Below are 57,671 nucleotides of genomic sequence, written 5' to 3' on the forward strand. Positions count from 1 at the left end.
GCACTCTTTTTTGATTTAATTTTCTCTGTTTCCATTTGTTGACTGAATTTTAGTCAACTTTTCTTAGGACGAGACATTAATAGCAAAAGGGCTTTAATAAACATTTATTAGGGCCCTTTTGCTTATTAACCGTACAACATCAGCCTATACAATCGGGCTCATTGCATATTCATCAAACTTGATTCAATGTACTATTGCATCATAATTCTCACTGTCAGCCTTGACAAATCCGGGATAACAGCACAAATATTGATAATCAATGAAGGAGTGCTGACAAAAAAAGCCGCCTCAATTTCTTGAAGCGGCTTGTATTACCATTTTAATATTTACTTATTGTAAGACTATCAATTCTTTTTCAAAGTAATATTCATTATACGTGGCGCACCGGTGTTATATGCAACATGTAGTGTAAATGTCTCAGTAGCCGGATCATATGTATTTGTCATTCCAGCTGGAACAAATAATGTTTGATAAGTACTGGTACAAGTAACAGTGTTATCCGCGTTAACAGTTAAGTTCAGGTCAGCTTGCAAATCAGCCAAAGCAGGACCATCAATTGAAGTAGCTCCTGAGGTAGTCATGGTTACATTATAGTCAAACGGCAGCGTTCCCAAAACCGGGTGTATTCTTTCTCCAGTTGCATGGTACGAACCATCATACTTATTTTTAACTCCGAATACCGATACTATAGTATCAGGTCCGGCTTTTTTCGTGAGTCCTGCCCCGACACCTGTTAAAGCATAAATTACGGCGTATTTCTTGGATGCATCAAATTGAGTCCCGTCAACGTTCAGAACTAATTGTTTTGCAAAATCTCCGGGTTGGAAATTTATGGTTAAACCGGTTGCTGTTGCCACTACAGATTTATCCGAAGATTGCGTTGCCAAGGTACTCGGAATAGACGAATAGGTGGTTCCGTTCGCAGCATTATAGTCGTCAACAGAAATTGCTGTTAGCGTAGCGGTTCCGCTCTTTTGTAAATCACCACTGCTTGCTGCATCTCTCCTAACCGTAAACATCGCAACAGGTTTTATATCACTAAATGGCAAAAAATACTGATTGTATGAAGGTGCCTCACCAATCCATACAAATGTCTTCCCTACGCCCGTTGCTGGAGTGCCCTTGAAAGCGTCCTTGCGGCAAGCGCTGAAAAGCACCATAAGGCAACTGCTAAGCAACAGATATTTTAAAACTTTATTTTTCATTTGAGTAATTTTTTAATGTTAATGAAAGTATCATCAATGAATTTTATCTTTTCATCCTTTGTTTTCCAACTACGGATATGATAGTTTCAAATATGTTAATTTAATCAGTATCTACTTATGGTGTTACATCCCACCAAACACGGTTATCCTGAGAGTCTGTACCAGCCGCTGGCCCGGTTTCTCTTGCAATAGCAGCTTTCACATTAGCTCCATTAGTTTGATTTTCAGATGTTGCGTAGGTAAACCTGCGCACAATTTGACCTGATGGGTTTGTAGCGCCTGGAGCCGGAGAAAGCGTAGGATATCCCGTTTTACGCCATATATCCCATGCCATATGCCCGTCAGGATAACTAGCCAGGTATCTTTGGATGCTTATAGGCTGTTCGTTTCCGCCGGTACCTGGAGCTGCTGTAAGCAACACACCGTTCTGAGTGTAATAGCTCGCTGCCGGTGCTGCCAATCCCCATTGATCAAAAGACAATGCAATACCTACATTGTAAGTTGATGCAAAAGTTTCGCTCGTCCAGCCTATATCAGCAGCTTCAGCCCTTGCTAAAAATACTTCGGCAGCGCTGATTATTACGACAGTACTTGTTTCGGTACGCTTATCTGCACGCATAACAAGCGCCCATTTCGGGTTGGCTGTAGTAAATGCGGTAACGTCCGAACGGCTTAGGCCCGGAGGGATACCTATAGCTGAAGTAACCGTACCACCGGTAACTTGTCCCGGGTCAGTATAATCACCACCAAACGGAACGGTCCTTCCATCACTGAAGCCTGCGGTCAGATCGGTAACCACTTTACTTTCTGCATAATCCGTTCTTCCGTTATATAAGTTCCACCACGGATCTTTAAAAGCCGAGCCAGGATAACTAATCGCCATATTTTCAGCGTTAGTTGTGATACCACCTGCAGCTAAGGCTGCATTAAAAGCGGCCGCGGCATAGTCGCTCGCACCAGGTACTTTTTTAGATAACTGTATGGCTACCAACATTGATAATGAATTAGCTGCTTTCTTCCATGAGGCTACATCACCATTATAAATTATATCTCCGGGTATCGGACCGTTATCCATTGAGGCCGATGCTGATGCCAAAGTAGCAAGGATGCCTTTGTAAATATCTTCCTGTTTGTCATAAACCGGCGTGATTGATTTCAATCCCTGTAGGGCCTGGCTATAAGGTACATCACCCCAGGCGTCTGTTATCTCCCAGAATATAAATTGCTGCAATATTTTGGCAACCGCAACCGAGTTTTTGTCCTGATTAAGATTGATGACGTTTTGCAAATCGAATAAATCGCCGCTATAGTAGCCGGTGAAGGACAGCTGAGGCAAGCTATAGGTTGAAATTCCCGGATATTGGGTTTCTGTAAAATACTGCGCATATTCCCCACCGTACTGCGATAAATTGTTAGTTGATACGTAGGTGCCCAGGTTTGCTTCAACCTGAGTTATCAGTGCGGGAACAATCGGTTTGGTAGTATTTCCCGGGTCCAGGTTAGTATTCCCAAAATCGTTCGGCTTTCTACAACTCATTTGCCCTAACACAAGCAGAGTTGTAATTGCACATATATATATCTTTTTCATTTTTTTATCTTTTTTAATTTAAATTACATTTAAAGTCGACGCTATCAGAAACCTATTTTAAGGTTAAATCCTATACCTCTTGTTCCAGGTAATTGTCCTTGTTCACCCTGAACACCACTGATCTGTGAAGGATCAAAATCCTTGGTTTTTGCATAGATCAACCAGAGGTCGCGTGCCTGTATTTGGAACGATGCGCTCTTTATATAATTTGAAATTCCTAATTTATTAACTGGTATACGGTAAGCTAAACCTACTTCACGTAATTTGATGAAGGTTAAGTCTTCGATGTATGGGTCAAATGTTTGATTATTAACGAAATTATGGAAATAATCATAAGCACCTACATAAGTGCTAACTGCTTTTCCGGTCGCATCAACACCTGTCACATGCACACCACCACCAGCAGAAACATCATCACGTACCGGGTTTCCTTTATCATTCAGCACAGCTGTACGGGCAGTTAAACCGCTGTATGTGCCCCACATGTCTGACAGGGAGAAGGTCTTACCACCAAATTGGTAGTCAATATTTACGTTAATGGAAAAGTCCTTAAATACAGTAAACGTATTTTGAATACCCCCTGTATGTTTCGGAAGCACGCTACCATAGTAAACATCAGGATTGTTTTGATAAAATCCGTTATTGTCTAATATCGGAATACCGGCAGCATTACGTAAAATACCGTTGCCATATAATTGGCCCCATTCCTTGCCAGTTTGCTGAACTAAGATGGGAGTAACTACACCTGAAAACTGCGTATTATTTGCCGAAGTAACCCTATATACACCATATTTGTTGCTGAGCTCGACGATCTTATCTTGCAGCAAGTTCGAATAAGTGGCATTAAACGTCCAAGTGAAGTTTGTAGATCTGAAAGGCTGAGCCATCAAATTAAATTCGAGGCCGTTCTTCTTAATCAGACCAAAATTGGTCAATATTGATGAAAATCCGCTGGCACCGTTAACGCCTAGAGTAGCCGGGAACTTGTTTTCAGTATCAGCAAAATAAGTTGCAGAAATTCCGAGCCTGTCGTTCAGGAACCTAAGGTCAATGCCCAATTCCCTTGAGGTTACAGTTGAACCTGTAAGTGATTGATCCACATACTGATCCGGCGAGGTCATCAACAGGTTGCCTTTAAATTTGTTGGCGTTTACGGTGTAAGCTGATCCCGGGAACCTATAGGCGCCAAATGGATCATTGCCATTAGGATCGCCATACCCGGCGTTGGTAAAACCAAGCGCTCTAGGAACTTGGCCCCAGCTCGCCCTCAATTTGCCATAGCTCAACCAGCTGCTCTGGCTCTTCAGGAATTCGCTAAAGATGAATGAACCACCAATTGATTTTGATGTAACTGAGTTCTGATAACTAGGCAACGTTGAATACCAGTCGTTACGTATTGTTCCATTAAGGAATAATACATCCTTCCAGCCAAATGATGCGGTTCCATAAACTGTGTTACTCTCTTCATGTACCCTGTTATTAACTAAGGTTACAGGGTCAACCGAGTTATTAACTGTATAAAGGTTCGGTATGGTCAAACCGTTATTGGTTTGTACCGAATTGTCTTTCCAGGTCCAGGTAAACACGTCTGTACCAACATTCGCATCGATAGTAAAGTCTTTTATCTTTTTGTTGTAACTGGCTAATAACTCAACGTCTTCACGGTTTGAATAGGTGTTCTGCGTATAGTAACTGGATTTAACACCGGTTTGAACAGCGCTCTGCTCCAGAGGATATGCTGTGATATTCTCTGTAAAGCTGGTATATTGCTGTTTACGGTAAGTAGCCTTTATATTAAAATCCTTATTTAATTTATAGGTCAAAGATATGTTACCGTACAAACGGTCACGATTGTTATAATCTATAATATTATCCTGGTAAGAAAAGAAGTTATACCAATAGTTAGCACCATAAAAATGCTGCGGATTGTTGGGATCATATACCCCTGGGTCAAGGTGGTTCCAGGTTGCTAAAGTTCCGTCAGGAGAGTGCAAATTTTTAAGCTCCCTCATGATGTTCATATCCAGATCACGGTGGAACCATGAGCTAAATGAACCCGTAGTTTGGTTGGCGTAACCATCCTGAACTGTTCCGTGTTGTTTCTGATTAATATAGTTAATATCTGCAGAAAGTGTTAAATGTTTGTTCAGATCATAGCTATAATTCAGGTTTAAAGTGTTTTTCCTAAGATCCTGATCAGGGATTAAGCCTTTTATATATTCGTTGCCATAACCCATTCTGAAGTTATAATCATCACCGGCTTTATTGAAAGCAATGGTATTATTTAAAGTAACACCGGTGTTAAAATAATCCCTTGCATTATTAGGTTGCGGTACAAACTTGGCAGTTTTGTAAGAGTATTTACTTCCCGGATACCATGCATACCATGGAATATACTCCTGGCCAACCATTTTTGGTCCCCAGCTGCTATCGTCCGAATAATCCGGATAATATTTTCCGCTCAAAGCTTTCCATGCATCAGGGTCACCTGCTTTCCAGTTGTACTGCTCCAGGTTAGGGTCATTACCACCGCCATAGGTGTTTTGATAATTTGGCAATAAATATACATTGTCAAATGTTGCACCTAAATTCAGGTCGATACCGAGACCAGCGTTCTTTTTAGCCTTTTTGGTTGTAATAACGATAGCACCATAAGCACCCTGTGATCCAAATAAAGCTGCAGCCGCAGCACCTTTTAACACTGTAATGGTTTCAATGTCGTCAAGGTTGAGGTCGCTGGAATTTGGAAGGATAGTACCATCAACAACATAAATTGCACCGTTACCTGTTCCCAGGCCCGAAGCGCCACGAAGCCTTACTTCAGTATTCCGGCCCAGTGCCGCAGCAGATTGACTGCGCACTTGCATACCTGCAACTTTACCTGCCAACGCATTGTTAATGTCTGGTTCGCGAACGGTGTTCAGCTCATTTGATGTAACTATCTGTGCCGCACTGGAGTTTGAACGGGCACTTTGCTTAATGCCGTAAGCACTAACAACCACCTCGCTCAATTGCGCACGGCTTTGAGCCAGTGCTACGTTGATTGTGGTCTTGTCGCCAACAACAACTGTTTGCGGTGCTGTACCAACAAAGGATATCACAAGGGACGCTCCGTTTGGCACGCTTAAGGTAAATTTACCAGCGGCGTTGGTTTGGGTACCTTCATTTGAGCCTTTGATTTTTACTGTAGCTCCCGGAATGGGTAGGCCATCCTCTTTGGCCGTAACCGTACCAGTAATCGTACGGTTTTGTGCAAAAACCTGCGTTACGCATAACATCAGAAAGCACAAACTTACTAGTAGAAGTTTTTTCATTTCGTTAATAATAAGATCAGTTAATAGTTAATTAAAGCTAAAAGTAGTATTAGATTATTAAAAAGTCAAATAATTTATTTCAAAAAGCTGAAAATTTTTTAAAAAAGCGACTTTTTGTCACAATTTTTAATAATTTTAGTACTATGTATTGCATAATACAATTTAAAACATATATCTTTGTTGTATGATTGTTGAAAATACACAGACCCAGATGAGGAAGGGTGTTTTGGAATATTGCATTCTTTCCACGATAGCAAAGGGCGAAATATATGCCTCGGATATAATTGCCGAACTAAAAAAGGCCCAGTTGCTCGTAGTTGAGGGGACATTATATCCTCTCCTGACTCGTTTAAAAAATAATGGACTCCTCAGTTACAACTGGGTTGAGTCAACCTCCGGACCGCCACGAAAATACTATGTCTTATCAGACGAGGGCAGGAAAGTATTAGAGCAACTCGACAAAACCTGGCAGGAACTGGCTTACGCGGTACAAATATCTATCGGAGATAGGAAAGTAAAATAACTAGCAAAAAACCAAGATCATGAACAAAACAATTATCATCAATATAAATGGCATCGTTTTTCATATAGAAGAAGATGCATACGAAGTATTAAAGAATTATATGACGGATGTAAAACGTCATTTTATGAATTCGGACGATAGTCTGGAAATCACCACCGATATAGAAAACCGCATAGCCGAGATGTTTAATGAATTACTCGCTAACGAACATAAACAGGTTATAATAGAGCAGGATGTAAAATCGGTAATAGAGCAAATGGGCACCGTTGAAGATTTTGAACATGCCGAAGAGGATACTAAAGCCTCATTTACCAATGCTTATTATCATACTGGAGCTACGCGCCGCCTATTCCGCGACCAGGATGATCATCTCATAGCAGGCGTCTGTTCAGGCATAGCTAATTACTTTGATATGGATGTAGTTTGGATCCGTTTGGCTTTTGCACTGATCGTACTGGCTGGTGGCACAGGCATTATACTATATATCATATTATGGATAGTAATCCCTAAAGCAGTTACCCGTGCAGACAGGATGGTAATGAAGGGTGAAAAGCTCAACCTGCAGGGTTTCAAGAAAAACTTTGAAGAGGAAATGGGTTCGATGCGCGATAATTTTTCAAACTTGAAGCACGAAGCCAAGCCATTTGTTTACAAAACACGTGATTTTATAGGCGACTTCTTTTATCACCTGGGTACCTTCTTTAATGGCGCAGGCAAAATCTTGTTGAAACTGATCGGATTATTTATCCTGCTATCCTGCTTCGCTGGATTGATATTTTTTATAGTAGCTTTTGTAGCGTTACTTGGCTTTGGTCAGTTTGCCCCATTTCATGATATGCCTTATGGCTTATTAAGACACCACCACCCCGAATACATTTATACAGCAGGATTTATAGTTATTACAGTGCCGCTGGTAAGTATTATACTACTGACATTAAAAGGTATATTCAATACAGGTTCAATAAGCAGATCGGCAGGTACAACTATATTGGTTATCTGGTTGTTTGCAATAGCCGTTTTTGTGTATGATGTAACCCGGATAGCTGCCGACTTTAGTTCGTCCGCCAGCTACAGCGAAACTATTAATCTGAAAGCCGCAAAAAACAACACCTATTATCTGAAGCTAAACGATCTTAAATATTTTACCGCCGAGGATAGTGCCCGGTTAAACATCAAAAATCTGGCGCCCAATATGAAGATAACTGATGACGAAGACAACGACTTTGATCATTATCGTCAGCGGGTTAGACTATCGATTGAAAAAAGCGATGTCGATCAGCCGGTATTAATCGAATCCTATCATGCCAGGGGTAAAAGCTATGACGATGCTTTAACTAACTCACGCAATATCAAATATATCTACACTCAGCAGGATAGTTTATTAAAGTTTGATGAGCGGTTTTATCCAAAAAATGATGAGCTGTGGCATGACGAGGAGGTCTATCTTACCTTAAAGCTTCCAATGAACGCCAAGATCATTATTGAGCGCGAGCTGGACAGAATTTCTGACATCAGAGTTTATGACTGCAATGAACTAAACAAGCGTGATGGCAATAAACTGAGCGACGCTATCTTTATTATGACTGACAATGGATTACAGTGCAAAGTCGATACCATGGTAACAGATACAGTTTTAAATAAACATCTTTTGAGCGATAGTGCTAAAAAGCTAAAAAAATGAAACCGGTAAACAGATACATAAGCCTGCTGTTGATATGCGGGCTTATGTTGCCATTATACGACAAGCATACCTATAATAATATAGGTATCAAGAACAATGGGCGAACCTGTCGGGAAAAAATACAGTCAATAAAAGGTCCTGACTGTAAAACTGACGAAGGTGGCTTCTCCTTTTTTAAAGACGTAATATCTAATATAGCGCCCGCCCTAAAAAATTTAAAATAACATTCACCGACAAAAACGTGCTATTCACCTATGCGAATATCACTTTTCGCCGAAAACCTCAAAATCGCCTGTAACCTTCACAGGGGTTATTGCATCTTAATATAAAAATAACAAACACAGGCTACTACCAGCTAAACCCCATTTTTGATGATTTTCAAAAAAAGAAGAGTACTCTTAAACGGTGTAGGTATTGCCTGATATTTAGAACTACAAAACAATATACCATCTATGCAAATGAACTATTAATACCCAGTTACCTACCCAAAATTTCGGTTAGATAACCGGCAAGTTAAAACAAAACTTATTAACCTTTTAAAAAGAGGGGCAGCCCTCTACTGGAAACTTTTTGCCCGAATTTTTACAAAACACAACATTATGAAAACGTTTACCCATAAAATATATCTTACGCTACTGCTTCTTATGGTAGCAACAGGAGCTGCATTGGCGCAATCTTCCGGGCCATCGGCAAATGTTAGCGGCTCCTTGCTCGACGAGCAAGGAAAACCAATGATGTTTGCTACTGCCAGCTTATTAAATGCAAAGGACTCCACCATAGTAAAGGGCGCTATCAGCAATGAACAGGGCGTATATTCTTTCGACCATATCAAACAAGGCCGCTACGTTATTAAAGCCACTACGGTTGGATATCAGAAAGCAGTTAGCCCGCCTGTCACGGTAGCCGATAACGGATCGGTTACTGTACCTGAATTGAAAATGCAGCCTAATGCACATAATTTGAATACGGTGAATGTAACCGCTGCAAAACCGCTAGTGGAACGAAAAATAGATCGTACCGTAGTAAATGTTGCAAACAGCCCGCTTGCGGCAGGCAACTCGGCAATGGACATTCTTGAAAGAGCTCCTGGAGTTAGCGTTGATAAGGACGATAACATCAGTTTAAAAGGCAAACAGGGTGTAACCGTAATGCTCAACGATAAGCTGACCTATTTGACAGCAGCGCAATTAGCTACTCTTTTACGTTCTACCGATGGTAATACTATTGAGTCAATAGAAATTATTACCAACCCTTCCGCTAAATATGACGCGGCAGGCAACTCGGGTATCATCAATATCAAGCTAAAAAAGAATAAGCAGACAGGGACAAACGGAAGTCTTACCCTTGGAGCCGGTTATGGCGCTTCATGGAAGGATAATGAAACTTTGCAATTGAATCATAAAGAAGGCAACCTGAACGTATTTGGCACGTTTAGTCACAACGATAACAAGCGTATACAAAATATCGATATCAAACGTATTATTACTGGTACCGACGGAAGTCGAACCTATTTTAACCAGTTCAGCCCGCTCGCTACCAACAACCACAACAACAGCTACCGTTTTGGAGCTGATTATGATCTGTCTTCTAAAAATACAATTGGGTTTGTACTCAGCGGTTATTTTAATAACGAGGACGACAGTAACGACAACCGTACTTACATTGGAAAGAACTATAATACAGCCCAGGCCGATTCATCATTGCGTACCGTTTCGGGCATTCATCAAACCTATAATAACTTCGCCGTTAACCTGAACGATACCTATAAAATAGATACAGCGGGGCAGCAAATAAGCGTCGACCTGGATTATTCAAAGTTTAGAAATAATTCGGATGCACAATATAGAACTGTTTTTTATTTTGCAGATGGCACCCTAAAGCCTGACAAGGCCTTTTTAGGTAACCTGACACCATCAAATATCGACATCCATACTGCCAAAGTGGATTATGCAAAGCCTTTGACTAAATCAGTAAAGCTGGAAACAGGTTTTAAATACAGTGATGTAAAAACCGATAATAATTTGAAGCAAACTACTGTTGACGGTGCTCCTGATACCAGTGTTAACCACTTTGTATATGATGAGAAAATAACTGCAGGATACCTCAATTTAAATAAGCAATTTAAAAACACCTCTATACAAGCTGGTTTACGTGCTGAATACACACAATCGAACGCGGTAGGCGATTCAATGAACAATGTGCAACGTATACCAAGAAGTTATTTGAATTTCTTCCCAAGTGTATTTATCAATCACACCATTAATGATAAAAACGAATTCAGCTTATCCTACAGCCGGCGTATCGACCGTCCGCAATACGATAACCTGAATCCATTTGTGTATCACCTCGATCCGTATACTTATCAGAAAGGTAATCCATATCTGAGGCCACAGTATACAAACAACTTCGAGTTCAACTATACCTATAATAAGAGTATCACTTTAACATTAGGCTACAGCCGTACTACGGATGTGATAACCGAGGTACCAGGGACTGATCCCGCAACAAAGGTTGCCTACGTAACCCAGCAAAACCTGCAAGTGCAAAACAGTTATAATGCCAATCTGTATGCGCCTTATACAATCACCAAATGGTGGGACGGCAACCTGAATGCAACAGCTTTTTACCTCGGCTTTAAATCAAACAACCTCCAAGGAAGCAATCTTGACAGGGGCCAAACCGCTTACCAGATAAGGGCAACAGAAACATTTAAACCATTAGCCGGATACAAATTGGAAGTTACGGGCAATTATCAGTCGGCCTTGACTTATGGCCTATTCTATGTAAAGCCCCAATATTCTGTTGATGCCGGGCTGAGCCACTCTTTTGCCAACAAGAAAGCCAATATTAAGCTTTCGATGAGCGATATCTTTAATACTCGCCGTAATGATGTAACCAGTAATTATGGATCGGTTGATTTTGATATCCGCCAGAAACGCGAATCAAGAATAACACGGTTGACATTTACTTACAACTTTGGAAGTACCAAAATAAGAGCCCGCGAACACCAGAGCGGTGCAGATGATCTTAACGGAAGAGTGAAGGGGAACAATTAAGTTGGCAGTTTTCAGTTTGCAGTCGGCACCTTTTCTAAATACAACCGACTGCAAACTGCCAACTAATAGCAGTACACTGCAAACCGCCCATTTCAAGCCGCCTACTGCCCTACCATAAATACGGCATTGCCGAATAATAGTTTGCCATTTTGCCAGAAGCTGCGGAAAATGGGGTCATCTACCAGGTAAACTACTGAACCGCGGCCAATCGATTGGACACCGAATAACAATCCACCCTTTAATTTCTCTTTGGCCTTCTGGCCGACAAAGCCTTCCACATAACCGTTCTTTTTGATGGTGCCCACATTCCAGCCATCGTCACCCAGGTAGTTATATATTACATCATTCAGTTTCAGGGTGAAGTAATATTTCTGCAAGCCAAAACCAAGCGGATGGGTATTATCCATATCAACTTTATAAATAGCTCCCGGCACACTTGAACGTATCGCGTCATGATCTCTGTCGGCATAAACTTTTATAAGGTTTTCCTTGCTTTTCGAACTGGTATCATGTTTGTCGGTCATGCTCTTTATCGAAAAACCCTTTTTGTCAGCAAGCATTGAAACGGTATTTTCCATGGCAATGAGTTTGCCGCCATCATGAACCCAGCTTTGTAGTCTTTCAACGGGCAGATCATCATAAGATCCGTCAGGAAATATAATCACATCAAAATCATTAATGCGTTCGCGGCTCAGGTCGTGGTATTTGACAATGGTAAGCGGGTAGTTGATCTCCTGATCAAAAAAATGCCAGATCTCACCCATTGCTTCTGACGAGCTTCCTTCCCCCGATATCAGTAACACCTTTGGTTGGTGCAATGATTTGATCGCGCTCGAACCCAAATCAGCACCCTTATCTACAAAACCTGATTTTAATACGGACAATGTTACATGGCAATCTTTTGCGGATGCAATGACCTTTTCGTCAAAATCGCCGGCGTTATTACCTGCGCGGGTAATGATTAATGAGCCGGCTGCAAATTTTTGTCCTGCTGATTCAAATGGCGCTTGTGAGCAACGTACCTTTATATTTTTTTTATAAAGCTCAGCCAAAAACTTCACCTCAAAAACAGACCGCCATGGAACAACATAAGCATAAGCCTCTCCTTTAGTTACACCCGGGCTAGTAGTCTCTATTGATTTCGTTTCTTCCGGCTTAATTGACTCTCTCAAGCCATAAGCCCTAAGGCCATAAGCATATGGCAGCGACCAGGCGGTAATATCATAAGTATTAGAGTCTGCCAGGAAAGTCCTGGGTTCAAGCAATACATTTAATAATACGGATTTAGGCTGATAAGCATTGACCACCAGATCGTGCGGCTCGATTGACAACTGTTCCATCTTGCCGGTAACATAGTCAAATCCTACCGCTGAGTGCTTATTCGTATGACCGACTTTAATACCATTATTATGCAGCAGTTCGGCTAACATAGCCAGGTTATCTGGATTGTCGTTTTTGATAATATAAGTTTTATACTCACCCGGCGGATTCGCACGGTTACTGTCATAGTATTTTTTGAACTCAGTTAATGCACGTGATGCATTTGCAGAAACAGTCTCGACAGTGCTCAGGCTGTTCGAAAGATGATGTGTGATACGATCTGCTAAAGTCAGTGTATCGCCGCTTCTTGTTGCTATAGCCAATCCTGCTCCGATCCCCCCTTGCTCATAGGTCATGCCGATTGAACCATTATAGATCGGATAGGTATCGCCATACGAAGGGTAAAGCAAGTCGAATTCCTCTTTAGTAAAATACATCCAGCCATTCTGATCAAAATACTTGGCATTGTTCTTCCCGATGATAGTCTGAAACTCCTTTTGCCAGGAAGTAATGTCTTTATGAAAAGGCTCTGCAGCAGGTGCGAAATAGTAAGGGGCATTATAACCCTGTTCGTGAAAATCCACATGCACCTGTGGCAGCCATTCGTTAAAAAGCGCCAACCGGGCTTTGGTTTCCTTCTGAGTTTGCCAAGCCCAGTCGCGATTCAGGTCGAAATAATAATGGTTTACCCGTCCGCCTGGCCAAGGCTCTGAATGTTCACGCGAAGTAGGGTCGGCATTCGGTGTAACACCTTTTACCGAATTATAGTAATTAATGTACCGCTCCCGCCCATCTGGATTTAAGCAGGGGTCGATCACCACCACCGTATTTTTAAACCAGGGTTGCGTACGTTTATTGGTAGGATTAGCCAATTCATAAAGCGCCTGCATAGCGGCTTCGCTCGAGCTTGGCTCATTACCATGTACGTTATAACTCAGCCACACAATAACCGGTGCGTTGCTTAAAGAAGTATTATTGCTGCTTAACCCGGCAAGTGATAAATTATACTGACGGATCTCTTCAAGCCGGGCAATATTTTCATCTGATGCTATGAACATCGCCATCAAAGGGCGGCCTTCGTTGGTGCTGCCATATTGTTGTAGTTTCACATTTTTGGAAACCGAGGCCACATATTTAAAATATTCTGCGATACGGAAATGAGGCGTGAACTGAGACCCCAATTTATACCCCAAAAATTCGGATGGAGATTGTAGCTCCTGTGCAAAAGCCATACAGGCAAAGCCCAGACAAAACAGTGATAAAGAGATTTTTTTTAGCATATTGAGAAAGACTAAGCTAAAAATAAAAAATCGAATAATTATTTGCTATTTCAATTTTGCTAATTATATTAGCATCCATTAACCTAACCTTTTCACATTAAATCTGCACCTTTGCATGCATACCACAGTTATGACCCCTATACAGGCCCTGCAAAAATATTTTGGATATAGTGAGTTCCGGCATCAGCAGGAAGCAATCATTCAACACATCTTAAACGGGCAAGATGTTTTAACCCTGATGCCCACCGGCGGAGGGAAATCCCTATGCTACCAATTACCGGCCATGCTGATGGATGGTTTGACAATTGTCATATCGCCGCTAATTGCTTTAATGAAGGACCAGGTAGACAGCCTGAATGTAAACGGAATACCTGCCGCATTTTTAAATTCTACCCAATCGCCCGATGAGCAGCAACACATAACAGATCAGCTTAAAAAGAACAAGATAAAGCTGCTTTACCTGGCCCCTGAGCGCCTGTTTGGGCAGGGCAGTAACCTGATCGCTTTTTTAAAGTCGTTGCCTGTTTGTTTGATCGCTATTGATGAAGCACATTGTATTTCACAATGGGGGCACGATTTCAGGCCTGAATATTTGATGCTGGCCGGATTAAAAAGGGAATTCCCAAAAATTCCGGTCATTGCACTCACCGCAACGGCTGATAATTTGACGCGCAAAGATATTCTTGAAAAATTAGATCTGCGAAATCCCGCTGAGTTTGTCTCGTCATTTAACCGGGCAAATATTACTTACCGGGTTTTACCAAAAAAGAACAGCTTTAACCAGTTGCTGGCCTTCCTGGATGCAAGAAAAGAAGATTCGGGTATTATCTATTGTTTGTCACGCAAATCGACAGAAGAATTAGCCGGCGACCTGAAAAGCGAAGGTTTTTTGGCTGAAGCCTATCATGCCGGTATGGACAATGCGACTAAAGCACGCAACCAGGAAGCTTTTTTGCGTGATGATGTGAAGATCATTGTTGCCACCATAGCATTCGGGATGGGTATCAATAAATCAAACGTCCGTTATGTTGTACATGTAGATCTGCCAAAAAATATTGAAGGCTACTACCAGGAAACCGGCAGGGCAGGGCGTGATGGGCTGCCATCGGATGCCTTGTTATTGTATTCTTATGCCGATGCCAATAAGTTACAGCGTTTTGCCCGGATAGAAGGGAATGAGGACCAAAGCGCGATTATGCTAAAAAAGCTGGACGACATGGTAAAATATTGCCAGTTGCAAACATGCCGCAGGCTATACCTGATGCGCTATTTTGATGAAGACTTCTCCGATAATTGCGGCTCCTGCGATATTTGCCTGAGTGAGTTTGATAAATTTGATGCGACCCTTATTGCTCAAAAGGCATTATCAGCCGTTTTCCGTTTAAATGAACGCTTTGGCAGCAACTATGTGATCGATTTCCTGCGCGGCTCCAGGAGCGAAAAAATAAGGGATGAGCACAAGCAGTTAAAAACCTATGGCATTGGCGCCGATATCAGCAAACCTGAATGGCACCGGTATCTGCGTGAACTGGTAACACTTGGTTATCTATCTACTACTGATGACGCTTACCCAGTATTAAAGCTTACCGGCAAGAGCAACTCTGTACTAAAAGGACAAGAGAAAGTAGAATTAATAGCTTCCCAAACCACGGAAGAAAGGCAGCAGGAAGCTATTCCTTACGAGGCTGGTTTGTTAAGTGAATTAAGATTGACCCGCAGAGATATCGCTATCAATCAAAATGTTCCGGCATATATTATTCTTTCGGATGCTGCTTTGATGGAGATGGCCACTTATCTGCCGCAAACGCTTGACGAATTACGACTGGTATCCGGATTTGGCGAAATAAAACTGGCACGATATGGACGTGAATTTCTGACTCCGATTAAAAATTACTGTATTAAACACGGTTTATCATCTCGGATTAAACAAAAATCCATCAGACGCGAGCGAAAAGTTCAACGGGAAAGCCCAAATGGTAAACTTCGTTCTTCCGATACCAAAATAGAAACGTTTAATTTGTACCGCTCGGGTAAAACCGTTTCTGAGATAGCAGCAGAGCGCGGGCTTGCGGCAACAACAATTGAGGGGCATTTGAGTTATTTTGTTCAGATGGGTGAGATCGATGTGCTGGAATTCGTGAAAGAGGAAAAAATACCGGTCATAAAAGATGCCATTGAAAGTTATGGCTATGAGAGATTGTCCCCTTTAAAAGAAGTATTAGGTGATAATTACAGTTATGGCGAAATTAGGGCTGTTATTGGTTGGATGAACAGGAATATTAATTAAAAAGAGGTGTCACACTGAGGTACTCGAAGTGTCTGCGTAATGGCCTTACCCGCATGCTTCGAGTGCCTCAGCATGACACCGCGCACAAATAATATGTAATACTAAATTATGACTGCTGCAGATCTATACAATATCTATAAAGAGCATCCGCTAATTAGCACAGATACCCGTAAAATAATCCCCGGAAGCCTATTTTTTGCTTTAAAGGGGGATAAGTTCGATGCTAATACATTTGCAGAGCAGGCCATCGCCGCAGGTGCAGCATATGCTATTATAGATAATCCTCAATATCAAAAAGGCGATCAATATGTATTGGTTGATGATGTGTTATCTGCTTTGCAGGATTTAGCGAGGTATCACCGCCGTCAACTGACCATCCCGGTGATAGGACTAACTGGCACCAACGGCAAAACCACCACCAAAGAACTGATCAACGCGGTTTTATCACAACATTTTAATACCTATGCCACACAAGGCAATCTGAATAATCATATTGGCGTACCCCTTACCATTCTTTCCATCAACGCTTCGCATGAAGCCGCGGTGATCGAAATGGGAGCCAATCACCAGAAAGAGATCGAATTGTTATGTACCATTTCTCAGCCGTCTCACGGACTGATTACCAATGTAGGTAAAGCACATTTGGAAGGCTTCGGCGGAGTGGAGGGTGTAAAAAAAGGCAAAGGCGAGCTATACGATTACCTAAAGGCATCGGGTGGTATAACTTTTGTCAATAGTGATAGTGCTGATTTAATGGCTATGCAGCATGCCCGGTCATTAAAAAATGTAACATTTTATGGAAGTATTGACCTTGACAATTTGGTTTCAGGTCAGCTAATTGAAAATTCACCATACCTTACTCTGCAGTGGACCAACAATGCAACAGGAGAAAGCTATGAGGTAAAATCACAGCTAACCGGAGCCTATAACCTGGATAATATACTGGCAGCGATCTGCATCGGGGCGTACTTTAAATTAAGTACCGATGAAATTAATGCCGGTATTAGCGAATATCAGCCAAATAACAACCGCTCGCAGATCGCCCGAACAGCTACAAATACGCTGATATGCGACTATTACAATGCCAACCCGAGCAGCATGGCCGTAGCGATCGAGAATCTGGGAAAAATTGAGGCCAAACACAAGGTACTGGTTTTAGGTGATATGTTCGAGATGGGACAGGAATCAGCAGCTGAGCATGCGGCCATCATTAAAAAAGCGATGGAAACGCCGGTAGACGAACGCATATTTATTGGTGCGGAGTTCGCAGCACAGAAGCCGGAAGTCGGAAGTCGGAAGCCGGCAGCAATATTTTACACTACTGCTGAAGAGGCCATTGCAGGGTTAAAAGCCAATCCTATTAGAAATGCTACAGTACTTATAAAAGGCTCGCGCGGGATGGCCCTGGAGCGATTAGTGGAATTATTTTAAGATCATGTCCGATCCTTTTATATACCTGCAATTTATCCGTCAGTTTATGGCAACATTGCCCGGAACATCGGAAGGTATTTGCTATGGAACACCCGGCTTTTATGTACAAAAAAAGCTATTGGCCCGCTTATGGGAGAATGGCGAGGTATTAGTGGTTCACACTGAAGACCGGGATAAATGGATGCAAGCCAACTCTGAAGTATTTTTCATTACCGATCATTATAAGAATTATCCGTATGTACTTGTTCAACTGGATACAGTTGACCCAGAGGAATTGAAAAAATTGCTTATTGAATGCTGGCTGCAGCGGGCATCGAAAACCTTGGTGAAGGAATATGGTAAATCCTAAAATCTTATATTAGTATATGAAAACATTTGCCCTGACTGTTTTACTCATTATAGCCATTTTTACTACTGCTTTTATTCGTAAAAACGAGTCACCTGACAAAGAAAGTTATATTATAACAGGATCGGTAAAAGGATATCCTGACAGTACTAAATTATACCTGGATGATATAAGTACCGACAACTCAAATACCATCGATTCCACTATAATCATTAGAGGCCAGTTTAGATTTTCGGGTACTATGAGCGGGAATATTTTGCATGCAATAATACATACCAAAAGGTTTAGCGACTATAAATTTTTCTGGATCGAGAGTAACCCTATGACCTTCACTGCGGAAAAGGACAGATTTCATTTTGCAATTATTGCTGGATCGAAAACACAGGAGAAGGACGATGAATTGAATGCAGCAATCAATTTGATAAACCAAAAGTCTGATAGCTTAAATCATCTTATTAATAAAAACACAAGTGAGGGTACAAAAAAAGAAATAGCTAAACAAATTGCTCTAATGAGAGATGAAGAATTAGCAGCAAACGCAGCTTTTATTAAAGCCAACCCCACTTCCATTGTAAGCGCCTATATATTGAGTGTTTATTCATCAACTTTCGGTAAGGATAAGACGACAACATTATATAATAATTTTTCTCCCGAAAATAAAAAATCTATATATGGTAAAAATATATTGCATTTTATCACCCTTAATAGAAATCTGAAAGTTGGTGATCATTATGTTGACTTTTCACAAAAAACGTCACAAGGAAAGGAAATAAAAATATCAGACTATGCAGGCAAAATTATATTGATTGATTTTTGGGCCTCGTGGTGTGGTCCTTGTCGCAATGAGAATCCAGAACTTGTAAAAACATATAATGAGTATAAAAACAAAGGTTTGGTAATCATTGGCGTTTCATTAGATCGTGATGTAGAGAAAAAAGAATGGATAGATGCCATTGAAAAAGATGGGCTAACCTGGCCAAATATCAGTGAGCTAAAGGGCGATAAAAATACAGCTGCCTTAATTTATGGCATCAGTGGAATACCAGACAATTTTTTAATTGATAGAAGTGGAATTATTATTGCCAGAAATTTAAGAGGGCAAGACTTACGAGATAAGTTGAAAGAAATATTTAAATAGTTGTGACCTATTAGTCGTTTTACTACCTCATAGTCCATAAAGCAGCATGGCTAATTTAATTATGAAATCTCCCAATTAACGGATAACCAAATTCGCCACTTCCTCACCTACCAAACTACCCATCGCCACACCCATACCATTGCATCTTACCGCGCAGAAAATATTAGGCTGCACCTCTTGTATAATTGGGTTAATATCTTCACCAAAACCCATAATGCCGCTCCACCAATAGTCTACTTGGGCATTTTGTCCCGGTAAAATCACTTCGTTCAAGTAGGTTGTCAATTGGTCTTTCACTGCCTCAGTATGTCCAAAATCCCAGGTTTTTTCTTTTTTGAAATCGATGTTACGGCCACCACCGAATAAAACCCGGCCATCGATATTCCGGAAATAATAATAGCCTTCATCAAAATGGAAAGCGCCTTTTATCTTCAATCCGGCGATAGGTTTGGTTACCAGCACTTGGCCCCTCCCGGGTACCACATCAAGGTTGGGGAACAATTGGGCTGCAAAGGCATTGGTAGCCAGTATTACTTTATTGGTCTTCAGCTCACCATTTGAGGTTTTTATTCTTACATATCCTTCTTCAGGTTCTATCGCCTCCACATTACATTGGTTCAATACTAAAACACCCCGATCATAAACCTTACCGAGTAGAGCTCTCATCATTTTACCAGTATGGATCTGCCCCTCGTAGGGATTATAGATCATCCCGTGCACTTTATTGAGCCCAAATTCAGCTATTTTGGCATCAGCCACTGCATAAATGTCAGCATGGCCAATCACCTGTTTCAGTAAATTGTTAAAGTATGTTAAATGATCCAGGCTCTCCTGCGCGAGACTTTCTTCATGATCCATAAACAATTCATACCCGCCGTACTGTTGGTAATCAATGTTGTCGTCGCCCAGATTTTCACGCAGTCGTTGAAGTCCACGCCATTTGTAATCCACCAGGCGCAACACTTCCTCTTCTGATGACCGTTTTAAGTAAGAAAGCTGCTCAGAAAGTGAGCCAAAGCATGCAAAACCGGCATTTTTAGTACTTGCACCACTTGGCAGGAAACCTCGTTCCAATACAGTAACTTTCAGGTCGGGCTGTTGCCTTTTCAGATGCAGGGCAGCGCTTAAACCCACTATGCCACTTCCGATGACGATCACATCAGCATGATCTACAAAAGCCGTCCGTTCCCAGTATGAAAATGATTGTTCCACGCTCAAATGTAAAAATTCAAGTGGAATACTTTTTGAAATACCCTTTGTAAATAATACGAACATGAATCATTTATCATTTATAATAGGATACAACTCTGCCTGGTTCCTCATGATTATTGTGGCACTGGTCAGCTTTATAGTACAGTGGCGTTTTAAAAGCAAGTTTAACCAATATGCCGAGATCGGTCTTTTATCCGGTCAGACCGGCAGGGAGGTTGCCGAACGCATGCTGAAGGATAATAATATTTACGACGTGCAGGTAATCTCCGCTGAAGGTGAGCTGACCGACCACTATAACCCGGCAAATAAGACGGTTAACCTTAGTCCGGATGTGTACTATAGCCGCAGTGTGGCGGCGGCGGCGGTTGCAGCTCATGAGTGCGGGCACGCTGTACAACACGCGAAGGCTTATGCCTGGTTAAGTTTACGTTCGACATTGGTGCCGGTAATTAATGTGGCGTCTACCTTAACCCAATGGACTTTGTTTATTGGTGTGATGCTGCTTTTCTTCACCCACAACCCATTTGTGCTGGCTATTGGTGTAGCTGCGCTGGCTTTGGTAACACTATTCAGCTTTATTACGCTGCCGGTAGAGTTTGATGCAAGCAGGCGGGCGCTATTATGGCTAAACAATAACCATAACGTAATGCAGACCCGCGAAGAACATGACCAGGCTAAAGATGCCCTTTGGTGGGCCGCCATGACCTACGTGGTTGCGGCATTAAGCTCCCTGGCTACGCTGGTTTATTATGCTTCATTCCTGTTCAACAGGAGAAACTAATCGTTACAGATTGAATATCCGAACACTTTAATATATTATGGAAAGGTGCATTCTTACACGGATGCACCTTATATTATGCGCTGGCATTCAAATTCATGACAAAAAAAAATTTACAGTTCCATTTACAATTTTTTACAATTGCTATTCCTTCTATTCAAACATTCGGAGGTAGTTTAGGCTAAAATATTTATTTAAAAATATATTTTATGCTTAAGCGATTACTTAAAACCGAAGTCATTTTTGAAAATTGGCTAATCTTCATCAGAATCCTCGTAGGTGTCATGATTGCAGTATATGGCCTGGAAATGTTTGACCCTAAAAAAATGAAAGACGCAGTAGCCTGGCTCACCGATATTCATTTCCCCATCCCTTTATTTATGGCCTATCTGGGCAAAGCCACCGAATTGGTTGGCGGAATTTTCTTAGCTATCGGGTTATTTACAAGATTTGTTTCTATTCCTTTAATAATTAACATGAGCGTCATTACAATTTTCATGGGTAATGGTAAAATTTTTGGCGACGGGCAGTTGCCATTTTTATTTCTGTTGTTTTTCCTGAGTTTTATTATTTATGGCGGTGGTAAGTGGAGCCTGGACAACCTGTTATTTAACAGAAAAAAATAAACACTATGCTGCTGAAAGTGTTGTAACTTTATTGTGCACAAAACACGACGACTATGATCAATCCGGATGATAAATTGCCTGTTGACGATTTCGATAACTCGGAAACAGATGACCAACTGAGCCAGCAAGACGTCCATTCCAATGGGCTGAACGAACAGTTTGATTCAGCTAATGAGGACAGCGCGCCGCCTATCGACCTGCTGCGTCAGGCAGGTGATGCTTCAGAGGCTTCGTTTACTTTGGATGTTGACAGAGGCTATGCTCCTAAGGCAAAAGAAAAAAAGGAAGACTGAGTCAGGATTTTTTTTCAAGGCCTTTTATCAATTGCCCTAAAACACGGAAGCTTTGCTCCATGCGTTCGTCATAGGTCAGGCCAAAACTTATGCGTATAAAATTGGTAAAGCGCGAATCGGTACTAAATATTTGCCCGGGCGCAATGCTAATATTTTGCTCTATCGCCGCCTGGTAGAGCTCAAAAGCGTTTATTTTTTTATTCAGCTCTACCCACAGGGCATAACCGCCTTGTGGGCGGCTTATTTTGGTATCAGCGGGGAAATGTGTCGCAATAGCCTGCATATAACGTAAGCTTTGCATGTGTAACGCCTTTCGCAGGTTGCGCATGTGCAAATCATAGCGTCCTGTCTCAAAAAAATGAGCAATAGCCGCCTGGGTGGGTGTAGCCGAGCTGATGGTATGCATCATTTTTATATTGATGATCTGCTCCTTAAACCTGCCGGGGATGCACCACCCAACCCTGTAACCCGGCGCCAGCGATTTGGAAACGGAGGAACACAGCATCACCCAGCCTTCTTTATCGTAACTTTTGCAGGTGCGTGGACGGCTTTTTCCAAAATAGATCTCGCCGTAAATATCATCCTCTATTAATGGAATTTGTCGTTTAGTGATCAGATCAACCAATTGCTTTTTGCGGTCTTCAGGCATGCAGCTACCTACCGGGTTGCTGAAATTGGTCACAAACAAACAGGCTTTAATATCTAATTTATCCATCGCGCTTTCCAGGTAATCAATGTCGACGCCTGTTTCCGGATGAACCGGTATTTCCAGTACATTCAGGTCGAGGCTGAGCATTACATTAAAAATTCCGAAGTAGGTAGGACTTTCAATAGCAACCGTATCGCCCGGTTTGGTAAGCGCACGCAGGCAAAAGATTAATGCCTCCAGACAACCCTGGGTCGTTACCACGTCATCTTCGGTGATCTGTCCGCCCCAATTAAATGCATTTTTGGCGACCTGCTTCCGTAATGAAATATTACCCTGTACATTTTCGTAGTTCACATTTCCATATGGGCTCTCGCGCATGGACTCGGTCATCGATTTATTGAGCCGGGCAAGCGGTATTAAATGCACTGAAGGTGATGAGGCTGATAAGCGCAGTACATTTTCCTTGGACATGTTCGCGTTTACCATAGCAATCATCTGGCTTACACTGGCCTGTTCGATCTTTTTTAATGGTGGATTGACTTCGGGCACCTTAGCAACACTTGACGGCGAAAATTTTACATAGTAACCTGATTTGGTTCGTGCCTCGATCATCCCCATATTCTCCAATTCGGCATAGGCTTTATAGGCTGTACTTATGCTGATGCCCTGCTGCTGACTTAATGCACGTACCGAAGGCAGCTTATCGCCGGTTCTCAGCAGGTTTTGTTTGATCTGCTTTTCAATACGTGCGACAATCTGGTCGTACAAAAACACATTATCAGGCTCTGGAATTAACATTTTCATCAATCTGTTATGGTCAAAAATAATAATTCTGTATCTGTTTTTTTATTGTTGTATGCGTTTACTTTGTAATAATTAATTATTCACTCACAATGGAACTTCAATTAATTAATTACAAGCCGGAATATCAGCCTTATTTTGAAAAGCTCAATAAAGCCTGGCTCGAGGAGTTTTTTACAGTTGAACCGCTGGACAAATGGGTACTAGAACATCCAGATGAGGCTATTTTGAAAGATGGTGGTAAGATTTATTTTGCAGCATCAGAGTCGGACATAATTGGAACCGTTGCGCTTAGATTTATTGAAGACGGTGTTTATGAAATGACCAAAATGGCCGTCGACAAATCCTATCATGGCGGTGGTGCGGGCCAGTTTTTATGCCGGGCTGCTATCGAAAAAGCTCATGAAATGGGATTGCGTAAATTAATCCTTTATTCAAACAGGATACTTGAAAATGCCATTCACATTTATCGCAAAATGGGCTTTACGGAAATTCCCGTTGTTCCCGGCACTTATAAACGGTCAGACATCATGATGGAAGTCAACTTCAACAAGAAACTATTTAAGAGTTATGCCATGAAAACTAATGTACTAAGCGAACAGGAAATACAACAATTCAGGGCCGAAACCAAAGGCACAACCGGGCTCATCCACTTTAACAATGCAGGTGCTTCGCTTCCGCCGGATGTGGTGGTGCAAACGATGACTGATTATTTAAATGAAGAGGCTACTTACGGTGGTTATGAAACAGAAGCAAAATATCAGGAGCAGATAGAAAACGTTTATGCTTTAATTGCCCAACTGATCAACGCCAATGTGGATGAAGTAACGATTACAGAAAATGCCAGCACAGCATGGGGAATTGCTTTTTATGGCCTTGATTTTAAAGCAGGCGATGTGGTCATCACCTCTGAAATGGAGTATGTGACCAACCTGATAGGCTTTCTAAATGTGCAGAAAAGACGGGGTGTCGAAGTTAAGGTAATCCCGAACGACGAGAAGGGAAACTTTTCGCTTCAGGCATTGGAAGAGGCCATCACGCCTCAAACCAAACTGATAGCCATTACCGAAATTGCTTCTACTTCGGGCTGCATGATACCCATTGTTGAGATCGGAAAAATTGCCCGCAAGTATAATATATTATACCTGGTGGATGCCTGCCAGAGTGCCGGACATGTACCGATTGATGTAAAGGAGATCGGATGCGATATGCTATCAGTTACCGGGCGTAAATACCTGAGGGCGCCACGCGGAACCGGTTTTTTATATGTGCGTAAGGAAGTACAGAACCAGATCAAACCGATATTTATGGATAATCATGCAACTGATTGGGTTAGCCTGGAAGACTATCAGCTAAGGAACGATGCCCGTAGGTTCGAGTTATATGAAAAGAACCGCGCGCTCAAGCTCGGTCTTGGTAAAGCTATTGAATATGCTTTGAATATCGGCCCCGACAGGATATGGGAACGCATCCAATACTTGTCAGCATTGTTACGTGCGCAACTTGCTCAAATTGGTGGAGTAACCGTTAATGATTTTGGTGAGCGTCAATGTGGTATAGTAACTTTTTCGGTAGATGGTTTTGATGCTGCAGTTATAAAATCCAGATTGGCTGAAGATCGTATCAACGTAACTGTAGGTAAAGCGGTATCAACACTTATCTACATGGAAAAAAATCAACTTCAAAGTGTTGTACGTGCATCTATCCATTATTATAATACGGAAGATGAGATCGGGATCCTTTGCAAATCATTAGAAGCCATAATAAGATCAGTTATAGCCAAGGCTGTCTGATAATGACAGCAAGGTGAGTTGGGGCTAAAAATATATTCCAAAAGATTATTATTTTTAGCTTCCAACTTAACCTAACAATCTAATGAAAATCAATCTTACTTTTTTTGTTACAGCCGCGGCTATACTCGTTTCCTGCAACAGTAATTCGGGCACGGCTTCAAATGCACCCAAAGAACAAGCTTTACCTATTGAGGGTACCTGGCAATTGCTCCAGGGTACGTTGACGGAAAAGGGTAAAGCGCCCGTAGTAACCGAATATACCAAAGATCAAAAATTTATCAAGATCATCAATGGCGACCATTTTTCCTTTATGGATCATGACCTGACCAAAGGCAAACAGGCAAAACCAATTTTTAGCTCAGGCGGCGGAAAGTATACCCTTAATGGCGACAAATACACCGAATACCTGGAATATTGCAGCGAGCGCGAGTGGGAAAACAACAAGTTTGATTTCACCGTTACCATAAAGAATGATACACTCATTCAGCAAGGTATTGAAAAGATCGATAGTCTTGGCGTAAACCGCGTTAACGTAGAAAAATACGTACGGCTGAAAGCAGAATAAGATTTTCCTGAGCAAAGACAAATTGGTGAGCTTACCGTGAGTTCGCCAATTTTCATTAAGAGCGATAATCTAAAATTATATAACCTTCAATTGTATGGAAAAAAAGGAAGCTTATCAATTTACCAATAACGATGCTGAAAATTACGATCATTACTTAGGGCCGTTATTTTTCGAGCCTTATGGCCGGTATACAGCTTCTCAAATTGATGCGGCCTACGTATCATCCGTACTTGAAATTGCCTGCGGAACCGGGCGTGTTACTCGGCATCTGCGCAAAGTGCTGCCGCCGGGTGTGAAGTTGTTTGCTACCGATATAAGCGCTGATATGCTTCAGATAGCGAAGCGCGAATTAAACAACAATGGGATCATTTTCCAGGTTGAAGACGCACAAAAACTTTCGTTCGCTGATGACTCCTTTGATGTTGTAATATGCCAGTTTGGGGTGATGTTTTTACCCGATAAAAAGAAAGGTTTTGAAGAAATATTGCGGGTACTTAAGCCGGGCGGAAAGTTCATTTTCTTTACCTGGGACGATACCATGAAAGTGCCCGTATTTAAAGCTTTGATCGATGATCTGGTGCTTCCGTATTTTCGTGATGAAGATACCACCCGTTTTAAGGTTCCGTTTGCGATGAATAATCCGAAAATATTGGGGAATATGATTACAGACGCCGGATTTAAACATGCCGAAACAAAGGTTATATCCTTAAAGTCAGGCATCACTTCTCCTGATTTTGTTGTAGACGGATTTTTTAGAAAGCATCCGCTTGGACGGGAAATCATGACCAAGGCCCCTTCAGAATTTGAGCTTGTCGCTCAGCAATTACACGATAAAATTGTAAAATTATCCGATAACGGGCAAACGCCCTTCCAGTTGTCGGCCCTTATGACAACCGGCATAAAATAGTACAAAAAACCTATAATAATACCCTGCAAGAAGGTATAATTACCACGTTTCAAGTCATTGAAAAACAATATTTTATTTTTTTCTCGTGCAAACCGAACGATTCTCCGTTTGTATACGTTTAAATATAAACTTAAACAGCATTTTTGTGCGCCAAATGAGAGGTAACAGATACCGCGATTGCCCATAATGAAGGACATTACTAATAAATATCACCGAATAAATAAAGTTGATGACCGCCCTCTAAACATACATTTTGATATAAAAGATGTATCCAAAAGGACTTATCAGCTTGGCCTTGCCACACTGTTTACAGGCATAGCATTATCCATTTACACCTCTTTTATAGGTCTTTATGTCTCGTCTTTTGTCAGCGCATGCTTCTGCTTTGCCATTTTGATGGTGATCTTGTTAAAGTATAATGGCGACATCGAGAACCTCACCATCTTTATCGTTACGATTGTGTGCGTCATGCTCGTTTCGACTGCAGCCATAGAGGGGCTACAATCAGGGCAATATCTTTACTTTTTCCCATTGATGATGTCTATACCTATCATCGTCGATCTGAAACAAACACAATACAAGGACTCATTTATCTATATCGGCATTATCATTGTCTCGTTCCTTGCCTGTATACTTATAGGACATAATGTAAAACCGCTCGAGGCCTTTACGCCAAGCCAGTTGGGTAAACTTTCGTTTGTAAACAATGTGATCGCTATTTCGTCTACCATCATATTTGCAGTATCCTATATTTTCTTCGAAAAGAAATATATTCATCAGCTTAAAGAGCAAAGTCAAAAGGTAATTGATTCCCGCACTCAATTTCTGGCTACCATGGGGCACGAGCTGCGGACACCTTTAAATGGCATCATCGGCGTTATCAATCTGATGAAACAGCAAAATCGCGACGCCCAGCAGGATGAATATTACCAGATACTCAAATACTGCTCGGACCACATGCTGCAACAGGTAAATAATATCCTCGACTTTAATAAAATAGAAGCCGACAAACTGGAGATTCACCCTGTTGAGTTGAACATGAAACTGTTCATGAAGAACGTAGGTATGCCGTTTATTACTTTATTCCAGGAAAAAGGCCTTGATCTGAAAATCCATATTGACCCTGAACTGGATGTGAATGTGTTGGCGGACGATGTTCGTTTGATCCAGATATTCAACAATCTGTTGTCAAATGCATTGAAATTTACTGACAAGGGTTTTGTAAAACTGGATGTGACCTGTAAGCGTAAGGAAGATAAATTCATAGAAGTTGGTTTCAGCATTGAAGATACCGGGATCGGCATAGCCGAGAAAGATCAGAAGAAGATATTTGAAAGCTTCTGGCAGGTGTATGACCAGGACACCAAGAAGTTTATTGGCACAGGTCTTGGATTAACCATCTGCGTTCGCCTGCTAAAATTGATGGGGAGCAACCTGGTGCTTGTCAGTGAAAAAAGTAAGGGAAGTAAGTTTAGTTTCGACTTGAAACTTGATTATGCTGCATATAATCATAAACAACTCCCCAAAAACAAGGCAGCAGAAAAAGATAATCTTGAAGGTGTAAAGCTATTGTTGGTTGAGGACAACCAGATCAATATGATGGTGGCCAAAAAAATATTGACTGGTTTTAAAGCTGAAGTTACCCCGGCATTTGATGGAGCCGAAGCATTGGCGGCATTAATAAAAGCCCCCGATTTTGATATTATCCTAATGGACTTGGAAATGCCGGTAATGGATGGATTCACAGCAATTCACGAAGTAAAAAAGCTTTATCCTGAAATTCCGGTGATTGCATTTACCGCTTCGCTGGTCGATAAAAAAATGTTGTCGGACCTTATTGATAGCGGTTTTGTGGATTGTATGCTAAAACCTTTCCAGCCGCTGCAGTTGTTGTCTGATATCAAAAAGTATCTGAGCAAACCTTTGCAACCAGTAACTTAATCCTATTCAACAGTTTTAACGCTAGCGGGTTGATTTAATGGTGACTTTCCCTGTATCCAGCGGAAATTTTAAGCTATCTATCGGGATGGGCTGAGTGATTTTCAACTGCTGCAAAGCCAGGTAGGTTTTCTTCCAATCCACTTTATATTTTTTATACTCCGTTACCATACTGGTAGTATCTCCTTTACCATAAAAACTAAGAATATTATTTTGTAAAGGAGGGGTAAGTGCATTAAAATTTTTTCCCTGAAGATCGAGCACCAGTGCGCTATATGTTTGATCTGCCAACCCATATTCACCCTGCAGAGTAGGCTTTCCGGTATCAAAATCTATATCAGGCAATTCGGGGTTATTGCCATTTTTTAGCCCTGTTAAAACCCTGGCATAGACTGCTAAGGTCGTGTCGAAGCTTTTGATAAACAATTTTTCAGCCACCGGGCCGGGTGGAGTAAATCTAAGCGCCTTTAGTGGACCGATCTTTGGTAAAATTTTTATAATAAACGCAGTTATTCTATTGCCGAATTTGGGTTTATCGCGCTCTTTGCCATATTGCTGGTAGTATTCTTTTCTTTTTAATTTGAAGTGAAATTTGCGGCTGGTCATTCCTGGGTTTAGCTTCTTGATATCGTTCTTTTTTAAAGCCCAGGCTGTACGGGTTAAGCTCGGCAACAGGGTGCTTACCGACCATCTAAAGGTTGAAATAGCTAAATCAAGCCTGCCATGAAAAACCTCATTCATATCCTGCCCATAAGTCAGCATAAAGGCCCTTTCCAATACTGGTTTAGCTACATTAAATCCAATAAAATCATGATAACTCTTTGATGCATAGTTCCCCCTCGACATTTGCAGCACATCAAAGGCAAATTCCATCCTGCTATGAAATATTGGGTCATCCTCGTAAGTAACCAGTTTTCCAAACTGCTGGCCAACTTTGGGATATACAATAGGTTCAGCTATGTTGGTGGCCAAAGAATGCCCGTATTCATCTGTCACGTAATGCGATATGGCACCCAGTGCAAAAGCATATTCATTTATATTTTGCGATTGGTCAACGAGGTTCTGGATAAAATCGCCAGTGCGTACATAGTGGACCAGGTTGGTAAAATAAACCACACCAAATGGGAAGTAACCCATGTCGGGCATCAAGCTACCCCCATACGCATAAGAATGTGCGATCCTTAGTTCATCATCTGTAGCATTTGGATATTTTTGTTTTAATAAAGGGACTATCGACTTGTCCCAGCTGGCATCGATAATTGCCATATGTGCAAAAACAGAAAATGCTCTTGATGAAAGCGGGAAAAATAACAGGATAAACACCGTTATTGCCAGAATATTCTTTAATGTTGGTCGCTTCACTAGAGTAGTTAAGAGTCTGTAATACTTAATATTAAAAGCTGTCAAATTGTTTCAAAGCTGAGGGGAATTTATATATAAATTTACCGACTGCTAAGTATCCAATGGACAACATCAATATTAAAATAATTGCCGAGAAGCTAAAGCTATCTACATCTACTATATCAAGGGCATTTAACGGCAGTCCGGATATTAATAAAGATACCCGTGAGCGGATACTGGCATTTGCCAAGGAACACAATTTTTTGCCTAATCATTATGCCAGTAATTTACGGGACAAAAAGACCAAAACGCTTGCGGTGATAGTTCCCGAAATTGTGAACGATTTTTTTGCTCAGGCTATTAATGGTATTGAAGAAGTCGCCCGTAAAAAAGGTTTTTATATTCTTCTCTATCGCACCGATGATATTTTCGAAAAAGAGGTTTCTTTTATAAGCTACTTGAACAATGGTAAAGTAGATGGCATTATCATGTCGGTTTCAGGGGAAGCAAATGATCATAACTACATCAAAAAGTTGGAACAAAAACATATTCCTGTCGTGTTTTTCGACCGTGTTTATGAAGATATCGACGTGTCAAAAGTGACAACCAACGACTATGAGAGCAGTTTTTCGGCTACCGAGCACCTGATTGCCCAGGGTTGCCGCAGGGTAGCCTACCTCGTTATTAACAAGAATATCTCTATTGGTAAGGTACGTGGGCAAGGTTACATGGATGCGCTGGCAAAGCATCACATCGCATTCGACGATCGGTTGGTAATTGATTGCAGCCAGGATGAAAATGAAAATTATACTATCATTCAGAACGCTTTAGAAAGGGTAAAACCGGATGGTATTTTCAGTTCGGTAGAGCGACTTGCTTTGGCCACCTATCATGTTTGCAATGATATGAAAATTGATGTTCCGAATAATCTGAAAATTATCAGCTTTTCAAGCCTGCACATTGCCCCGCTATTATGCCCACCTTTGTCAACGATTACACAACCGGCATATGAAATGGGCATAAAGGCCGCAGAGCTTTTATTTGAAGAATTGGAGAATAAAGGGCTGGATTCAACAAAAAAACACCTTGTCCTCGAATCAAAATTGTTTATTCGGCGGTCATCATCTGTTTAAAACAAAAAAACGCCCCAATAAACCGGGGCGTTTCAAACTTAACAATGAACTTTAAAAACCAAAGACACTTATTATATATGAATAAACATTTCCTCTTCAGGCTTACGCACTTTACTTAATTTGCTGTAAGCATCGTCTGCTGCACGGAAACCAACCGCCGCTATAACAGCAGTTGTTAATCCTTTTTCTTTTAATCCCAGTATTTCATCAAACTGAGGTGCGCTAAAACCCTCCATAGGACAAGCATCTATACCTAATTCAGCAGCTGAAGTAAGTAACACGCCCAAAGCAATATAAGCCTGTTTCTTAGCCCAGGTAATACGTTCCTCTTTGTTCATGCTGTTTACTTTGCCGTTGATCATTTGCTCGTAGCCTTCCAGGTTGACACGGTCTATACCGCGTGTTTTAGCCACATGATCTATGAGCTTTTTTACATACTGATCATCCAGATTGGTTTCGGCAGCAAAAACAATCAATTGTGAGCCATCAACAATTTGTGATTGGCCATAAGCTGCCTGCTGTAGTTTTTCGCGCGTGGCTGCATCTTCAATTACAATTATTTTATAGGACTGAACCCCGGTAGACGCAGGGGAAAGGTGAACAGCGTGGAGCAATTCTTCCAGTTGCAAAGGGGTTAACTTCTTAGTTTTATCGAATTTTTTAGTGGCATAGCGCCAGGTTAATTTTTCTATGAGTGACATGACCTAATTCTTCCTAAATGTTCATACAAAAATAGATGTTTAAACATTTAATTGAGTCATCCCATAGTAAACACTACATCAACCCTTTGTCACGAAGTTCTTTTTGGCGTTGTTTTTCAAGGCGGCGCAGGGCACGCTTCTCCTGGCGTATTTGTTTTTTGGTCTTCCCAACAGTATCTATTTCAGGCTCTTGCTCCACCGATTTGCGAACGGTCGTATCCTTTTTACCAAATAGCCGCTGGAAGAAGTTTGGTTTTTTCTCAGGAACGGTTGGTTTATTCATTATCGCCTGCACATTCACATCGTCGTCATCATCGTTCGTCTGTTTCATCAGGCTGTCGGCAACTGCTGTAGAGACCGGAGCAATATTCTGCCGAAGGTCTTCCCTCAATCGTACTGAATAATATCCATAGCCTGAGCTGTCTGGGTCGGTCCATTTCCGGGCGGCCATCATTTTGCCGATCAGGTTATAATAATTGATCAGGCTTGGCCTAAGTGATCCATCCGGTAGGAACGAATACAAACCTGTTTTGGGATGCGGAAGTATACTGGCGAGGTAAATCCCCTCGCCCAGCGTAAGGTTTGATGGTGATTTGCCGAAATAATACCTGGATGCCTCTCCAATACCGTAAATGTTCCTTCCCCACTCCACGATGTTGAAATAGACCTCCAGCATGCGGTCCTTCGACATCACATTGTTATTCTCTATCATCCACACAATCAATATCTCTTCAATCTTTCTCGATAACGTCTTCTCGCGGCTCAGAAATGCATTTTTGATCAGCTGCATGGATATAGTGCTTCCGCCGCGTTTAAATTTCTTCTGTTTGATATCGGTAGCAATAGAGCGCCTGATAGACTCTTCCACAAAACCATGATTGGTATAAAATGACGGATCTTCTGAAGTCATTACCGCATATTTCAGGTTGGGCGAAACATCCTCCAATGGCGTAAAATCAGGATTTTGCGGCCCAATGATCCGCGACGGCATCGGCTTTCCTTTTTCATAAGGCGTATATACAAAAGGCCGGTTTAGTCTGCCAAGATCCGTCTTGCCATACTTTACAATATTCAGGTTATCCTTTGCCAGTGCAGACTCAAACTGCACCTGGTCGGGGTTCGATGAATCCAAAAACACATGCAGGTGATATTTTACCTTACCAGTAACTTGTATGCCGTCAAACGAATCGAACATTCCTTGCGGAAAGGAATCGAATACGTCCTGTGCATTCATCCAGTCTGAGTTTACCTTTACAGTGTATATTTTAACCGGGTAAAGCTGGTATTTGAGATAGGTTTTTACCGCGATCTTTTTAATCTTGATCAACGATGAGCTATCCAGCGATACATAATTTTTCCCCACAAACACATTGGCATCAATAGAGCCGTCCGGAACAAGAATATCTGATGGTGACAATGCGGGGTGATTTACCAGCAGGTTTTTTACAGACCACGAGCCATATATTCTGGTAACCCCATCGCTATTTTCCACTTTCTCCAGGCGTGTGGAGATGGTATCAAAATTCACTTTCAAATGATAACGTTCTTCTACATACGGGATCTCTACCTTTTTGCCATCAGCATATAAATGAATGTCGATGTTTTTGTCGGATGGTTGCATTTTTCCGCCAATATGCCAGGTTGCCAAAGTATCATTTACTTTGATGGTTGAACTGAGCTTGCCGTCTTTGATCACTGCACTTTGTGCAAGCAGTTTTATTCCCGCACTGTCTTTCTTAAACGTTACCAGGAAATTTCGCAAATCGAGGTCGTCCGGAATTTTATATAAAACCTGCTTCACCAGGTTGTTGGCCAGTACTGAAAGATCGGCGCGTTCTTTCTTCTCAGTGGTATCCTTCTTTTTGAAGAGGAAATCAAAATTCTTTACGCCTTTAACATCAGTTAAGTTCAGGTGACCATTATCCAGCACTATATCAGCAAATTTAACGTTTCCAAATATGAGCGGAATAATCTTGATACTGATATCAAATTTCTTGATACTCAATAAACTATCACGTTGATCGGGCACAACTGTTATATCAGAAAATGAAACAGTGGATAACCCGGTAAAATGTGCCGCACCTATATTAATGTTTAACTTATAATCCTTTTTTGCTTTATCTTTTGCCTTAGCGATCTCCTTTTGAAGCAGTGCTTCGCGTTTGTTATAGGCAATATAACCGCCTATTAATAAAAGGATAATCAGGGAAATAGCTACGATTCCGGCTATGCGGATATATTTGGAAATAGGACGATGCATCAAAAAAATTTATCCAAAACTAATCTAAATCTTATGCGATACAAACGTCAGTATCAACAAAATGTTTCTCAGCACAATTAACAATGCAAAAAGATTTTTTTTACCAACACCGATAAGCGCTTTTTATCATTAACATGACATAGCTTTAAGCCCTGTTTAGTAGCTTTGTGATTGCAATGAATATAACTAAGGAACAAGTTTTATACGCTCTCGGCCATGTGGAAGAACCTGATCTGAAAAAAGACCTGGTAACCCTCAACATGATCCAGGATATCAAGATAGATGGCAACCATCTTAACTTTTCAGTTATTCTTACTACCCCGGCCTGTCCGCTAAAAGGATTGATAGAGAATGCCTGCCGTAATGCGATAGCGCATTTTATCAGTAAAGATATTGAGGTGAGCATTAATATGACCTCGCGTGTTACTACGCAAAAAAATACCGGCGTTCCCGGCGTTAAAAATATTATAGCAGTAGCATCTGGTAAAGGTGGTGTAGGAAAATCAACCGTGGCCGTAAACCTGGCATTGGGTCTTGCGCAAGCGGGTGCAAAAGTAGGATTAATTGATGCGGACATCTACGGCCCATCCATCCCTATCATGTTCGGGTTGGAAGGCGCACGGCCAAAAGCAAGTCAGGCTGATGGCAAAACCCGTATCGAGCCCATAGAGAAATATGGCATTAAATTACTGTCGATAGGTTTCTTTACTGACCCTAATCAACCCGTGCCATGGCGCGGACCGATGGTATCAACTGCTGTAAAGCAACTGTTCAACGATGCGGACTGGGGCGAGCTGGATTACCTGGTTGTCGATCTGCCGCCTGGAACAGGCGATGTGCACATTACCGTAGCGCAGACCTTTCCGGTTACCGGCGCGGTTATTGTAACAACCCCGCAGAATGTCGCTTTAGCTGATGCCAAAAAAGGAATAGGCATGTTCCTGATGAATGCCATTAACGTACCGTTGCTCGGTATAGTAGAAAACATGTCGTATTTTATACCTGCTGAGTTACCTGAAAATAAATATTACATATTTGGTCAGGGCGGCGGGCAAAAGCTGGCTAAACAATTGGAAGTACCATTTTTAGGAGAAATCCCATTGGTGAAAAGTATAAGCGATTCAGGTGATGCAGGGAAGCCGGTTATCCTGGATCATCAAAACCCGATGAGCGGGGCGTTTACCGAAATGGCACAAAAAGTAGCACAGCAGGTGGCCATCTATAATGCGGAAGCTAATGATAGAAAATTGGTAAATAATTAATAACTTTACATATAATATAAATAAGTTAAAATGAGTTTATTAGATCAGGTGGAAGAAGCTTTGAATACGATTCGTCCGTATTTGGAGACTGACGGCGGGAATGTCTCGGTGGAGGAAATAACTCCTGACCATATTGTAAAATTAAAGTTACTTGGTGCCTGCGGCTCGTGCCCAATGAGCATCATGACCCTCAAGGCCGGCATCGAAGAAGCCATAAAAAAGGCGGTACCTGAGGTAAAAGGCGTAGAAGCCATCAATTTAACCGACATTGATGATCCTAATGCTGTACTTCCGGCAAATTTGAGATAATTGTTAAGTATTGTTAAATTGCATTAGGATTTTGTGCAATACACTATTTTTGTCTGACATTTTTTGAAACTATTTCGTAAAAGTCAGGTATAAAACAAGGAAGAACCTACAACCAAGTGAAATATATAATAGGCATATGTTTATTCTTTATTGCTGCTGCAGCCTTTGCACAGCAAAAGGAAAAGCCATTGGTTCAGTTCTCGGGCGTTATTCATAACGCTGACAGCGTAAAAGTGATCGTACCTTATGTGACCATCACCAATATCAGCAATCACAACCAGGTTTATATGAGCAACTACGAGGGTTATTTCTCCTTCGTGGCGCACGAACAGGACACACTGGTGTTTACAAGTATTGGCTACAATGGTGTAAGGATAGTCATTCCGGCCAATGTTGCAAGTAAAAGTTATACCACCCAGGTTTGGATTAAACCAAGGGTAATTAATCTGCCAACCTTCCGGGTATTCCCGTGGGCGACTACAGACGAATTCAGGAAAGATTTTCTAGCTATGAAAATAGCTGACGACGATCTGGAAATTGCACGCAAAAATCTTGAACGTGCCACCAACCGGGCTGCAGGCAATAATCTGCCACGCGACGGGCAAGAAATATCATCCTCCTGGGCACAGAATGAGCATAATGCTATCTTGAACCAGCATTCGCTCCAGCCCAACCCATTGCTGAACCCTGTAGCATGGGGCGCGTTAATGAACCAGATAGCAGCAGGTGATAAGAGCCGTGCTTCGGGGAGCGGGAATTAACTCTTAAGTCGATAGTCCAAAGTCTTAAGTCTTTTACCGTTTGAATTAAGACTCATAACTTCAAAATCAACGCCCTTTCTTAGCAGCAGGAAATTTCATTTTATAATCCACATCTACTATCCCTCTCGAAATATCATTGAGTTTCTTTTCGATCAGGCGTTTGCGCAGCGGGCTTAATTTATCGGTAAAGAGCTTACCTTCTATGTGGTCATATTCATGCTGAATGATGCGGGCCGCCATGCCTTTATAGGTTTCCTCGTGGTGTTTCCAATCTTCGTCATAATACGAGATACGCACGACCGGTTTACGCGATACATCTTCGCGGATATCAGGGATACTCAGGCAACCTTCGTTGAACGACCACTCATCACCGGTTTCTTCCAATATTTGAGCATTAAGAAATACCTTTTTGAAGTTAGCCAGTTCGGGTTCGTCATCGTCAAACGGAGTAGCGTCCACCACAAACAAACGCATAGAGATACCTACTTGCGGCGCAGCCAAACCCACTCCACGCGCACCGTACATGGTCTCGAACATATCTTCTACCAATTGTTTAATATTGGGGTATTCGTCCGGTTCAACAGCAACCGCTTTTTTTCTTAAAACCGGGTCTCCATAGGCTATGATAGGCATCTTCATCTTGCAAAGATAAGGTTTGAAATTTTATAGAGAAACGTCGTTCCCGAGAATTTTACCTTAAAAAGAACAAAATCAATCCATTAAAGAATGCCCTCTTTGCGCCAAGCGGAGAGAGGCAGGTCAAGTGAAACGATGATCGGATGAGTCTAATCTTTCGGCACAAACAGCAAAGTGGTCAGCCGATTATCAAAAATCTGGTTGCTTATCCCCAGCAATTGCTCTGCTGTACAGGCATTTATTTTGGCAAACACCTGCTCTAAGGTATCCACATAGCCAAAATCGAGCAGACTCTTAGCCATCGAAATGATCAAACCAATGCGGTTTTCCTCAGCCAGTGCGATCTGTCCTATAAACTTTTGTTTAGCCTGGTGCAGTTGCAGAGTGCCCAGCTTTTGATCCCGAAGTTTTTTTAGCTCTTTGTGGACCAGTCGTAAGGCTTTATCAGCCTTTTCCGCATCGGTTCCGAAATAGATGGAGAATATGCCGGTATCTGAAAGTGGCGTATAGTTTGACTCAATGGTATAGGCAATCCCGTATTTCTCGCGGATCTCGAGATTGAGACGATTGCTCATGCCCATGCCACCAAGCAGATTATTCAGCAACAACAAACCCGTTTTATGCTGATGTGCTGACGGATAGGCCTGGTTACCAATGATGCAATGTGTTTGGGAAATAGGGCGATAAACGCTTAGTTTTTCACCCGCACTTTCAGTCGGTTTAAGCCGAATCTTTTTTGTACGATTTGGCTCAATACTGCCAAAATACTTCTCGGCCAGCTTCACTACTTTTTTCAGGTCATGGTCGCCAAAAACGGCAAAAACCATCTCTTCCGTATTGTAATTGGCCGTCATGAAACGTTGGATATCCCACTTATCCATGGCAGAAACTGTCTCCGGCGTACCAAGTATATTTTTCCCTAAAACATGATCCTTAAAAAGCAGCTCTTCAAAATCATCCTGGATGGCCTCTTCCGGCTGATCGAGGTATGAGGCGATCTCATCCAGTATCACACCCCGTTCCTTTTCCAGTTCCTCCTGCGGAAAGGTGGAGTGAAACAAAATATCCTGAAATAAGTCGGCCGTGCGCTCCAGGTGCTGTTTCAGCAACGAGGCATGTATGCAGGTGTATTCCTTAGTGGTGTATGCATTCAGATCGGCACCTACCAATTCGAGGCGGTTCAGTATCTGGTTGGTATTGCGTGTTTCGGTTTCCTTAAACAGCAGGTGTTCTATAAAGTGCGCCAGCCCCGCCTTATCTTCCGGCTCATCACGCGAGCCGGCATTCACCACAAAACAGCAATGCGTAATAGTTGAAGACGAGTGCTTTAGTAAAATGCGCATACCGTTGGTTAAGGTATGAACCTGGTAGTCAATCATGAGAGGCGAATATAAGTCTTTTAGCACCGTAAAGTGTAATTGTATGGTAAAAGCGATTGGAGTTGGCTTTGTTTAAAGGCTTAAACAGAAAATATCCCGTCACCGTTAGGCAGAATAAACTCATCAAAAATCGCCGCCAAAAAATTTGCAAAACAATCTATTTTATTCCTAAATTAGTATCCCCTCTTTGCGAGAAAACAACCAGCCTGCTGAAAGCCAACCAGTTAAGATAATTGCGTATGAAAAAGGTTTTTACCCTGGTAACAATTGCGGCCATTGCATTTTTATCGTGTTCAAAAAAGAACAATGACCCTATACCGCTCAATCTAAAAGCCGTCGATTCGACCGTAACGATATCCGGAGATGTTTACCCTGTTATAAAAATCGGCACCCAAATATGGACCTCGGTAAATTACCGTGGCCCTGGCGGAATATTCAATACTGGTTATACGGATGGCTATAACGTGCAACATGGCAAGTTATACACACCGCAGGAAGCCAGTCAGGTTGTTTTACCTGCCGGATGGCGTATACCCAGTTATGATGATTACCTGACACTGCTTATCACAAGAGGAGCGAGACAAAACAGCGACGGTTCTTATAGCACAACACTTGCGGTCGCCCAATCATTAATGGCCACCACAGGCTGGGAAGAAGGCGGGGGCAATAATTATTCAGGCTTTACTGCCTTACCTACCGGGTTTTATCACCTGGATATTCTTTACGGCAGCGGTAATGGGGCGTCATTTTTACATTCTTCTGTTGCCGGGGCGCCTCCAGATCTGGGTTTCACCATAGGGCCGGGGCCGGATGGTAAACCGTTCATCTATTTAGGTGTAGTTTTACTTGATGAAGATCGTTGCTCGTTAAGGTTTGTAAAAGACAATTGACCATATAAACCACTAACGCCGTTTCAATTATTTCATCATATATTTAACGGCATGAAAACCCAGGTAGCTGATCTCACTTTCGAGTTATCCATTCCCTATTCTTCAATTGAAAAACGGGTAACCGAAATAGCAACGCATATCAGTAATGACTATTCTGGCCGCGTTCCGGTAATGGTAGGTATTCTGAGCGGCAGCTTTTTGTTTTTGGCCGACCTGGTAAAGCAGATTGAGATACCCATAGAGGTAACCTTCGCTAAACTAGCCTCTTACTATGGCGGCACATCCACTACACGTAAGATCAGGGACGATTTCGACCTGACCATCGACATCAAGGGCCGCGATATTATCCTGGTGGAAGATATTGTAGATACCGGCAACACCATTCACTACCTGATTGAGAAGCTTAAAGTCCGCGAGCCGGGTTCTGTTACCGTTTGTACCCTGTTGCTGAAGCCAAAAGCATTGGAAAGAGCAGTGCCAGAGTTGAAATACACAGGCTTCGAATTACCGAATGATTTTGTAGTAGGCTACGGCTTAGACTATAAAGAGCTGGGACGTAACCTGAAAGGGATATTTAAAAAGGTAGGTTGAGCGGTTGAATAAGTTAGATTAAGTTGATTGGGTTGGATTAAGTTTTGTAATTTGCGGTACCAGGTTCACCAATTTAACCAATGACCCATTCACTGGCCTACATCCTTACTCTATTAGTAGCCGGCATTGCGCTTATTGTTATCCTTTCTACAAATTATAAAATCCCGGCTTTCTTTTCGTTGTTCCTGGCTTGTATGCTGGTTGGCTTTGGCGTCGGAATGCCCGTTGGCAATGTATTGAGTACTGTTAAAGACGGCTTCGGAAATATCCTGAAAAATTTAGGTCTCATCATCGTTTTAGGCACCGCTTTGGGTTTGTTATTGGAGTATACCGGCAGCACAACTGTGATGGCAAATTTCCTTCTAAAGCGAATGGGTAAACGCTTTGCCCCACTAGCGATGAGCATTACGGGATTTATCGTCGGGCTACCCATATTTTGTGATTCAGGTTATATTGTCCTAAGTGGTATAACCCGCTCGATAGCGGGGCGTACGGGCATATCCATTGCTACGATGTCGGTTTCTCTTGCCACAGGTTTGCTGTCCGTACATTGTATGGTTCCACCTCATCCGGGGGCCTCTGCAGCCGCGGCAACTATCGGAGTAGATTATGGTAAGCTAATCCTGGTTGGTGCCATAGCCGCTGTCCCAGCTATGCTCATCGGTAACTGGTGGGCAAACTATGCCGGGCGGAATGCACCCAATAAGTTAATTGAAGATATTGCTGAAGACGAGCCCGGGCACAGGCCATCGCTGTTAAAAGCCTCCATGCCTGTATTTGTGCCGATCATCCTTATTGCTATCCGTTCTTTTTTAACCAGGGGAATTGCCGGGTATCCGGATTGGGTGAATATTTGGCTTGTTTTAGGTGACCCAGTCATCGCTTTGCTTATCGGCGTTCTCCTGGCATTCAATTGCAAACGAGGTTGGCATAAAAACGAACTAAGTAAGATACTTCAGGAATCAGTGGAAAAAGCCGGAGGAATATTGGTGGTGATAGGAATGGGCGGCGCATTCGGCGCCATTTTAACCGCTACCAAATTGGGCGAACATTTGAGCCAATCAATGGCTTTAAGTACGATGGGAATATTCTTCCCATTCCTGCTTACCGCAGTTTTAAAAACAGCACAAGGCTCATCGACTGTTGCTATTATCACCGCTTCATCATTAGTTTTGCCCTTACTGCCGGCCCTGGGTCTGGATACCGAAAATGGAAAATTATTTTGTGTTTTGGCGATGGGTGCAGGATCGATGACCGTCTCTCATGCCAATGATGCATACTTTTGGGTCATCTCGCGGTTCTCCGGCATCAGCATGAAAACCATGCTCAAGGTGTATACTGTATCTACTTTGTTCATGGGGATCATCACGCTGGCGACCATTTATATTTTATCTAAAATCTGGTGATATGCATATCCTGATCGCTCCAAATGCTTTTAAAAACAGTCTCGATGCTGCGCAAATTGCAAAAGCGATAGAGCTGGGGTTGAAGCAAAGCCGATTGGACTGCACCACGGGATGTTTCCCTATTGCCGATGGTGGCGATGGAACCGGCAGCCTGATTATAGAACGTTGCAAAGGTGTTATTGTATCGCAACAGGTGCATGATCCCTTAGGACGAAAGATCAATTCCCGTTTTGGGTTGATCGATAACGGAAATACCGCTGTGATCGAAATGGCCAATGCATCAGGGCTGCGTCTGTTAAAAAAACAAGAGCTTAACCCGATGCAAACGTCCTCTTATGGCACGGGGGAGCTTATCAACGCTGCACTGGATAAGGGAGCCACAAAGATCATTATCGCCATGGGTGGCTCGGCTACTGTAGACGGTGGGTGTGGTATATTGAAGGCTCTGGGTATAGATTTCTTAGATAAGGACGACAAACGCTTAAAAGCAATTCCGGATGAGCTAATAAAGATGGCTAAAATTGACGACTCTGGTCTTGACCGCCGTATTTATGATACCGAAATCGTTATTCTTTGCGATGTCAATAACAAACTTTTAGGACCTGAAGGTGCCGCCGCCGTCTTCGGGCCACAAAAAGGAGCTTCACCTGCTGACGTGAAATCATTAGACCGTTTCCTCGGCAACTTCGCAGCCGTATCAAAACAACAGCTTGGTACAGACATGACCGGCATCAAACATGGCGGAGCTGCCGGCGGAGCTACATCCGGACTGCACACCTGGCTCAGCGCGAAGCTGGTAAACGGGATCGAATATTTTTTATTACTGACGGATTTTTATCGCGCCCTAAAAGGTGCCGATCTGGTGATCACCGGCGAAGGCAGTATAGATACGCAAACATTACAAGGAAAAGGGCCTTTTGGTGTGGCTTCAGAGGCTAAGAAAAGAAACATTCCTGTTGTCGGCTTAGCAGGCAGAGTACCGTCAAAACCCGATGCTGCATTGCAAAAATATTTTGATGTCTTACTTTCAATCAACCGGGAGTTTATAAATATGCCGACCGCAATTGCTAATACGGAAAAGAATCTTGTTGAGACGGGGCGAGGCTTGGGTGATCTGATAAACTCCGGTGAATTGGTTTTTAATCATTAAATCTGAGAAATCATGTTTCAGGCGATTTAAACACCAACCGGTTCGGCAATCTCTTCCAGCAAAGAAACCGCCTCATCAATACTATTCACCCCATCAATACTCAGGCGAAGCGTGTTTTTTACTTCTTTTAAATTGGTCCGGCGTGGATTAGACTGCACGAACATCAAAACCTGCCTGAACATGCTGCTTTCAAAATACGGCGATTGCTGGCTGGCAATAAAATAGCCGCGAAGTACATTCTTCTTTAGCGATATTTTTTCAAAACCAATAGCCTTGCCCAGCCACTGCAGACGCATAGTGTTCAGCATATCGCTTACCTGCGGTGGCACCGGACCAAAGCGATCATTCAGTTGCTTTTCAAAAGCCTGCAATTCGGCTTCGTTTTCCAGTTTAGAGAGTTCCGTATATAAATTGTAGCGTTCGGCAATGCTGGTTACATACTCATCGGGAATGAGTATTTCCATGTCGGTATCGATCTGTGTGAAAGAAATATACGGCCGTGGTTTATCATCAGGGAAAACTCCTTTAAATTCGTCTTCCTTCAGCTCCTGAATAGCCTCATCCAGGATCTTATGATACATTTCAAACCCGATCTCTGCAATAAAACCGCTTTGCTCGGCGCCGAGCAGGTTACCGCTACCACGGATGTCCAGGTCACGCATGGCCACGTTGAAGCCGCTGCCCAGGTCAGAGAATTCTTCTATTGCACTTAAGCGCTTGCGTGCCTCGGGTGTCAGCGTTGATAACGGCGGACTTAGCAAATAACAAAAAGCTTTTTTATTGCTTCGCCCCACACGGCCACGCATCTGGTGCAGGTCGCTCAGACCAAACATGTGGGCGTGATTAATGATAATGGTATTGGCATTGGGGATATCCAAACCGGCCTCGATAATGGTCGTCGCTACCAACACATCGTATTCTCCACTCACGAATTTGAGCATCACATCTTCTAAGTCATCTCCCTCCAATTGCCCATGCGCAATACCTATACGCGCTTTCGGAACCAGCTTATGGATCAATCCTCCCAACTGCATCAGGTCGGCAACACGGTTATGAATAAAGAATATTTGGCCGCCGCGTCCTATCTCATATTCAATAGCCTCTTTGATCAGTGTATCATTAAACACATGCAACTCAGTGACCACCGGTTGGCGGTTTGGCGGTGGCGTGGATATAATGGAAAGGTCGCGAGCACCCATCAGCGAGAAGTGCAGTGTACGCGGGATCGGTGTTGCCGTCAGCGTCAGCGTATCCACATTTGCGCGCATATGTTTCAGCTTCTCTTTGGTAGATACACCGAACTTCTGCTCCTCATCGATGATCATCAGTCCTAGGTCTTTAAACTTTACGTCCTTGCTTACCAGGCGGTGCGTACCAATAATGATATCGATCTTCCCATCCTTCAGCTTCTCCAAAGTTTCCTTGATCTGCCGCGTCGATTTAAAACGGTTCACATAGTCAATATTACAAGGGAAGCCCTTCAAACGATCAGAGAATGTTTTATAATGCTGTGCCGCCAGGATAGTAGTTGGCACCAGAATCGCCACCTGTTTGCTATCGGCTACCGCTTTAAAAGCTGCACGAATGGCTACCTCAGTCTTTCCAAAACCCACGTCACCACAAATGAGCCTGTCCATCGGGTGCGGTGATTCCATATCCTTTTTCAGATCGGCAGTTGCTTTTTCCTGGTCGGGCGTGTCCTCGTAAATAAAGGATGCTTCCAATTCAGTTTGAAGATAAGTATCCGGAGAAAAAGCCTTCCCTTCTTTGGCTTTACGTAGGGCGTACAGCTTTATCAGGTCGCGGGCTATGTCTTTAACTTTTTTTTTTGTGGTTTTTTTTAAACGCTCCCAGGTATCGGTACCCAGTTTATTCATTTTAGGAACGGTCCCTTCTTTACCACTATATTTTGAAATCCGGTTAAGCGAGTTGATGTTCACATACAGCAAATCGTTATCCGCATAAATCAGGCGGATCATTTCTTGCATTTTGCCATTCACCTCTACTTTTTCGAGGCCGGCATATTTGCCGATTCCGTGGTCAATGTGGGTCACGAAATCGCCTGACTTTAGCTCACGTAATTCTTTCAAGGTGATCGCCTGTGTTCGCTGATAGCCTTTCCGGAGTTTGTATTTATAATATCGGTCAAAAATCTGGTGATCTGTATAACAGGCCAGCTTTTGTTCACGGTCAACAAATCCTTCCCGTACCGATATGTTGATTGGCGTAAATTTTACGGTCTTATCCAAATCCTCTAATATGGCATAAAGGCGCTCCACCTGTCGCGCCGAATCGGTCAGGATGTAGTTTTGGATATGTTCAGCCTCGTTGTTTTTAAAATTATGGATCAGCAGGCTGAAATCCTTGTTGAAGGATGGCTGCGGACGCATATCAAAGTCTATGGCATGATTGGTTTGATAAAAAAACTGTTTGCCAAATTCAACCACCGGAAAATCGTGCAGTTGATCGGCTATTAGTTTTTCATCCGTAAAGCCAAATTTAGGGTCGATCCATTCCGGGTTTTTGTCCTTCTCTTCTGACGAAAGCGCCTTCCATAGTTCAACAGCCTTTTTATAGCCACTTTTAATGATGTCGAGAGTAAACTGAACATCCTTTATCCATACCTGCGAACCGGCATCCACATACTCCAGCAATGAAATATTATGTTCTGTCAGGAATTTGGACTGTACATTCGGTACGATGGTGATGGTTTTTACCTGTTCAACCGACAACTGACTCTCCACTTCAAAAGTGCGAATTGACTCTATAAAATCGCCGAAAAACTCAACGCGGTAGGGCAGGTCGTGTGAGAAGGAAAATATATCGACTATTCCGCCACGAATAGAGAATTGTCCCGGCTCATACACGAAATCAACACGCTCAAAATCATATTCGATCAGGAACTCATTGATAAAGTCAATACTAAGCTTGTTGCTTACCGCTATTTCGAGTGTATTTTTAGCCAGTGAGTCACGGTCAATCACCTTTTCAGCTAAAGCTTCAGGGTAAGTAACGATCAATCGGCCGAACTCAGATGAATGATTCAGCTCATTCAAAACCTCGGCCCGCGCCAGTACATTACTGCTATCTGGCTGCGTAAATTCAAATGCTTTGCGATAGGATGATGGAAAAAGCAGGACATCTTTTCCTGTCAGATTTTCCAGATCAGCCTGAAAATAAGCGGCTTCCTCACGATCAGGCAGCACAAATATCATATTAGGATGCTGCAAAAAATACAAAGCTACCGCCACCGCCGCATCTCCTGATCCGACCAAACCACGTAACTGAATCCGGGTATCCTTGCCAGCGTTGAGCGCTTTCGCCAACGCTTCAACCCGTTCATCAGTCTTATAAAGCTCTAAAATATCACGGATGTTCAAACTGGCGCAAATATAGTAAAAAGGTGCTTTTTGTTGCACATAGCCACCCCTTTGTATTGAAAACAGGTAGCTATTAAAAACAAAGTGACGCTAAAATTACTTTTTAAGTAAATTGATAATACTTCAAATATCACGTATATTTATATAACCATTAAATCACCTAATCAATTGCACCGTTTTAATAATCTTGTTAACCCGATGCCATGACCTTTAAAACACAACTATTATGAAAAATGCTTTGTTTCCCGGATTAGTTATTGGAGTATTGAGTGGAGTGTGGTTATTTATTATGCTTATAATGGGGCTTCATTTCTCTAACGATAAAGTGGACCCTAAAGAGTTTATTTCTGTACTGATCCCGATTATAGGATTATATGTTGGCGTAAAACGATACAGGGATAACGACCTTGATGGAAAAATGAATTTCCTGGAAGGTTTGATACATGCTTTCAAGATATTGATCGTAGCTGGTATTTTCGTGGTTTTTATAGGTATCGTTTACATTAATTGGATATCGACAGCGGACAAAGCAAACTGGAGCGATTTTTCGGGACGTATTTTTGCTGCCCTTCTTATTGGTGTTCTATCCTCACTTGCAGTAACTCTGTTATTGATAAGCAAATCAAAAAAAGTTGGTTAAACGTCTTTTTTCAAGATATTTCGAACTTACATTCTGGATAGCCGCACTCACTGCGCTTGCATTTACCGATCCCGCGGGACCAGCACATTTTAATCTTTGCCCGCTAAAGGCTATCGGTCTTACCTGGTGCCCGGGTTGCGGCCTGGGGCATTCTATATCCTGGTTGTTTCGCGGCAATATAGCTCATTCATGGCATGCACACTGGCTTGGTGTACCTGCGCTGTGCATTATACTCTACCGGATATATACACTGTTTAATCAAAGGGTAATTCATTACAAGTCATATTCAATATACCGATAAGATTCCGCCATTTACCGACAAGGCCGCTCTCTCCGCCAGTTTTGCGTTTCAAAACTTTTAGTTCTATATTAGTTTTGAGTCAACTTAAAAATAATCACCATGGATAATAGCTTTCAAAATAATCCTTATATGGGTTTACCGGGCATCACTCCCGAAGAATTGGCTTTTTTGCAGCAAGCAACTGCCGAGCTGACAGAGAACCAGCAAAAATATTTCTATATGAATTACACCAGTAAAAGAAAAAGCCCGCAGGATATGCTGATCTTTTGTATTGTTGGGGTATGTCTGGTTCCCGGATTACAACGGTTTATAACCGGTCAGGTGGGTATGGGTCTCGTATATCTCTTCACAGCGGGCCTATGCTTTATAGGCTCAATCATGGACCTGGTTAATCATAGAGATCTTGCAATGGAATACAATAAGAAAATGGCTTTTGAAAGCCACCAGTTAGCTAAAATGAGCAGCTAGTTATAATGGACAACCAATTGGGTAAATACCTGATACTGATAGGAGCGGTTATATTGGTATTGGGTATTTTTATTTATTTCTTTGGCGGAAGCCTCAAATGGTTCGGGCACCTGCCCGGCGATATTCGTATTGAGCGTAATAATTTTCGATTTTATTTCCCTATCACTACACTAATTCTGATCAACCTCGTTATATTTCTGATTTTTCGTATCTGGAAATGGCTCCATTAGCTTGTATCTTTACTTAATTTATTTTAGGCTATGCAGCTTCCATCCTCGCCGGCCTGGTCATTCTGTATCAAGCATTACCTGTTTTTGAAAAGTACAAGCAGCAAAACACTGCGGCTTTTTTCTGACGGGAACACGGGTCTCGTTTTTATTCTCAAAGGACAGCTGAAAGTAAAAGACTCAGGGGGAAGTGACGAAAATTTACCCGCTGTTTTTGTATACGGTCAACTAAATGGCTTCCAGGATATTTATAGCAAGGACGGGACGGAAATACTTATTGTTGTTTTCCATCCTCATGGTTTTTTTAGATTTTCCGGGTTGCCTGCTGATGAGATAAAGGGACAAATAATAGATGCCCATTTTATTTATGGCAACCAACTTTATTCCTTATTGGATAACTTGAGAACAGCCATATCTTACGCGCAATCTATTTGGTTATTAGAAACTCACTTTTCAGCATTGCTTAAAAGCCCGATAAATCATAATGACCCGCTTGGGCACGTTGTAAGATCAATTGTACAACTCAAAGGTCAGACAACGGTAAAAGAACTTACTGGATCAACAGGATATTCTGAACGCAAGCTGGAGCGCTTGTTCCGGGCAGCTATCGGAATATCGCCGGGTAAATATCTTCAAATTGTAAGGTTGCATCATTTCTTATCGCTTATTCGGTCAGGAAAAGAGACAAGTTCATTAACCATAGCTGGGATAGAGTCGGGTTATTATGACCAACCACATCTTATACACCATTTCAGGCAGGCTACAGGATTAACGCCTACCGAATACTTGTCGTCGGCAAACCCGCTCACGGTAAATTTGCTTGCAGTCGATCCGTCCTAATAAACTTTCAGATTTGTCGGAATTATACAATTCAGCTGCTTGTTTATCAGCTAAATTTGAAGAAAACGTAAAAAATGAAAAATATAAAAATTGCCTCTGCACAATTCGAAAACCGCAGTGGAGATAAGGCTTATAACCTGGCTGTCATACGCCAGCTTACAGCACAGGCCGCTCAAAAAGGCGCTGATGTGGTAGCTTTTCATGAATGTTCAATTACCGGCTACAGCTTTGCCCGGCATCTTTCAAAAGAGCAAATGTTGGAGGTTGCTGAATTTGTTCCCGACGGACCAAGCATAAAGCAACTAATAACCATTGCCAAAGAATTTGATATAGCGATCCTGGCCGGACTCTTTGAAAAAGACCCAGACGACAAACTTTATAAAACACAAGTATGCGTTGACAAAAACGGACTGATCGCAAAATATCATAAACTGCATCCATTCATCAACCCACATCTTACGCCTGGTGACAGATATGTTATCTTCGACTTGTTTGGTTGGAAATGCAGTATCCTGATCTGCTACGACAACAACATTATAGAAAATGTTCGCGCAGTTAAATTGCTTGGGGCGGATATTGTGTTTATGCCGCATGTTACTATGTGCACGCCATCTACTAGGCCGGGAGCAGGTTTTGTCGACCCGAAATTATGGGAGAACCGCGAAGCCGACCCAACTACTCTGCGCCAGGAGTTTGATGGCTTAAAAGGCCGTGCCTGGCTAATGAAATGGTTACCTGCACGTGCTTACGACAATGCGATTTATGCAATTTTCTCCAACCCGATCGGGATGGATGATGACCAACTGAAAAACGGCTGTTCGATGATAATCGACCCGTTTGGGGATGTAATCGCTGAGTGCCGGAGCTTCGATGATGAAATTGCTATTGCTACAATCACTCCGGGTAAGTTAACGGATGCAGGTGGTTATCGATACATTAAAGCGCGCAGACCTGATCTGTATGGCGATATCATTGCACAGCCGCATGAATCTGAACAGAAAGTAGTTTGGATGAAAGAAGATTAAGCACTAATTTCACGAATTAGTACTTAATTATGAAATTGTCCATCCTTACTTCTTACCTCGAAAGCCTTGCACCACTTGCTTACCAGGAAGACTATGATAACTCAGGCCTCATTGTCGGCAATCCAGATCAGGAGGTGTCACAGGCTTTGATCTCGCTTGATTGTACCGAAGCTATAGTTGATGAAGCCATTGCCAAAGGCTGCCAGGTGATTATTTCGCACCATCCTATCGTTTTTCGTGGATTAAAAAAACTGAACGGTAAAACTTATGTAGAGCGTGTGGTGGAAAAAGCCATTCGTAATCATATTGCCATTTATGCCATTCATACCAACCTGGATAATGTGATGAATGGGGTAAATGAACGTATTTGCGAAACCTTAGAACTAAAAAATCTTCGGATCCTATCGCCTAAAAATGGCCTGCTCAAAAAGCTTGTGACCTATGTTCCTGCAGATAAGGCGGATCAGGTACGAAATGCGTTATTTCATGCCGGCGCAGGCAATATCGGTAATTACAGCGAATGCAGCTTTAACGCAGACGGGACTGGTACGTTCAAAGGCGGGGAAGAAACCAATCCTTATGTCGGCGAACCCGGTATCCGCCATTATGAGAATGAGGTGCGTATAGAAACCCTTTACCCTGCCACACTCGAAAGTAAATTGCTGATGGCATTGTTCCTGGCGCATCCTTATGAGGAAGTGGCTTATGACCTTTATGATCTAACTAATCAGCACCAACATGTGGGTTCGGGTATGATCGGCGACCTGGACGAACCGCTGGATGAAGAAGAATTTCTATTCGAACTGAAGGAAAAAATGCATGCCAAGGTAATACGGCATACTACGTTAAGCGGAAAAAGCGTTAAAAAAGTAGCTGTTTGTGGTGGCGCCGGAAGTTTTTTATTAAAGCATGCTATAGCAGCCGGAGCAGATGTTTTTGTAACTGCTGACTATAAATATCATGAGTTTTTTGATGCCGAAGAAAAGATAGTAATTGCCGATATCGGACATTTTGAAAGTGAGCAATTTACGCAACAATTATTATATGAAATAATTAGAAAAAAATTTGCTAACTTTGCCGTCCGTTTAACAGAAATTAATACAAACCCCGTCAAATATTTTATTTAATGGAACAAACCGTAGAACAAAAGCTGAAAGCTTTATACGACCTACAAACCATCCACACCAAGATTGATAAGATACGCCAGGTAAGAGGTGAACTCCCTATGGAAGTTGCCGACCTGGAAGATGATGTTGAAGGATTGGAAACCCGTATTCAGAAAATAAAAAATGAGCTGGACGACCTGGAGGATGATATTGTAACCCGCAAAAACCTGATCAAAGAAGCTCAGGCCAATATCAAAAAATACGAAACTCAGCTTAACGAAGTAAAAAATAACCGTGAGTATGAGGCTATCTCAAAAGAAATTGAGATACAGGGCTTAGACATACAGGTGAGCGAAAAGAAGATCAAGGAATTTGGTTACGAAATCACAACCAAAACCCAGATCTACGAAAAAGCATTAGCCGACCTGGATGGGCGCCGTGCCGATCTGGACGCTAAAAAAGCAGAATTAGGCACTATTACTTCTGAAACTGAAAAAGAAGAAAACGAACTGAACTCAGAGGCTGAAAAAGCTTCAAAAAATATCGAAGAGCGTTTACTGATCGCTTATAACCGTCTTCGCGGCAACGCAAAGAATGGCCTGGCCGTAGTAACCATTCAGCGCGATTCGTGTTCAGGATGCTTTAACCAGATCCCACCTCAACGCCAGTCGGATATCCGTCAGCGCAAAAAGATCATTGTTTGCGAACACTGCGGCCGTATTTTGGTTGACGAGCAAATGGCACTGGAAGCAGAAACTGCCTAATTGCAATACGATATATTCTAAATTAGAAAGCGCCTTTAGGGCGCTTTTTTTATGGACCGCTGATGATTTGGGGGACTACATCTAATCTTCAATTATGATAATTCGGCGTGTGGTCTCATTAAATATAACTTCTGTGCTCCCTTTTGGATCTTTAAATCTTTTGCCTAAAAAGTTATCACTTTTGTCAATAACAGGCTCATCATCCATTTTTATATTATAAAAGTCGGCATCTTTTATTTCTGTAAAACCATTTTCTTTTTCCTCGAAATATGACTTAACTGCTTGCTGAAAAGAGGGGTCATAATTAATAACATAAAACGCTTTTCCATTACTATAAGCATAACTTATTCCTGATATATTAAGTTTTAGACCCGGACAATAGTGGGTTAGACTTTCCTTGCCTTTAGTTACGAATTGGCATCCCGTAACAACAAAAAATGGCAGCAACACTAGAATCAGCGATTTGAATACCGATTTATTCATGGTTTTATGGTTTAGTATTGAAAGATAGCTAAAATCCATTTCATTCTAATAAATCCAGAAATCAGTTCAAAACAAACTCGTCTGCCTCCCACCCTTCGGAACAAACAAACTATAATCAAACTCAGGCATCACCCTGTCGCCCATAAAGCGGTTTACGGCCATACGGAACATCTGATGTATCGACTCGGCAATATTACCATCACCACTCATACGTCGCCCAAAATCACTGTCATTCAATTTACCATCGTGGCAGGCTTTTATCATGTTCAATACCTTGTCGGCCCTGTCGGGGAACGCCTTGTGTATCCAATCGGTGAATATTTCGGCTATGCTGCCGTTTAATCTTACAATGGTAAACCCCGCTGCCAATGCGCCACGATCGGCTGCCGCTTTTATAATGGCCGGAATCTCACTGCTATTTAATCCCGGAATGATAGGAGCAGCCATTACGCGCACCGGTATGCCTTTTTCAGTTAATTTTTGAATAACGCCCAGCCTGCCGCTCGCTGTAACCGTTCGAGGCTCCAATTTTTGCCGAAGCTGCTCATTTAACGAAGTGATCGATACATTCACATGCACCAGGTTCATTTTGCCCAATTCGCCCAGTATATCCAGATCACGAAGAATAACGTTGTTTTTAGTGATGATACTGACCGGGTTGCGGTATTGAAGGAATACCTGCAGCAATGATCGGGTGATCTTCAGCTTCCGCTCCAGAGGCTGATAACAGTCGGTATTGCCCGATAGAAGAATGCACACTGGCTGGTAGTTCTTTTTGTTAAAGTATTGCTCCAGTAATTCCGCAGCGTTGCGTTTTACGATGATCTTGCGCTCAAAATCCAATCCGGCACTAAAGCCAAAATATTCATGCGTATTCCTGGCGTAACAATAAATACAGCCGTGCTCACAACCCTGGTAAGGATTGATCGAAAACATATGACTCAGATCCGGGCTGTTAGATTCGCTTACAATCTTTTTGGGTGTCTCTTCAAATATCTGCGTAGCAGTGTTTTCAAGGAATTGTTCATCCAGCCCCTCGATATGCTGCAGCACATATTTATTCTTCAGAAACTTGTTGTGGGTATTAACCTGTGCGCCCCTGCCCTTAAAAAACTCTTCATTTTCCTCATGTGACATAGTGCAAATTTGCTAAAAATATTAGCATATTACAAATCTATCAACTTATGTTTTATGGCATAAAGCACCAGGCCAATGCGGCTTTTTATTTGCAGTTTTTCAAAAAGCTGATCGCGGTAGCCGTCTACTGTGCGCGAGCTGATGCACATGTGGTCTGCAATTTCTTTGTAGGTGAGTTCAGTAGCGGCAAGCTTCAAAAATTCAACCTCGCGGCTGTTCAGTTTAATCAGGTTGTAATCAATATTGATGCTGTCAACCAAATGACGGGTTACAAACTCGGGATAATAAACCTCGCTACGCGAAACCCTGCAAAGCGCATCTTCAAACTCGTGGGGCTCCGAATCCTTTAGCAAATATCCTTTAACACCCATTCTAACCATTGTTAGTACCTTTTCGGCATCCTCAAACATGGATAAAACAATAATATTAATATCCGGGTGGTTATCCCTTAGCCATTTAGCGGTTACTATACCGTTCATTTTAGGCATACTAATATCAAGGAGAATAATATGTGGTTTATTTTTAGGGCTGATTTTGCGAATCATTTCCTCGCCGTCACCAGCTTCAAACATTATGGTGTACCGACCAAAGTCTTCAACAAGGGAAGCTATGCCGCTTCTGAACAGGCGATGATCGTCAACGAGTGCGATGCGGATGGGGTCCTCCATCAGTATGGTTGTTGTTTTAAAGGGTTTAGGACAACTTTTATATTGCAACCTTTGCCCGGTGAACTGTTTATTGTTGCAGTGCCCCCTATCAAGGCCGCCCGGTTTTCTATGTTTCTTAATCCTGAGCCACTTTTATTTTCAAGTGTTTCGGCCGAAAAACCAGAACCGTCATCTTCGAGCGTCAAAATAAACAAATCGGTATGATATTGCAACATGATTTTCAAATGTGCCGCCCTTGCATGTTTAAGTGTGTTATTCAGTGACTCCTGGAATATTCTGAAAAGTACCAATTCGCGCTGTTCGCCCAACGAATAGGAATTCCCTTCCTGAGCAAGCGAAACTTTAATAAGTCCGCTTTTATCTATACGTTCAACTTCGTTTTCAATAGTCCTTATCAACCCCTGCGAGGCGATATGCTCAAAGCTTAAACTTTTGGAAAGGTCGCGTAAATCGGTGATACTTTGCGCCACCAGTTCACGTGTTTCAAGCACTTTCCCCTTTTTTTCTTCCTCAATGCCCCCGGCTATATTTCCAAGAGTCAGTTTTACAAATGAAAGCACCTGGGTGATATTATCATGTATTTCGGTGCTTATATAGTTTAGGGTCTGTTCCTGAACTTCTAACTGTGTTTTTAAAAGCTCCTGCCTAAAGTTTGCATGCAGCTCTTCCTGCTCCTGCTTATTTTTTAATTGTCTGTTACGATATAAAACAACAAAGTATATAATGAAAAGCGTTACAAATGCGAATAAAGCTGCACTGGAGAACACAACCATCCGCACATTTTCATCAAGCATACTCTGATTTTTTTTCCTTGTAATTGTTAAGCAGGGCTATACCGGTTAAGATATTTAATATATAATAGCTACCGTACCAAAAATAATATATACCCTCGTCAAACTTAAGTTGGGCGTAATAATTTGTAAGCCCCAAATTTAGAAACATTGTCGTTGAAAAAAAAAGTATGGAAGTATTGTACCAAAAAATTCCCTGACTGGTAATCATAATTTTTATCGGATACAAAAGCATTTGTTTGAATAATAATAGCGAAAATGCAACCAACATGGTGTTAGTAACCATATACAGGAAGGAAGGAAATGCCTTGTAAGCCGGCTGCAGAAATATTCCGTTAACAAACGCAAAACCAACAATTGCAATTGTTGATATCAAAACGATCTTTTTCATGGTTTTGCTCTGAAAAAGGTAATAGTAGATACATGAATAAAAAACATATAAAACCAGGCACTCCAGATGTAACACCAGTGCATTGGTCTTATATAGATGAGCGGAGATTTTAGAACATAAATCTAATAATATAGTAATAGGCACTGTAAGAGCCAGAAGCTTAAAAGGTGTGGTTAGCTTTGAATAGCAAACCACACCAATACCAAAAACTATAATTAGCAGTGAAAAATTTACGGCTTCCTGTATTGTCATTTATTAAGAATTAACCCTGAGTGCAATAGGGCGGACACGGAGGCGGCGGACCATAAGGACCTCCGCTCGAGGTAAATGGAGGGGTACTCCCTATTGCCCCTGTATAAAAAATGGTGAAAATGTTGTCTGGGTTTCCAGTTGCCGACGGATCCTTGGCTAATTGAATACTGATACCCGAGATATCCGGATTGCTGTCGAGGATGTCCTGGATGCTTTTGCGGTCGATGTAAAAACCGTTAAGCAAAGACCCATCTGGCGTCTTTAATCCTGGTCCCCCGTCTGCAGCATTTTGTTGTTGGTATTCCGCAATCAGGCTTTTGGGGTCATTTGATGATTCCATAGTTTTTTAGGTTAGGGTTAATTAATACTGTACAATATACGAGCAATGGAATAAAAAGATACACCGTGTTTTCACGGTATTTTGTGTGGAAAACCCAGAAAATATATGTGGAAAAGATGGTCGAAAACAAAGGCCATATACCTAATTGATTAACCATCAAGCAAAAACACAAAAAGCTCTTTGGGGCCGTGTGCACCCAGCACCAGTGTTTTTTCGATGTCGGCAGTCCGGCTCGGACCCGTTACTGTAGTAATCATTGAGGGTAATTGATCTTTATATTTTTCTTTGACTAGCTTAAAGCCGTCCTTCAGGTCAAGAACCAACTGTGAAGTGTAAGCAAAAACGATATGCACTGGGGGATAAATGCTCAAACGGCGTCCGGCCATATCGGAGTTGGATAACATGATGCTGCCATTGCGTGCTACTAATGCTTCGCATAAAGTGATACCAACCTCTGCCTGCTCAAAATCTTTTTCAGTTTCAAAATATGGGAACTCATAACGGGTCAAAAACTCTTGCAAGGCAGGCTCCCAGCAATAAATCTTATGCCATTTATGCTGATCGGCCAGGTTTAACAGGTTTTCAATTGCCTGTAGTTCATCTTCGCAAAAAACAAACTGTCCTGAAACAGCTGCAAATTCTTGCGCAAAAATCACTTCAAGTAATTCGTCAGTAGGGGGATAGTGGGGAAGGTCTTCAAGATTAGGATAAGGGTTATCCCTTTTCTCCAGCAAAGCTTTGCGGATCTTTTTCAGCAGCTTTTCTTTCGATGTTGTAATGTCCCTCATCTTTGAAGTCTGGAGTCTAAAGTTAAAAGTCTTAAGTCATATTGTTTCTTTGGGGAGAAACGCAAGACTTAAGACTCCTGACTTAGAACTTAAAATTATGCTTTATCGCCTTTGGCGTCTTTTTCTTCAGGATTCCTGTTGAATGTTCCTGAATGGTCAGCAACACCCTCGTGTACAAGGTTTCCAGCAGCTGCGTCCTGGTTGCCCCCTTCCGGGCCATTTACAAACTCGTCATAAGTGGTACGGTGGTCAAATGGGCGTTTACCTAATATTTCTTCCAGGTCTGATTGGAACAATATTTCTTTTTCCAACAGCTTGTTTGCCAGTTTTTCTAAGCCTTCCCGTTTGTCGGTAAGTAACTTTTTAGTACGCTCGTACATTAAATTAATCTGGTTGCGTACCTCGGCATCGATCAACTCCGAAGTTTTTTCCGAATACGGCTTGTTAAATTGATATTCTCCCTGCGTGTCGTTAAATGATATATTTCCCACCTTGTCGTTCATACCATAAATGGTCACCATAGCATATGCCAACTTGGTAATTCTCTCCAAATCATTCTGTGCACCAGTTGAGATCTTTCCAAATGTAATATCTTCGGCCACTCTTCCGCCCAATGTCATACACATACCGTCTTCCAATTGCTCGGTAGTATATAAGAATTGCTCTTTAGGCAGATACTGGGCATAACCCAAAGCAGCAACCCCGCGCGGAACAATGGAAACTTTAACAAGTGGATCAGCATGCTCCAGAAACCAACCAGCTATGGCGTGACCGGCCTCGTGATAGGCAACGATGCGTTTCTCTTCTGGTGATATGATCTTGTTCTTTTTTTCCAAACCCCCAATCACACGGTCGATAGCGTCCTGGAAATCCTGCATATCAACTGCCTCTTTGTTTTTACGGGCAGCTATCAGGGCGGCCTCATTACAAACGTTGGCAATTTCAGCACCAGCAAAACCTGGTGTTTGCGCTGATAGTTTTTTTGCGTCGACACCTTCGGCCAGTTTAACAGGTTTCAAGTGCACTTTAAATATTTGTTCGCGGCCAAGCAGGTCGGGTTTGTCAATAGAAACTTGTCTGTCGAAACGACCCGGACGCAACAAAGCCGAATCCAATACATCCGGGCGGTTGGTAGCTGCCAGGATGATAATACCTGAATCGGTACCGAAACCATCCATCTCAACCAACAATTGGTTCAGTGTATTTTCGCGTTCGTCGTTGCCACCTACAATATTGTTTTTACCACGGGCGCGGCCGATAGCATCAATTTCATCGATAAATATGATACATGGCGCTTTGTCTTTTGCCTGGCGAAACAAGTCGCGCACACGGGATGCACCTACACCCACAAACATTTCCACGAAATCGGAACCTGAGAGTGAGAAGAACGGCACCTGTGCTTCGCCGGCAACTGCTTTTGCCAACAATGTTTTACCTGTGCCCGGTGAACCGATTAGCAACGCACCTTTGGGGATCTTACCACCCAGATTGGTGTATTTTTTGGGATTTTTAAGGAAATC

Annotated in this window: 49 protein-coding genes (1 of these 49 running past the window's edge); 30 read left to right on the top strand and 19 right to left on the bottom strand. The window is 42.1% G+C overall.

What is annotated here, in order from left to right; translation table 11 throughout:
* Positions 1-344 precede the first annotated feature (344 nt).
* From Q3A68_RS19350 to Q3A68_RS19360, 3 genes are all read right to left on the bottom strand, one after another.
* Positions 345-1,205: a BT_3044 domain-containing protein gene (locus Q3A68_RS19350; protein WP_302902778.1), complete on the bottom strand. Its 861-nt coding sequence runs from the start codon at positions 1,203-1,205 to the stop codon at positions 345-347.
* A gap of 115 nt (positions 1,206-1,320) precedes the next feature.
* A complete protein-coding gene (locus Q3A68_RS19355; protein ID WP_302902779.1) occupies positions 1,321-2,793 on the bottom strand; it encodes a SusD/RagB family nutrient-binding outer membrane lipoprotein in 1,473 nt (490 codons plus the stop codon).
* A 44-nt stretch (positions 2,794-2,837) separates the two neighbouring features.
* Entirely contained in the window at positions 2,838-6,107 is a 3,270-nt protein-coding gene (locus tag Q3A68_RS19360) for a SusC/RagA family TonB-linked outer membrane protein (RefSeq protein ID WP_302902780.1), read from the bottom strand.
* 184 nt (positions 6,108-6,291) lie between these two features.
* Between Q3A68_RS19360 and Q3A68_RS19365 the strand changes: the two genes are divergently transcribed.
* The 3 genes from Q3A68_RS19365 to Q3A68_RS19375 all read left to right on the top strand — a co-directional run bounded on the left by Q3A68_RS19365 (position 6,292) and on the right by Q3A68_RS19375 (position 11,367).
* A complete protein-coding gene (locus tag Q3A68_RS19365) occupies positions 6,292-6,630 on the top strand; it encodes a PadR family transcriptional regulator (RefSeq protein ID WP_302902781.1) in 339 nt (112 codons plus the stop codon).
* 19 nt (positions 6,631-6,649) lie between these two features.
* Entirely contained in the window at positions 6,650-8,311 is a 1,662-nt protein-coding gene (locus Q3A68_RS19370; RefSeq protein ID WP_302902782.1) for a PspC domain-containing protein, read from the top strand.
* A gap of 599 nt (positions 8,312-8,910) precedes the next feature.
* Complete coding sequence (locus tag Q3A68_RS19375; protein WP_302902783.1) at positions 8,911-11,367, top strand: outer membrane beta-barrel family protein; 2,457 nt, start codon at positions 8,911-8,913, stop codon at positions 11,365-11,367.
* A 101-nt stretch (positions 11,368-11,468) separates the two neighbouring features.
* On the opposite strand, the gene Q3A68_RS19380 is transcribed toward Q3A68_RS19375, so the two are convergent.
* Entirely contained in the window at positions 11,469-13,967 is a 2,499-nt protein-coding gene (locus tag Q3A68_RS19380) for a M14 family metallopeptidase (protein WP_302902784.1), read from the bottom strand.
* 115 nt (positions 13,968-14,082) lie between these two features.
* Between Q3A68_RS19380 and recQ the strand changes: the two genes are divergently transcribed.
* From recQ to Q3A68_RS19400, 4 genes are all read left to right on the top strand, one after another.
* The gene (recQ, locus tag Q3A68_RS19385) at positions 14,083-16,254 is read left to right on the top strand and encodes a DNA helicase RecQ (RefSeq protein ID WP_302902785.1); all 2,172 of its coding nucleotides are present in this window, start codon (positions 14,083-14,085) and stop codon (positions 16,252-16,254) included.
* A gap of 108 nt (positions 16,255-16,362) precedes the next feature.
* Entirely contained in the window at positions 16,363-17,685 is a 1,323-nt protein-coding gene (locus Q3A68_RS19390) for a UDP-N-acetylmuramoyl-tripeptide--D-alanyl-D-alanine ligase (protein ID WP_302902786.1), read from the top strand.
* Between the two features lie 4 nt (positions 17,686-17,689).
* A complete protein-coding gene (locus tag Q3A68_RS19395) occupies positions 17,690-18,034 on the top strand; it encodes an MmcQ/YjbR family DNA-binding protein (RefSeq protein ID WP_302902787.1) in 345 nt (114 codons plus the stop codon).
* 16 nt (positions 18,035-18,050) lie between these two features.
* Positions 18,051-19,169, top strand: a complete 1,119-nt coding sequence (locus Q3A68_RS19400; RefSeq protein WP_302902788.1) for a TlpA disulfide reductase family protein — start codon at positions 18,051-18,053, stop codon at positions 19,167-19,169.
* 75 nt (positions 19,170-19,244) lie between these two features.
* Here Q3A68_RS19400 and Q3A68_RS19405 read toward each other — a convergent pair whose 3' ends face one another.
* The gene (locus Q3A68_RS19405; RefSeq protein ID WP_302902789.1) at positions 19,245-20,381 is read right to left on the bottom strand and encodes an NAD(P)/FAD-dependent oxidoreductase; all 1,137 of its coding nucleotides are present in this window, start codon (positions 20,379-20,381) and stop codon (positions 19,245-19,247) included.
* Between the two features lie 61 nt (positions 20,382-20,442).
* Here Q3A68_RS19405 and Q3A68_RS19410 point away from each other — a divergent pair, with 61 nt between their 5' ends.
* The 3 genes from Q3A68_RS19410 to Q3A68_RS19420 all read left to right on the top strand — a co-directional run bounded on the left by Q3A68_RS19410 (position 20,443) and on the right by Q3A68_RS19420 (position 22,078).
* A complete protein-coding gene (locus tag Q3A68_RS19410) occupies positions 20,443-21,162 on the top strand; it encodes a zinc metallopeptidase (protein WP_302902790.1) in 720 nt (239 codons plus the stop codon).
* A gap of 206 nt (positions 21,163-21,368) precedes the next feature.
* On the top strand, positions 21,369-21,785 hold the full coding sequence (locus tag Q3A68_RS19415) for a DoxX family protein (RefSeq protein WP_302902791.1): 417 nt from the start codon (positions 21,369-21,371) through the stop codon (positions 21,783-21,785).
* A 53-nt stretch (positions 21,786-21,838) separates the two neighbouring features.
* Positions 21,839-22,078, top strand: a complete 240-nt coding sequence (locus Q3A68_RS19420) for a hypothetical protein (RefSeq protein ID WP_302902792.1) — start codon at positions 21,839-21,841, stop codon at positions 22,076-22,078.
* 1 nt (position 22,079) lies between these two features.
* Here Q3A68_RS19420 and Q3A68_RS19425 read toward each other — a convergent pair whose 3' ends face one another.
* Complete coding sequence (locus tag Q3A68_RS19425; RefSeq protein WP_302902793.1) at positions 22,080-23,531, bottom strand: aminotransferase-like domain-containing protein; 1,452 nt, start codon at positions 23,529-23,531, stop codon at positions 22,080-22,082.
* An 89-nt stretch (positions 23,532-23,620) separates the two neighbouring features.
* Here Q3A68_RS19425 and Q3A68_RS19430 point away from each other — a divergent pair, with 89 nt between their 5' ends.
* The 4 genes from Q3A68_RS19430 to Q3A68_RS19445 all read left to right on the top strand — a co-directional run bounded on the left by Q3A68_RS19430 (position 23,621) and on the right by Q3A68_RS19445 (position 28,734).
* Complete coding sequence (locus tag Q3A68_RS19430) at positions 23,621-25,321, top strand: aminotransferase class V-fold PLP-dependent enzyme (protein ID WP_302902794.1); 1,701 nt, start codon at positions 23,621-23,623, stop codon at positions 25,319-25,321.
* Between the two features lie 82 nt (positions 25,322-25,403).
* Positions 25,404-25,886 (top strand): hypothetical protein, encoded by a 483-nt coding sequence (locus Q3A68_RS19435; protein WP_302902795.1) that lies wholly within the window; start codon positions 25,404-25,406, stop codon positions 25,884-25,886.
* A gap of 94 nt (positions 25,887-25,980) precedes the next feature.
* Positions 25,981-26,793 (top strand): class I SAM-dependent methyltransferase, encoded by an 813-nt coding sequence (locus Q3A68_RS19440; protein ID WP_302902796.1) that lies wholly within the window; start codon positions 25,981-25,983, stop codon positions 26,791-26,793.
* Positions 26,794-26,979: 186 nt separating this feature from the next.
* A complete protein-coding gene (locus Q3A68_RS19445) occupies positions 26,980-28,734 on the top strand; it encodes an ATP-binding response regulator (protein WP_302902797.1) in 1,755 nt (584 codons plus the stop codon).
* Positions 28,735-28,755: 21 nt separating this feature from the next.
* Here Q3A68_RS19445 and Q3A68_RS19450 read toward each other — a convergent pair whose 3' ends face one another.
* Positions 28,756-30,093, bottom strand: coding sequence for a zinc dependent phospholipase C family protein (locus Q3A68_RS19450; protein WP_302902798.1), 1,338 nt, complete (start codon positions 30,091-30,093; stop codon positions 28,756-28,758).
* A 101-nt stretch (positions 30,094-30,194) separates the two neighbouring features.
* Between Q3A68_RS19450 and Q3A68_RS19455 the strand changes: the two genes are divergently transcribed.
* Entirely contained in the window at positions 30,195-31,205 is a 1,011-nt protein-coding gene (locus tag Q3A68_RS19455; RefSeq protein WP_302902799.1) for a LacI family DNA-binding transcriptional regulator, read from the top strand.
* A gap of 71 nt (positions 31,206-31,276) precedes the next feature.
* Here Q3A68_RS19455 and Q3A68_RS19460 read toward each other — a convergent pair whose 3' ends face one another.
* On the bottom strand, positions 31,277-31,906 hold the full coding sequence (locus Q3A68_RS19460; protein WP_302902800.1) for a nitroreductase family protein: 630 nt from the start codon (positions 31,904-31,906) through the stop codon (positions 31,277-31,279).
* Between the two features lie 73 nt (positions 31,907-31,979).
* Positions 31,980-34,166, bottom strand: a complete 2,187-nt coding sequence (locus tag Q3A68_RS19465; protein WP_302902801.1) for a biosynthetic peptidoglycan transglycosylase — start codon at positions 34,164-34,166, stop codon at positions 31,980-31,982.
* 176 nt (positions 34,167-34,342) lie between these two features.
* Here Q3A68_RS19465 and Q3A68_RS19470 point away from each other — a divergent pair, with 176 nt between their 5' ends.
* The 3 genes from Q3A68_RS19470 to Q3A68_RS19480 all read left to right on the top strand — a co-directional run bounded on the left by Q3A68_RS19470 (position 34,343) and on the right by Q3A68_RS19480 (position 36,498).
* Positions 34,343-35,428 carry an Mrp/NBP35 family ATP-binding protein gene (locus tag Q3A68_RS19470; RefSeq protein ID WP_302902802.1) on the top strand — a complete coding sequence of 362 codons (1,086 nt, stop codon included), beginning with the start codon at positions 34,343-34,345 and terminating at the stop codon, positions 35,426-35,428.
* Between the two features lie 30 nt (positions 35,429-35,458).
* Positions 35,459-35,737 carry a NifU family protein gene (locus Q3A68_RS19475; RefSeq protein WP_302902803.1) on the top strand — a complete coding sequence of 93 codons (279 nt, stop codon included), beginning with the start codon at positions 35,459-35,461 and terminating at the stop codon, positions 35,735-35,737.
* Positions 35,738-35,853: 116 nt separating this feature from the next.
* Positions 35,854-36,498, top strand: a complete 645-nt coding sequence (locus tag Q3A68_RS19480; RefSeq protein WP_302902804.1) for a hypothetical protein — start codon at positions 35,854-35,856, stop codon at positions 36,496-36,498.
* Positions 36,499-36,564: 66 nt separating this feature from the next.
* Here the strand turns inward: Q3A68_RS19480 and def are convergent, their stop codons facing one another.
* A complete protein-coding gene (def, locus tag Q3A68_RS19485; protein WP_302902805.1) occupies positions 36,565-37,137 on the bottom strand; it encodes a peptide deformylase in 573 nt (190 codons plus the stop codon).
* Positions 37,138-37,283: 146 nt separating this feature from the next.
* Entirely contained in the window at positions 37,284-38,510 is a 1,227-nt protein-coding gene (locus Q3A68_RS19490) for a M16 family metallopeptidase (protein WP_302902854.1), read from the bottom strand.
* 242 nt (positions 38,511-38,752) lie between these two features.
* Between Q3A68_RS19490 and Q3A68_RS19495 the strand changes: the two genes are divergently transcribed.
* From Q3A68_RS19495 to Q3A68_RS19510, 4 genes are all read left to right on the top strand, one after another.
* Positions 38,753-39,403: an FISUMP domain-containing protein gene (locus Q3A68_RS19495; RefSeq protein WP_302902806.1), complete on the top strand. Its 651-nt coding sequence runs from the start codon at positions 38,753-38,755 to the stop codon at positions 39,401-39,403.
* A gap of 51 nt (positions 39,404-39,454) precedes the next feature.
* Entirely contained in the window at positions 39,455-39,994 is a 540-nt protein-coding gene (hpt, locus tag Q3A68_RS19500) for a hypoxanthine phosphoribosyltransferase (protein ID WP_302902807.1), read from the top strand.
* Between the two features lie 80 nt (positions 39,995-40,074).
* Positions 40,075-41,400, top strand: a complete 1,326-nt coding sequence (locus Q3A68_RS19505) for a GntP family permease (protein WP_302902808.1) — start codon at positions 40,075-40,077, stop codon at positions 41,398-41,400.
* Position 41,401: 1 nt separating this feature from the next.
* A complete protein-coding gene (locus tag Q3A68_RS19510) occupies positions 41,402-42,550 on the top strand; it encodes a glycerate kinase (RefSeq protein WP_302902809.1) in 1,149 nt (382 codons plus the stop codon).
* Positions 42,551-42,576: 26 nt separating this feature from the next.
* Here Q3A68_RS19510 and mfd read toward each other — a convergent pair whose 3' ends face one another.
* On the bottom strand, positions 42,577-45,930 hold the full coding sequence (gene mfd, locus Q3A68_RS19515) for a transcription-repair coupling factor (RefSeq protein WP_302902855.1): 3,354 nt from the start codon (positions 45,928-45,930) through the stop codon (positions 42,577-42,579).
* Between the two features lie 226 nt (positions 45,931-46,156).
* Between mfd and Q3A68_RS19520 the strand changes: the two genes are divergently transcribed.
* From Q3A68_RS19520 to Q3A68_RS19555, 8 genes are all read left to right on the top strand, one after another.
* On the top strand, positions 46,157-46,570 hold the full coding sequence (locus Q3A68_RS19520; protein ID WP_302902810.1) for a DUF4199 domain-containing protein: 414 nt from the start codon (positions 46,157-46,159) through the stop codon (positions 46,568-46,570).
* Positions 46,563-46,871: a DUF2752 domain-containing protein gene (locus Q3A68_RS19525; RefSeq protein WP_302902811.1), complete on the top strand. Its 309-nt coding sequence runs from the start codon at positions 46,563-46,565 to the stop codon at positions 46,869-46,871. The genes Q3A68_RS19520 and Q3A68_RS19525 overlap by 8 nt, the downstream gene beginning before the upstream one ends.
* A gap of 99 nt (positions 46,872-46,970) precedes the next feature.
* Positions 46,971-47,339, top strand: coding sequence for a TM2 domain-containing protein (locus Q3A68_RS19530; RefSeq protein ID WP_302902812.1), 369 nt, complete (start codon positions 46,971-46,973; stop codon positions 47,337-47,339).
* 5 nt (positions 47,340-47,344) lie between these two features.
* Complete coding sequence (locus tag Q3A68_RS19535) at positions 47,345-47,569, top strand: DUF2905 domain-containing protein (protein WP_302902813.1); 225 nt, start codon at positions 47,345-47,347, stop codon at positions 47,567-47,569.
* A gap of 30 nt (positions 47,570-47,599) precedes the next feature.
* Positions 47,600-48,406, top strand: coding sequence for a helix-turn-helix domain-containing protein (locus tag Q3A68_RS19540; protein ID WP_302902814.1), 807 nt, complete (start codon positions 47,600-47,602; stop codon positions 48,404-48,406).
* A 74-nt stretch (positions 48,407-48,480) separates the two neighbouring features.
* Positions 48,481-49,431, top strand: a complete 951-nt coding sequence (locus tag Q3A68_RS19545; protein ID WP_302902815.1) for a nitrilase family protein — start codon at positions 48,481-48,483, stop codon at positions 49,429-49,431.
* A 29-nt stretch (positions 49,432-49,460) separates the two neighbouring features.
* Positions 49,461-50,558: a Nif3-like dinuclear metal center hexameric protein gene (locus tag Q3A68_RS19550; protein ID WP_302902816.1), complete on the top strand. Its 1,098-nt coding sequence runs from the start codon at positions 49,461-49,463 to the stop codon at positions 50,556-50,558.
* Positions 50,558-51,301, top strand: a complete 744-nt coding sequence (locus tag Q3A68_RS19555) for a zinc ribbon domain-containing protein (protein WP_302902817.1) — start codon at positions 50,558-50,560, stop codon at positions 51,299-51,301. Before Q3A68_RS19550 ends, Q3A68_RS19555 begins: the two co-directional genes overlap by 1 nt.
* A gap of 81 nt (positions 51,302-51,382) precedes the next feature.
* Here the strand turns inward: Q3A68_RS19555 and Q3A68_RS19560 are convergent, their stop codons facing one another.
* The 7 genes from Q3A68_RS19560 to ftsH form a co-directional block, all read right to left on the bottom strand.
* A complete protein-coding gene (locus Q3A68_RS19560; protein ID WP_302902818.1) occupies positions 51,383-51,784 on the bottom strand; it encodes a hypothetical protein in 402 nt (133 codons plus the stop codon).
* A gap of 66 nt (positions 51,785-51,850) precedes the next feature.
* Positions 51,851-52,921 carry a PA0069 family radical SAM protein gene (locus Q3A68_RS19565; protein ID WP_302902819.1) on the bottom strand — a complete coding sequence of 357 codons (1,071 nt, stop codon included), beginning with the start codon at positions 52,919-52,921 and terminating at the stop codon, positions 51,851-51,853.
* Between the two features lie 29 nt (positions 52,922-52,950).
* Entirely contained in the window at positions 52,951-53,589 is a 639-nt protein-coding gene (locus tag Q3A68_RS19570; protein WP_302902820.1) for a response regulator, read from the bottom strand.
* Entirely contained in the window at positions 53,589-54,383 is a 795-nt protein-coding gene (locus Q3A68_RS19575; RefSeq protein WP_302902821.1) for a sensor histidine kinase, read from the bottom strand. The genes Q3A68_RS19570 and Q3A68_RS19575 overlap by 1 nt, the downstream gene beginning before the upstream one ends.
* A gap of 650 nt (positions 54,384-55,033) precedes the next feature.
* A complete protein-coding gene (locus Q3A68_RS19580) occupies positions 55,034-55,363 on the bottom strand; it encodes a hypothetical protein (protein ID WP_302902822.1) in 330 nt (109 codons plus the stop codon).
* Positions 55,364-55,512: 149 nt separating this feature from the next.
* Positions 55,513-56,151, bottom strand: a complete 639-nt coding sequence (locus tag Q3A68_RS19585) for a LutC/YkgG family protein (protein ID WP_302902823.1) — start codon at positions 56,149-56,151, stop codon at positions 55,513-55,515.
* 95 nt (positions 56,152-56,246) lie between these two features.
* A protein-coding gene (ftsH, locus tag Q3A68_RS19590) for an ATP-dependent zinc metalloprotease FtsH (protein ID WP_302902824.1) crosses the window boundary here: on the bottom strand, positions 56,247-57,671 show its 3' portion. The gene runs 693 nt beyond the window's last position; only the last 1,425 of its 2,118 coding nucleotides appear in the window; the start codon falls outside the window, past its right edge; its stop codon occupies positions 56,247-56,249.

This window comes from Mucilaginibacter tolerans, from assembly GCF_030519375.1.
Lineage (GTDB): Bacteria > Bacteroidota > Bacteroidia > Sphingobacteriales > Sphingobacteriaceae > Mucilaginibacter.

Bases quoted from the DNA above. Each gene is read 5' to 3' on its own strand.
- Q3A68_RS19545 (WP_302902815.1), top strand. From the start codon at position 48,481: ATGAAAAATATAAAAATTGCCTCTGCACAATTCGAAAACCGCAGTGGA.
- Q3A68_RS19420 (WP_302902792.1), top strand. From the start codon at position 21,839: ATGATCAATCCGGATGATAAATTGCCTGTTGACGATTTCGATAACTCG.
- Q3A68_RS19505 (WP_302902808.1), top strand. From the start codon at position 40,075: ATGACCCATTCACTGGCCTACATCCTTACTCTATTAGTAGCCGGCATT.
- recQ (WP_302902785.1), top strand. From the start codon at position 14,083: ATGCATACCACAGTTATGACCCCTATACAGGCCCTGCAAAAATATTTT.
- Q3A68_RS19380 (WP_302902784.1), bottom strand. From the start codon at position 13,967: ATGCTAAAAAAAATCTCTTTATCACTGTTTTGTCTGGGCTTTGCCTGT.
- Q3A68_RS19465 (WP_302902801.1), bottom strand. From the start codon at position 34,166: ATGCATCGTCCTATTTCCAAATATATCCGCATAGCCGGAATCGTAGCT.
- Q3A68_RS19585 (WP_302902823.1), bottom strand. From the start codon at position 56,151: ATGAGGGACATTACAACATCGAAAGAAAAGCTGCTGAAAAAGATCCGC.
- Q3A68_RS19510 (WP_302902809.1), top strand. From the start codon at position 41,402: ATGCATATCCTGATCGCTCCAAATGCTTTTAAAAACAGTCTCGATGCT.
- Q3A68_RS19425 (WP_302902793.1), bottom strand. From the start codon at position 23,531: ATGAAAATGTTAATTCCAGAGCCTGATAATGTGTTTTTGTACGACCAG.
- Q3A68_RS19535 (WP_302902813.1), top strand. From the start codon at position 47,345: ATGGACAACCAATTGGGTAAATACCTGATACTGATAGGAGCGGTTATA.
- Q3A68_RS19410 (WP_302902790.1), top strand. From the start codon at position 20,443: ATGAATCATTTATCATTTATAATAGGATACAACTCTGCCTGGTTCCTC.
- Q3A68_RS19570 (WP_302902820.1), bottom strand. From the start codon at position 53,589: ATGGAGGACCCCATCCGCATCGCACTCGTTGACGATCATCGCCTGTTC.
- Q3A68_RS19575 (WP_302902821.1), bottom strand. From the start codon at position 54,383: ATGCTTGATGAAAATGTGCGGATGGTTGTGTTCTCCAGTGCAGCTTTA.
- def (WP_302902805.1), bottom strand. From the start codon at position 37,137: ATGAAGATGCCTATCATAGCCTATGGAGACCCGGTTTTAAGAAAAAAA.
- Q3A68_RS19495 (WP_302902806.1), top strand. From the start codon at position 38,753: ATGAAAAAGGTTTTTACCCTGGTAACAATTGCGGCCATTGCATTTTTA.
- Q3A68_RS19350 (WP_302902778.1), bottom strand. From the start codon at position 1,205: ATGAAAAATAAAGTTTTAAAATATCTGTTGCTTAGCAGTTGCCTTATG.
- hpt (WP_302902807.1), top strand. From the start codon at position 39,455: ATGAAAACCCAGGTAGCTGATCTCACTTTCGAGTTATCCATTCCCTAT.
- Q3A68_RS19470 (WP_302902802.1), top strand. From the start codon at position 34,343: ATGAATATAACTAAGGAACAAGTTTTATACGCTCTCGGCCATGTGGAA.
- Q3A68_RS19360 (WP_302902780.1), bottom strand. From the start codon at position 6,107: ATGAAAAAACTTCTACTAGTAAGTTTGTGCTTTCTGATGTTATGCGTA.
- Q3A68_RS19430 (WP_302902794.1), top strand. From the start codon at position 23,621: ATGGAACTTCAATTAATTAATTACAAGCCGGAATATCAGCCTTATTTT.
- Q3A68_RS19375 (WP_302902783.1), top strand. From the start codon at position 8,911: ATGAAAACGTTTACCCATAAAATATATCTTACGCTACTGCTTCTTATG.
- Q3A68_RS19435 (WP_302902795.1), top strand. From the start codon at position 25,404: ATGAAAATCAATCTTACTTTTTTTGTTACAGCCGCGGCTATACTCGTT.
- Q3A68_RS19395 (WP_302902787.1), top strand. From the start codon at position 17,690: ATGTCCGATCCTTTTATATACCTGCAATTTATCCGTCAGTTTATGGCA.
- Q3A68_RS19555 (WP_302902817.1), top strand. From the start codon at position 50,558: ATGGAACAAACCGTAGAACAAAAGCTGAAAGCTTTATACGACCTACAA.
- Q3A68_RS19455 (WP_302902799.1), top strand. From the start codon at position 30,195: ATGGACAACATCAATATTAAAATAATTGCCGAGAAGCTAAAGCTATCT.
- Q3A68_RS19440 (WP_302902796.1), top strand. From the start codon at position 25,981: ATGGAAAAAAAGGAAGCTTATCAATTTACCAATAACGATGCTGAAAAT.
- Q3A68_RS19475 (WP_302902803.1), top strand. From the start codon at position 35,459: ATGAGTTTATTAGATCAGGTGGAAGAAGCTTTGAATACGATTCGTCCG.
- Q3A68_RS19445 (WP_302902797.1), top strand. From the start codon at position 26,980: ATGAAGGACATTACTAATAAATATCACCGAATAAATAAAGTTGATGAC.
- Q3A68_RS19560 (WP_302902818.1), bottom strand. From the start codon at position 51,784: ATGAATAAATCGGTATTCAAATCGCTGATTCTAGTGTTGCTGCCATTT.
- Q3A68_RS19565 (WP_302902819.1), bottom strand. From the start codon at position 52,921: ATGTCACATGAGGAAAATGAAGAGTTTTTTAAGGGCAGGGGCGCACAG.
- Q3A68_RS19460 (WP_302902800.1), bottom strand. From the start codon at position 31,906: ATGTCACTCATAGAAAAATTAACCTGGCGCTATGCCACTAAAAAATTC.
- Q3A68_RS19355 (WP_302902779.1), bottom strand. From the start codon at position 2,793: ATGAAAAAGATATATATATGTGCAATTACAACTCTGCTTGTGTTAGGG.
- Q3A68_RS19550 (WP_302902816.1), top strand. From the start codon at position 49,461: ATGAAATTGTCCATCCTTACTTCTTACCTCGAAAGCCTTGCACCACTT.
- Q3A68_RS19530 (WP_302902812.1), top strand. From the start codon at position 46,971: ATGGATAATAGCTTTCAAAATAATCCTTATATGGGTTTACCGGGCATC.
- Q3A68_RS19365 (WP_302902781.1), top strand. From the start codon at position 6,292: ATGATTGTTGAAAATACACAGACCCAGATGAGGAAGGGTGTTTTGGAA.
- Q3A68_RS19400 (WP_302902788.1), top strand. From the start codon at position 18,051: ATGAAAACATTTGCCCTGACTGTTTTACTCATTATAGCCATTTTTACT.
- Q3A68_RS19580 (WP_302902822.1), bottom strand. From the start codon at position 55,363: ATGGAATCATCAAATGACCCCAAAAGCCTGATTGCGGAATACCAACAA.
- Q3A68_RS19540 (WP_302902814.1), top strand. From the start codon at position 47,600: ATGCAGCTTCCATCCTCGCCGGCCTGGTCATTCTGTATCAAGCATTAC.
- Q3A68_RS19390 (WP_302902786.1), top strand. From the start codon at position 16,363: ATGACTGCTGCAGATCTATACAATATCTATAAAGAGCATCCGCTAATT.
- Q3A68_RS19415 (WP_302902791.1), top strand. From the start codon at position 21,369: ATGCTTAAGCGATTACTTAAAACCGAAGTCATTTTTGAAAATTGGCTA.
- Q3A68_RS19370 (WP_302902782.1), top strand. From the start codon at position 6,650: ATGAACAAAACAATTATCATCAATATAAATGGCATCGTTTTTCATATA.
- Q3A68_RS19520 (WP_302902810.1), top strand. From the start codon at position 46,157: ATGAAAAATGCTTTGTTTCCCGGATTAGTTATTGGAGTATTGAGTGGA.